Origin of the sequence: Streptomyces sp. NPDC021225, from assembly GCF_044332865.1 — a bacterium.
In the GTDB taxonomy this organism is placed as follows: Bacteria; Actinomycetota; Actinomycetes; order Streptomycetales; family Streptomycetaceae; genus Streptomyces.
In genome coordinates, this window is the sequence record NZ_JBIRPV010000010.1 from 56,300 (window position 1) to 112,645 (window position 56,346).

Annotated in this window: 54 protein-coding genes and 1 riboswitch (2 of these 55 only partly in view); of the genes, 43 read left to right on the forward strand and 11 right to left on the reverse strand. The window is 72.9% G+C overall.

The features are described 5' to 3' along the window. The 9 genes from ACH4S9_RS34230 to nusB all read left to right on the forward strand — a co-directional run. Positions 1-316, forward strand: the 3' portion of a protein-coding gene (locus tag ACH4S9_RS34230) for a shikimate dehydrogenase (RefSeq protein WP_398375457.1). It extends 533 nt beyond the left edge of the window; only the last 316 of its 849 coding nucleotides appear in the window; the start codon falls outside the window, past its left edge; it ends in the stop codon at positions 314-316. Between the two features lie 128 nt (positions 317-444). Next, entirely contained in the window at positions 445-1,629 is a 1,185-nt protein-coding gene (aroC, locus tag ACH4S9_RS34235) for a chorismate synthase (protein WP_311725812.1), read from the forward strand. A 44-nt stretch (positions 1,630-1,673) separates the two neighbouring features. Beyond that, on the forward strand, positions 1,674-2,156 hold the full coding sequence (locus tag ACH4S9_RS34240) for a shikimate kinase (RefSeq protein WP_358846311.1): 483 nt from the start codon (positions 1,674-1,676) through the stop codon (positions 2,154-2,156). Then, positions 2,153-3,247 carry a 3-dehydroquinate synthase gene (gene aroB / locus ACH4S9_RS34245; RefSeq protein ID WP_398375459.1) on the forward strand — a complete coding sequence of 365 codons (1,095 nt, stop codon included), beginning with the start codon at positions 2,153-2,155 and terminating at the stop codon, positions 3,245-3,247. Before ACH4S9_RS34240 ends, aroB begins: the two co-directional genes overlap by 4 nt. Further along, complete coding sequence (aroQ, locus tag ACH4S9_RS34250; protein ID WP_311725815.1) at positions 3,244-3,684, forward strand: type II 3-dehydroquinate dehydratase; 441 nt, start codon at positions 3,244-3,246, stop codon at positions 3,682-3,684. The genes aroB and aroQ overlap by 4 nt, the downstream gene beginning before the upstream one ends. A 150-nt stretch (positions 3,685-3,834) precedes the next feature. Next, positions 3,835-4,767: a Pro-rich N-terminal domain-containing protein gene (locus ACH4S9_RS34255; protein ID WP_398375461.1), complete on the forward strand. Its 933-nt coding sequence runs from the start codon at positions 3,835-3,837 to the stop codon at positions 4,765-4,767. Between the two features lie 91 nt (positions 4,768-4,858). Further along, positions 4,859-5,974 (forward strand): aminopeptidase P family protein, encoded by a 1,116-nt coding sequence (locus ACH4S9_RS34260; protein ID WP_311725817.1) that lies wholly within the window; start codon positions 4,859-4,861, stop codon positions 5,972-5,974. 59 nt (positions 5,975-6,033) lie between these two features. Further along, the gene (efp, locus tag ACH4S9_RS34265; protein ID WP_311725818.1) at positions 6,034-6,600 is read left to right on the forward strand and encodes an elongation factor P; all 567 of its coding nucleotides are present in this window, start codon (positions 6,034-6,036) and stop codon (positions 6,598-6,600) included. Positions 6,601-6,602: 2 nt separating this feature from the next. Beyond that, entirely contained in the window at positions 6,603-7,055 is a 453-nt protein-coding gene (gene nusB / locus ACH4S9_RS34270) for a transcription antitermination factor NusB (RefSeq protein WP_311725819.1), read from the forward strand. A 138-nt stretch (positions 7,056-7,193) separates the two neighbouring features. Here nusB and bldD read toward each other — a convergent pair whose 3' ends face one another. After that, complete coding sequence (bldD, locus tag ACH4S9_RS34275; protein WP_014056259.1) at positions 7,194-7,694, reverse strand: transcriptional regulator BldD; 501 nt, start codon at positions 7,692-7,694, stop codon at positions 7,194-7,196. Positions 7,695-7,890: 196 nt separating this feature from the next. On the opposite strand from bldD, the gene pyrR reads away from it, so the two are divergent. The 14 genes from pyrR to ACH4S9_RS34345 all read left to right on the forward strand — a co-directional run bounded on the left by pyrR (position 7,891) and on the right by ACH4S9_RS34345 (position 24,639). Continuing rightward, positions 7,891-8,484 (forward strand): bifunctional pyr operon transcriptional regulator/uracil phosphoribosyltransferase PyrR, encoded by a 594-nt coding sequence (gene pyrR, locus ACH4S9_RS34280; protein WP_352129130.1) that lies wholly within the window; start codon positions 7,891-7,893, stop codon positions 8,482-8,484. Between the two features lie 167 nt (positions 8,485-8,651). Next, on the forward strand, positions 8,652-9,629 hold the full coding sequence (locus ACH4S9_RS34285; RefSeq protein ID WP_311725822.1) for an aspartate carbamoyltransferase catalytic subunit: 978 nt from the start codon (positions 8,652-8,654) through the stop codon (positions 9,627-9,629). 2 nt (positions 9,630-9,631) lie between these two features. Beyond that, positions 9,632-10,927: a dihydroorotase gene (locus ACH4S9_RS34290; protein WP_385346584.1), complete on the forward strand. Its 1,296-nt coding sequence runs from the start codon at positions 9,632-9,634 to the stop codon at positions 10,925-10,927. After that, positions 10,924-11,553 (forward strand): hypothetical protein, encoded by a 630-nt coding sequence (locus tag ACH4S9_RS34295; protein ID WP_398375463.1) that lies wholly within the window; start codon positions 10,924-10,926, stop codon positions 11,551-11,553. The genes ACH4S9_RS34290 and ACH4S9_RS34295 overlap by 4 nt, the downstream gene beginning before the upstream one ends. After that, positions 11,550-12,689, forward strand: coding sequence for a glutamine-hydrolyzing carbamoyl-phosphate synthase small subunit (carA, locus tag ACH4S9_RS34300; protein WP_398375465.1), 1,140 nt, complete (start codon positions 11,550-11,552; stop codon positions 12,687-12,689). The genes ACH4S9_RS34295 and carA overlap by 4 nt, the downstream gene beginning before the upstream one ends. After that, entirely contained in the window at positions 12,682-15,993 is a 3,312-nt protein-coding gene (gene carB, locus ACH4S9_RS34305; protein WP_385346578.1) for a carbamoyl-phosphate synthase large subunit, read from the forward strand. Before carA ends, carB begins: the two co-directional genes overlap by 8 nt. A gap of 83 nt (positions 15,994-16,076) precedes the next feature. Beyond that, positions 16,077-17,222, forward strand: a complete 1,146-nt coding sequence (locus tag ACH4S9_RS34310; RefSeq protein ID WP_398375467.1) for a quinone-dependent dihydroorotate dehydrogenase — start codon at positions 16,077-16,079, stop codon at positions 17,220-17,222. Continuing rightward, complete coding sequence (gene pyrF / locus ACH4S9_RS34315; RefSeq protein WP_311725829.1) at positions 17,219-18,067, forward strand: orotidine-5'-phosphate decarboxylase; 849 nt, start codon at positions 17,219-17,221, stop codon at positions 18,065-18,067. The genes ACH4S9_RS34310 and pyrF overlap by 4 nt, the downstream gene beginning before the upstream one ends. Before the next feature lie 204 nt (positions 18,068-18,271). Further along, positions 18,272-18,595, forward strand: coding sequence for an integration host factor (locus ACH4S9_RS34320; protein ID WP_065966208.1), 324 nt, complete (start codon positions 18,272-18,274; stop codon positions 18,593-18,595). Positions 18,596-18,633: 38 nt separating this feature from the next. Next, a complete protein-coding gene (gene gmk / locus ACH4S9_RS34325; RefSeq protein WP_385346573.1) occupies positions 18,634-19,227 on the forward strand; it encodes a guanylate kinase in 594 nt (197 codons plus the stop codon). An 87-nt stretch (positions 19,228-19,314) separates the two neighbouring features. Further along, positions 19,315-19,587: a DNA-directed RNA polymerase subunit omega gene (rpoZ, locus tag ACH4S9_RS34330; protein ID WP_005319902.1), complete on the forward strand. Its 273-nt coding sequence runs from the start codon at positions 19,315-19,317 to the stop codon at positions 19,585-19,587. Positions 19,588-19,699: 112 nt separating this feature from the next. Continuing rightward, positions 19,700-20,908 (forward strand): bifunctional phosphopantothenoylcysteine decarboxylase/phosphopantothenate--cysteine ligase CoaBC, encoded by a 1,209-nt coding sequence (coaBC, locus tag ACH4S9_RS34335; RefSeq protein WP_385346571.1) that lies wholly within the window; start codon positions 19,700-19,702, stop codon positions 20,906-20,908. Positions 20,909-21,159: 251 nt separating this feature from the next. Next, positions 21,160-22,383 (forward strand): methionine adenosyltransferase, encoded by a 1,224-nt coding sequence (gene metK / locus ACH4S9_RS34340; protein WP_358846298.1) that lies wholly within the window; start codon positions 21,160-21,162, stop codon positions 22,381-22,383. An 87-nt stretch (positions 22,384-22,470) separates the two neighbouring features. Continuing rightward, entirely contained in the window at positions 22,471-24,639 is a 2,169-nt protein-coding gene (locus ACH4S9_RS34345) for a primosomal protein N' (protein WP_311725833.1), read from the forward strand. A gap of 18 nt (positions 24,640-24,657) precedes the next feature. Here the strand turns inward: ACH4S9_RS34345 and ACH4S9_RS34350 are convergent, their stop codons facing one another. Further along, positions 24,658-25,191, reverse strand: coding sequence for a hypothetical protein (locus tag ACH4S9_RS34350; protein ID WP_398375471.1), 534 nt, complete (start codon positions 25,189-25,191; stop codon positions 24,658-24,660). A gap of 240 nt (positions 25,192-25,431) precedes the next feature. Here ACH4S9_RS34350 and fmt point away from each other — a divergent pair, with 240 nt between their 5' ends. The 3 genes from fmt to ACH4S9_RS34365 all read left to right on the forward strand — a co-directional run bounded on the left by fmt (position 25,432) and on the right by ACH4S9_RS34365 (position 30,113). Then, positions 25,432-26,364 (forward strand): methionyl-tRNA formyltransferase, encoded by a 933-nt coding sequence (fmt, locus tag ACH4S9_RS34355; protein WP_398375473.1) that lies wholly within the window; start codon positions 25,432-25,434, stop codon positions 26,362-26,364. A gap of 294 nt (positions 26,365-26,658) precedes the next feature. Next, the gene (locus ACH4S9_RS34360; protein WP_398375474.1) at positions 26,659-28,587 is read left to right on the forward strand and encodes an ABC transporter ATP-binding protein; all 1,929 of its coding nucleotides are present in this window, start codon (positions 26,659-26,661) and stop codon (positions 28,585-28,587) included. Positions 28,588-28,655: 68 nt separating this feature from the next. Next, positions 28,656-30,113, forward strand: a complete 1,458-nt coding sequence (locus tag ACH4S9_RS34365; protein WP_398375476.1) for an RsmB/NOP family class I SAM-dependent RNA methyltransferase — start codon at positions 28,656-28,658, stop codon at positions 30,111-30,113. Between the two features lie 17 nt (positions 30,114-30,130). On the opposite strand, the gene ACH4S9_RS34370 is transcribed toward ACH4S9_RS34365, so the two are convergent. Further along, complete coding sequence (locus ACH4S9_RS34370) at positions 30,131-31,021, reverse strand: serine hydrolase (protein ID WP_398375478.1); 891 nt, start codon at positions 31,019-31,021, stop codon at positions 30,131-30,133. 124 nt (positions 31,022-31,145) lie between these two features. On the opposite strand from ACH4S9_RS34370, the gene rpe reads away from it, so the two are divergent. From rpe to ACH4S9_RS34385, 3 genes are all read left to right on the forward strand, one after another. Continuing rightward, positions 31,146-31,847 carry a ribulose-phosphate 3-epimerase gene (gene rpe / locus ACH4S9_RS34375; protein ID WP_358846292.1) on the forward strand — a complete coding sequence of 234 codons (702 nt, stop codon included), beginning with the start codon at positions 31,146-31,148 and terminating at the stop codon, positions 31,845-31,847. Between the two features lie 114 nt (positions 31,848-31,961). After that, positions 31,962-32,951 (forward strand): sugar-binding domain-containing protein, encoded by a 990-nt coding sequence (locus tag ACH4S9_RS34380; protein WP_311725840.1) that lies wholly within the window; start codon positions 31,962-31,964, stop codon positions 32,949-32,951. A gap of 182 nt (positions 32,952-33,133) precedes the next feature. Next, positions 33,134-34,573 (forward strand): GuaB1 family IMP dehydrogenase-related protein, encoded by a 1,440-nt coding sequence (locus ACH4S9_RS34385; protein ID WP_311725841.1) that lies wholly within the window; start codon positions 33,134-33,136, stop codon positions 34,571-34,573. Positions 34,574-34,652: 79 nt separating this feature from the next. On the opposite strand, the gene ACH4S9_RS34390 is transcribed toward ACH4S9_RS34385, so the two are convergent. Together ACH4S9_RS34390 and ACH4S9_RS34395 are read right to left on the reverse strand one after the other, a co-directional pair. Continuing rightward, the gene (locus tag ACH4S9_RS34390) at positions 34,653-35,486 is read right to left on the reverse strand and encodes a DUF2637 domain-containing protein (protein ID WP_398375481.1); all 834 of its coding nucleotides are present in this window, start codon (positions 35,484-35,486) and stop codon (positions 34,653-34,655) included. After that, positions 35,483-35,689, reverse strand: coding sequence for a hypothetical protein (locus ACH4S9_RS34395; protein ID WP_311725843.1), 207 nt, complete (start codon positions 35,687-35,689; stop codon positions 35,483-35,485). Before ACH4S9_RS34395 ends, ACH4S9_RS34390 begins: the two co-directional genes overlap by 4 nt. A gap of 262 nt (positions 35,690-35,951) precedes the next feature. Between ACH4S9_RS34395 and ACH4S9_RS34400 the strand changes: the two genes are divergently transcribed. Both ACH4S9_RS34400 and ACH4S9_RS34405 read left to right on the forward strand, forming a co-directional pair. Then, complete coding sequence (locus ACH4S9_RS34400) at positions 35,952-37,439, forward strand: amino acid permease (protein ID WP_398375483.1); 1,488 nt, start codon at positions 35,952-35,954, stop codon at positions 37,437-37,439. Positions 37,440-37,449: 10 nt separating this feature from the next. Beyond that, complete coding sequence (locus ACH4S9_RS34405) at positions 37,450-37,905, forward strand: Lrp/AsnC family transcriptional regulator (protein WP_311725845.1); 456 nt, start codon at positions 37,450-37,452, stop codon at positions 37,903-37,905. On the opposite strand, the gene ACH4S9_RS34410 is transcribed toward ACH4S9_RS34405, so the two are convergent. Then, positions 37,902-38,411 carry a hypothetical protein gene (locus ACH4S9_RS34410; RefSeq protein WP_311725846.1) on the reverse strand — a complete coding sequence of 170 codons (510 nt, stop codon included), beginning with the start codon at positions 38,409-38,411 and terminating at the stop codon, positions 37,902-37,904. The genes ACH4S9_RS34405 and ACH4S9_RS34410 overlap by 4 nt on opposite strands. Positions 38,412-38,664: 253 nt before the next feature. On the opposite strand from ACH4S9_RS34410, the gene ACH4S9_RS34415 reads away from it, so the two are divergent. Together ACH4S9_RS34415 and ACH4S9_RS34420 are read left to right on the forward strand one after the other, a co-directional pair. Then, the gene (locus ACH4S9_RS34415; protein ID WP_398375485.1) at positions 38,665-39,474 is read left to right on the forward strand and encodes a carbon-nitrogen hydrolase family protein; all 810 of its coding nucleotides are present in this window, start codon (positions 38,665-38,667) and stop codon (positions 39,472-39,474) included. 76 nt (positions 39,475-39,550) lie between these two features. Beyond that, positions 39,551-41,254, forward strand: coding sequence for a flavin monoamine oxidase family protein (locus tag ACH4S9_RS34420; protein WP_385346552.1), 1,704 nt, complete (start codon positions 39,551-39,553; stop codon positions 41,252-41,254). Here the strand turns inward: ACH4S9_RS34420 and ACH4S9_RS34425 are convergent. Together ACH4S9_RS34425 and ACH4S9_RS34430 are read right to left on the reverse strand one after the other, a co-directional pair. Next, positions 41,215-41,964: a DUF5995 family protein gene (locus tag ACH4S9_RS34425; protein WP_398375488.1), complete on the reverse strand. Its 750-nt coding sequence runs from the start codon at positions 41,962-41,964 to the stop codon at positions 41,215-41,217. The two genes, ACH4S9_RS34420 and ACH4S9_RS34425, sit on opposite strands and share 40 nt — an antisense overlap. An 80-nt stretch (positions 41,965-42,044) precedes the next feature. After that, a complete protein-coding gene (locus ACH4S9_RS34430) occupies positions 42,045-42,908 on the reverse strand; it encodes an NAD(P)-dependent oxidoreductase (RefSeq protein WP_311725851.1) in 864 nt (287 codons plus the stop codon). A gap of 130 nt (positions 42,909-43,038) precedes the next feature. On the opposite strand from ACH4S9_RS34430, the gene ACH4S9_RS34435 reads away from it, so the two are divergent. Further along, entirely contained in the window at positions 43,039-43,884 is an 846-nt protein-coding gene (locus ACH4S9_RS34435; protein WP_358847455.1) for a helix-turn-helix transcriptional regulator, read from the forward strand. 1 nt (position 43,885) lies between these two features. Here the strand turns inward: ACH4S9_RS34435 and ACH4S9_RS34440 are convergent, their stop codons facing one another. The 3 genes from ACH4S9_RS34440 to ACH4S9_RS34450 form a co-directional block, all read right to left on the reverse strand. Next, positions 43,886-45,289, reverse strand: coding sequence for a solute carrier family 23 protein (locus tag ACH4S9_RS34440; RefSeq protein ID WP_311725853.1), 1,404 nt, complete (start codon positions 45,287-45,289; stop codon positions 43,886-43,888). Positions 45,290-45,516: 227 nt separating this feature from the next. Next, positions 45,517-46,221, reverse strand: coding sequence for an ArsR/SmtB family transcription factor (locus tag ACH4S9_RS34445; RefSeq protein ID WP_385346549.1), 705 nt, complete (start codon positions 46,219-46,221; stop codon positions 45,517-45,519). A gap of 231 nt (positions 46,222-46,452) precedes the next feature. Next, positions 46,453-47,682, reverse strand: coding sequence for an MFS transporter (locus ACH4S9_RS34450; protein ID WP_398375491.1), 1,230 nt, complete (start codon positions 47,680-47,682; stop codon positions 46,453-46,455). Between the two features lie 108 nt (positions 47,683-47,790). Here ACH4S9_RS34450 and ACH4S9_RS34455 point away from each other — a divergent pair, with 108 nt between their 5' ends. The 9 genes from ACH4S9_RS34455 to ACH4S9_RS34495 all read left to right on the forward strand — a co-directional run. Continuing rightward, positions 47,791-48,996 (forward strand): ROK family transcriptional regulator, encoded by a 1,206-nt coding sequence (locus tag ACH4S9_RS34455; protein WP_398375493.1) that lies wholly within the window; start codon positions 47,791-47,793, stop codon positions 48,994-48,996. Positions 48,997-49,194: 198 nt separating this feature from the next. Next, the gene (locus ACH4S9_RS34460) at positions 49,195-50,514 is read left to right on the forward strand and encodes an alginate lyase family protein (protein WP_311725858.1); all 1,320 of its coding nucleotides are present in this window, start codon (positions 49,195-49,197) and stop codon (positions 50,512-50,514) included. A gap of 81 nt (positions 50,515-50,595) precedes the next feature. Continuing rightward, positions 50,596-50,726: riboswitch (FMN riboswitch) on the forward strand. Positions 50,727-50,872: 146 nt separating this feature from the next. Beyond that, positions 50,873-51,982, forward strand: coding sequence for a bifunctional diaminohydroxyphosphoribosylaminopyrimidine deaminase/5-amino-6-(5-phosphoribosylamino)uracil reductase RibD (gene ribD / locus ACH4S9_RS34465; protein ID WP_398375495.1), 1,110 nt, complete (start codon positions 50,873-50,875; stop codon positions 51,980-51,982). Then, positions 51,983-52,612, forward strand: a complete 630-nt coding sequence (locus ACH4S9_RS34470) for a riboflavin synthase (protein ID WP_358847467.1) — start codon at positions 51,983-51,985, stop codon at positions 52,610-52,612. A gap of 62 nt (positions 52,613-52,674) precedes the next feature. Further along, positions 52,675-53,994 (forward strand): bifunctional 3,4-dihydroxy-2-butanone-4-phosphate synthase/GTP cyclohydrolase II, encoded by a 1,320-nt coding sequence (locus tag ACH4S9_RS34475; RefSeq protein ID WP_311725913.1) that lies wholly within the window; start codon positions 52,675-52,677, stop codon positions 53,992-53,994. Between the two features lie 72 nt (positions 53,995-54,066). Continuing rightward, the gene (ribH, locus tag ACH4S9_RS34480) at positions 54,067-54,540 is read left to right on the forward strand and encodes a 6,7-dimethyl-8-ribityllumazine synthase (protein WP_352129088.1); all 474 of its coding nucleotides are present in this window, start codon (positions 54,067-54,069) and stop codon (positions 54,538-54,540) included. Between the two features lie 240 nt (positions 54,541-54,780). Next, positions 54,781-55,053 (forward strand): phosphoribosyl-ATP diphosphatase, encoded by a 273-nt coding sequence (locus ACH4S9_RS34485; RefSeq protein ID WP_311725862.1) that lies wholly within the window; start codon positions 54,781-54,783, stop codon positions 55,051-55,053. A 59-nt stretch (positions 55,054-55,112) separates the two neighbouring features. Beyond that, on the forward strand, positions 55,113-55,961 hold the full coding sequence (hisG, locus tag ACH4S9_RS34490) for an ATP phosphoribosyltransferase (RefSeq protein ID WP_311725863.1): 849 nt from the start codon (positions 55,113-55,115) through the stop codon (positions 55,959-55,961). Positions 55,962-56,035: 74 nt separating this feature from the next. Next, positions 56,036-56,346, forward strand: partial view of a PH domain-containing protein gene (locus ACH4S9_RS34495; protein ID WP_385351649.1) — the 5' portion only. The gene runs 190 nt beyond the window's last position; 311 of the gene's 501 nt are visible here — the first part of the coding sequence; the start codon lies at positions 56,036-56,038; the stop codon falls past the right edge of the window.

Consider the following 56,346-nt stretch of genomic DNA (forward strand, 5'->3'; position numbering starts at 1 on the left):
CACGGCGGACTGGGCCGACGCGGCCGAGGCGTTCCGCGCGCCCCTGGTGATCGCCACCACCCCCGCGGGCACCACGGACGAGCTGGCCGCAGCCGTGCCCGACCGCCCCGGTGCCCTCTTCGACGTGCTGTACGACCCGTGGCCGACGCGGCTCGCCGCCGCCTGGGCGGCGCGCGGCGGCGCGGTGGTCAGCGGTCTGGACCTGCTGGTGCACCAGGCGGTGCTCCAGGTCGAGCTGATGACGGGCCTGGCCCCGGCCCCCCTGACCGCGATGCGCGAAGCGGGCGAGGCGGCCCTCGCCGGGCGGGCGAGCTGAGTCCCGCCTGTTGGACCGGCGCTCGTAGGGCTTCTCGGACGTGGGAGGATCGGAGGTGGCGGGCCCGGGGCCGCGCGCTCCCCGAGGCCATGCCGCCGTACGTCGAGGCGCGAGCATGAGGAGCACCGTTGAGCAGGTTGCGCTGGCTGACCGCGGGGGAGTCGCACGGCCCCGCACTCGTGGCGACGCTGGAGGGGCTGCCCGCCGGTGTGCCGATCACCACCGACATGGTCGCGGACGCCCTCGCCCGCCGGCGGCTCGGCTACGGCCGCGGCGCCCGGATGAAGTTCGAGCGTGACGAGGTCACCTTCCTCGGCGGGGTCCGCCATGGGCTGACCCTCGGCTCCCCCGTCGCGATCATGGTCGGGAACACCGAGTGGCCGAAGTGGGAGCAGGTCATGGCGGCCGACCCGGTGGATCCGGAGGTGCTCGCCGGGCTCGCCCGGAACGCGCCGCTGACCCGGCCCCGCCCCGGCCACGCGGACCTGGCCGGCATGCAGAAGTACGGCTTCGACGAGGCCCGGCCGATCCTGGAGCGGGCCAGCGCCCGCGAGACCGCCGCGCGCGTCGCGCTCGGCACGGTCGCCCGCTCGTACCTGAAGGAGACGACGGGCATCGAGATCGTCTCGCATGTCGTGGAGCTGGCCGCGGCCAAGGCCCCGTACGGCGTGTACCCGACCCCCGCGGACGTGGAGCGGCTGGACGCCGACCCGGTGCGCTGCCTGGACGCGGACACGAGCGACGCGATGGTCGCCGAGATCGACCAGGCCCACAAGGACGGCGACACCCTCGGCGGCGTCGTCGAGGTGCTGGCGTACGGCGTGCCGGTGGGCCTCGGCTCGCATGTCCACTGGGACCGGCGGCTCGACGCCCGCCTGGCCGCCGCGCTGATGGGCATCCAGGCCATCAAGGGCGTGGAGGTCGGCGACGGCTTCGAGCTGGCCCGGGTGCCCGGCTCCGAGGCGCACGACGAGATCGTGCCGGGCGAGGACGGCGTCCGGCGGGCCACCGGCCGCTCCGGTGGCACCGAGGGCGGTCTGACCACGGGCGAGCTGCTGCGGGTGCGCGCCGCGATGAAGCCGATCGCGACCGTGCCGCGGGCCCTGGCCACCATCGACGTCGCGACCGGCGAGCCGACCAAGGCCCACCACCAGCGGTCCGATGTGTGCGCGGTGCCGGCCGCCGGCATCGTCGCGGAGGCGATGGTGGCGCTGGTCCTCGCGGACGCGGTCGCGGAGAAGTTCGGCGGCGACTCGGTCACCGAGACCCGCCGCAATGTGCGGGGCTTCCTCGACAACCTGGCCGTCAAGTGACCGGCCGGGGGGCGAACGGTCCGGCGATCGTGCTGGTCGGGCCCATGGGTGTGGGGAAGACCACAGTTGGGCGGGTGCTCGCCGAGCGGCTCGGCACCGGCTTCCGGGACACCGACACCGACATCGTCGAGGCGGCGGGCAAGCCCATCTCCGAGATCTTCATCGACGAGGGCGAGCCGCACTTCCGTGAGCTGGAGCGGCAGGCGGTGCGCGCCGCGGTCGCCGAGCACCGCGGCGTACTGGCCCTCGGCGGCGGCGCGATCCTGGACGACGGAACCCGCGCCCTGCTGGCCGACCTGCCGGTCGCCTTCCTGGAGATGGGCGTCGCCGAGGCGGTCAAGCGCACCGGCCTCGACGCGCCGCGCCCGCTGCTCGCCGTCAATCCGCGGCAGCGCTGGCGGGAGCTGATGGAGGAGCGCCGTCCGCTGTACACCGAGGTGGCCCGCGCGGTCGTGTCGACCGAGGGCCGCACCCCCGAGGACGTCGCCGACGCGGTCCTCGACGCACTGGAGCTGAAGGACGCATGAGCACCGACACCCCCACCCGTATCCAGGTCGGCGGCACCGCGGGCAGCGAGCCGTACGAGGTCCTGGTCGGCCACCGGCTGCTCGGCGAGCTGCCCGGCCTCATCGGCACGGCAGCCAAGCGCGTCGCCGTGCTGCACCCGGAGTCGCTGGCCGAAACCGGCGAGGCCATCCGCCAGGACCTCCTGGGCGAGGGCTATGAGCCCATCGCGATCCAGCTGCCCAACGCGGAGGAGGCCAAGACCGCCGAGGTCGCCGCGTACTGCTGGAAGGCGCTCGGCCAGACCGGGTTCACCCGCAGCGACGTGATCATCGGCGTCGGCGGGGGCGCCTCCACCGACCTCGCGGGCTTCGTCGCCGCGACCTGGCTGCGCGGGGTGCGCTGGATCGCCGTCCCGACGACCGTGCTCGGCATGGTGGACGCGGCGGTCGGCGGCAAGACCGGCATCAACACCGCCGAGGGAAAGAACCTGGTGGGCGCCTTCCACCCGCCGACCGGGGTGCTGTGCGACCTGGCCGCGCTCGACTCGCTGCCGGTCAACGACTACGTCAGCGGCCTCGCCGAGATCATCAAGGCGGGCTTCATCGCCGACCCGGCGATCCTGGAGCTGATCGAGGCGGACCCGGAGGCCGCCCGCACCCCCGCGGGGCCGCACACCGCCGAGCTCATCGAGCGCTCCATCCGGGTCAAGGCCGAGGTCGTCTCCTCCGACCTCAGGGAGGCCGGGCTGCGGGAGATCCTCAACTACGGCCACACCCTCGCCCACGCCATCGAGAAGAACGAGCGCTACAAGTGGCGGCACGGCGCGGCGGTCTCCGTCGGCATGGTCTTCGCCGCCGAACTGGGCCGTCTCGCGGGGCGGCTGGACGATGCCACGGCCGACCGGCACCGCGCGGTCCTGGGCTCCGTCGGCCTGCCGCTGACCTACCGCGGCGACCAGTGGCCCCGGCTGCTGGAGACCATGAAGGTCGACAAGAAGTCCCGCGGCGACCTGCTGCGCTTCATCGTCCTCGACGGTCTGGCCAAGCCCGCGGTGCTGGAGGGCCCGGACCCGGCCGTGCTGCTCGCGGCCTACGGAGAGGTGTCCGCGTGACCCGGAAGGTGCTCGTCCTCAACGGCCCGAACCTGGGGCGGCTCGGCAGCCGTGAGCCGGATGTCTACGGCGCCACCTCCTACGCCGGTCTGGTGGAGGAGTGCGCGAAGCTCGGCGCCGAACTCGGCTTCGACGTGGACGTACGGGAGACCAACGACGAGGGGGAGCTGATCCGCTGGCTGCACGAGGCGGCCGACGGTTCGATCCCGGTCGTCATCAACCCCGGTGCCTTCACGCACTACTCGTACGGCATGCGGGACGCGGCGGCGCAGCGCACCGCGCCGCTGGTCGAGGTGCACATCTCCAACCCGCACGCGCGGGAGGAGTTCCGTCACAACTCTGTCATCGCGGCCGTCGCCAGCGGCACCGTCGCGGGGTTCGGAATCGGTTCGTATCGCCTCGCTTTGCGTGCATTGGCGGACGAACTGGCCGGTTGACGGCGCTGGGCTGGGCACACACGGTATTCCCCGGCCGTTCACACAGCGGCGGCCGGGGCGGGTACCGTTCGGTTGGACCGGCCTCACCGCCGCCTCACCACGCGACAGTTGCCAGTACCAGACCGCCTGCACGAGACGGAGTGCCACCGGATGCAGCACTCAGTGGGAGCTCCGCTGCCGCCCCCCCATCAGCCCGGGCACGGGCCGGGCGCGGGCGGCGCCGGCTGGCCCCAGGGCACGAGCCCCCACCCGGGCCCCCCGCCGGCCCAGCACCCTGGCCCCCACCCGGCCCAGCACCCTGTCCAGCCCCCTGGCTCCCACCCCCCTGGCTCCCACCCTGCCCAGCCCCCTGGCTCCCACCCTGCCCACCCTGTTCCGCCCATTCCGCCGGCCCCGCTCCACCCGACCCCGGCCCCGCCGCCCATGGACCCGTCCGGGGCCACCGGCCACATCCAGCTCCCGCCCGGCGGCCCGGTGCCGCTGCCGCACCCGCCGACGGGCGGCGCGGCGGTGGCCGACGCCTCGCAGGCGGCGGTGGCGGTGCTGCTGATCGGCCCGGCCGGAGCGGGCAAGACGACCGTCGCGCGCCACTGGGCCGACCGCCGGCGGGTGCCGACCGCGCACATCAGCCTGGACGACGTCCGCGAGTGGGTCAGGTCCGGATTCGCCAACCCGCAGTCGGGGTGGAACGAGAACTCCGAGGCGCAGTATCGTCTCGCCCGCCGCACGTGCGGCTTCGCCGCCCGTAACTTTCTGGCCAACGGCATCTCCTGCATCCTGGACGACGCCGTCTTCCCGGACCGCCCGGTCGTGGGCCTCGGCGGCTGGAAGCGCCATGTCGGCCCCGGCCTGCTGCCCGTCGTGGTGCTGCCGGGCCTTGAGGTCGTCCTGGAGCGGAACGCGGCGCGCAGCGGCAACCGCCGGCTGAGCGACGAGGAAGTGGCCAGGATCCACGGCCGGATGGCCGGCTGGTACGGCTCGGGCCTGCCGATCATCGACAACTCCACCTACGACGTGGAGACCACGGCCCGGATGCTCGACGAGGTCGTCGCCCGCAGCATCGCCTCCCCGCCCAGCTGGTAGGCGCGCCCGGCCGGCAGGGCCGGGAAGGGCCGCTCACCCGCGGGGACCCGTCCGAACGGCCGCCCGGGGCGGCACCGCCTACGCTCGGAGCATGTCCCAGGCGTACGCGGCCCGACGTGCCCGACTGCGCGATCAGTGCGCGGCGGCGGGCAGTGAGGCCGCGCTGGTCTCCCGGCCCGCCAATGTGCGCTATCTGTGCGGCGCCGCCGTGCCGCCCGGCGCCGTGCTGCTGCTGGGGCCGGTCCAGGATGTGCTGGTGGCGCCGCTGACGCCGTCCTGGGAGCCGCTCCCCGGCGGCTCACCCCACCCCGAGGACCTGCGGATTCTGGTGCTGCCCGGCGAGAGCGGGGACCCGGCCGTGGCCGCCGCCGACCTGGCCGCCGCGGACGGCGCCGAGTCGCTGGCCGTCGAGGAGCACCATCTGACCGTGGCCCGCCACCGGGCGCTCGCCGCGGCCGTCCCGCCACTGCGCCTGGCGGATCTGGGCCGGGCCGTGGAGCAGCTGAGGCTGGTCAAGGACGAGGAGGAGATCTCCTGTCTGCGGATCGCCGCCGAGCTCGCCGACCAGGCGCTGGGCGAGCTGCTGGAGTCGATCCTGGTCGGCCGGACCGAGCGGCATCTGGCGCTGGAGCTGGAGCGCAGGCTGGTGGACCACGGCGCGGACGGCCCTGCCTTCCCCACGGTCGTGGCCACCGGTCCGAACTCGGGCCGGGCCGGGCACACGCCCACCGACCGGCGGGTCGAGGAGGGCGACTTTCTCACCATCGGCCTGGGCGCCGACTACCGCGGCTACCGCTGTGAGGTGGGGCGCACCTTCGTGATCGGCCCGTCGCCCGCCACCTGGCAGGTGGAGCTGTACGACGCGGTGTTCGCGGCGCAGCGGGCCGGACGGGAGGCGCTGGTGCCGGGCGCGGCCTGCCGGGATGTGGACCGGGCGACCCGGCAGGTGCTGGAGTTCGCGGGGTTCGGCGAGGGGCTGGCACGGCGGATGGGACACGGCGTGGGCCTGGAAATCGACGAGGACCCTCGGCTGGCACCCGCGGCCATGGGTAAACTGGACGCTTGTGTGCCGGTCACTGTCGAACCGGGGGTCCACCTCCCGGGCCGGGGCGGTGTCCGGATCGATGACACGCTCGTCGTCCGCTCCGAGGCGGACGGCGGACCCGAGCTACTCACCATTACGACCAAGGAGCTGCTCGCGCTCTGACTGTGGAGCGTCGCATCTTTCTGGTTTCCACCAGCTGTAGTCCAGGAGATCCCGCAACCGTGGCATCCACGAACGACCTCAAGAATGGCCTGGTGCTCAAGCTCGACGGGGGCCAGCTCTGGTCCGTCGTCGAGTTCCAGCACGTCAAGCCCGGCAAGGGCCCTGCTTTCGTCCGCACCAAGCTCAAGAACGTGCTGTCCGGCAAGGTGGTCGACAAGACCTTCAACGCCGGCGTGAAGGTCGAGACGGCAGTTGTCGACAAGCGCGGCATGCAGTTCTCGTACAAGGACGGCGAGAGCTTTGTGTTCATGGACATGGACACCTTCGATCAGATCTACATCAGCCCCGAGGTGGTCGGCGACAACGCCCGCTATCTGCTCGAGGGCTTCGAGGCCGTCGTGGCGATGTACGAGGGCAACCCGCTGTACATCGAGCTGCCGGCCGCGGTCGAGCTGGTGATCGAGTACACCGAGCCGGGCGTCCAGGGCGACCGCTCCACCGGCGGCACCAAGCCCGCCAAGCTGGAGACCGGCTATGAGATCGGTGTCCCGCTGTTCATCACCACCGGTGAGAAGATCAAGGTCGACACCCGTTCCGGTGAGTACCTCGGTCGGGTGAACAACTAACCGTGGCCGCCCGCAACAAGGCCCGCAAGCGTGCCTTCCAGATCCTTTTCGAGGCCGATCAGCGTGGCACCTCCGTGCAGACGGTCCTCGCGGACTGGATCCGGCACGCCCGGACCGACGACCGGCAGCCGCCGGTCAGCGAATACACGATGCAGCTCGTCGAGGGGTACGCCCAGTACACGGCCCGGATCGACGAGCTGATCTCCACCTACGCGGTGGGCTGGACGCTGGACCGGATGCCGGTCGTCGACCGGAACATCCTGCGGCTCGGCGCCTACGAACTGGTGTGGGAGGACGAGACCCCGGACGCGGTGGTGATCGACGAGGCGGTGCAGCTCGCCAAGGAGTTCTCCACCGATGACTCGCCGGCCTTCGTCAACGGGCTCCTGGGCCGCTTCAAGGAGCTGAAGCCGAGCCTGCGCAGGGGCGAGCAGGAGTCCTCCTCGGAGGCCTGAGCGCACACGCACAGAGCGCACCAAGCCGCCGGGGGCGGTGGAACCGGATGGTCCCACCGCCCCCGGCGGCACGTTTCTGCTGGTCGTTGACGTTATCTGATGGCTCTGCCGACAACTCCCAAGAGGCCGCGCGCGGCGTCAGACGTCCTCGTGCTGGACGGCCCGGCGCGCATCCGCGCCCAGCACACCCCAGCTGATCAGCTGCTCGGTGAGCACCGAAGGCGACTGGTCGTAGATCACGGCGAGGGTGCGCAGGTCGTCCTGGCGGATCGACAGCACCTTGCCGTTGTAATCACCGCGCTGGCTCTGGATCGTGGCGGCATATCGCTGGAGCGGGCCCGCCTTCTCGACCGGCACATGGGCCAGCCGCTCGAGGTCCAGCACCAGCTTGGGCGGAGGCTCTGCGGCCCCGGCCGGGCTGGTGCCCGGGAGAAGTTCCTGGACCGGGACGCCGTAGAAGTCGGCCAACTCGGCGAGGCGCTGCACGGTCACGGCACGGTCCCCGCGCTCGTACGAGCCGACCACGACGGCCTTCCAGCGGCCCTGGGACTTCTCCTCGACACCGTGAAGGGAGAGGCCCTGCTGGGTGCGGATGGCACGGAGCTTGGCTCCGAGCTGTTTGGCGTATTCGCTGGACATAAAGCTCCCCGGACGAAGACTGGTAACTCACTGTGAGGTTACGCAGCGTAATCTCCATTCGTCAAGCCGAACGGTGCGCAGGGGCCACCGCCAGGGGTGATGCCGGGCCGCCGGCCCACCCCTGCTAATGTGAATGGCGCAAATCCGACGTCCTTTAAGGTCCGTCCCGTGAGGCGGAGAAGGAGGTCCGTTTCGTATGGACGCACGTACCACCAACGCGGCCGACGCGGCGCGCTCCGTGCTCGAGGCACCGGACATCGCCCGCGTTCTGACCCGCATCGCCCACGAGATCGTCGAGCGCGCCAAGGGCGCCGACGACGTGGTGCTGCTCGGCATCCCGACCCGGGGTGTGCACCTCGCCCGGCGGCTGGCCACCCGGCTCGAGGAGATCACCGGCAGGGCCCCCGGCCAGGTTCCCGTCGGCTCGCTCGACATCACCATGTACCGCGACGACCTGAGGCTGCGCCCGGCCCGAGCGCTCGCCCGCACCGACATCCCCGGCGACGGCATCGACGGCCGCCTGGTGGTCCTGGTCGACGATGTGCTCTTCTCGGGCCGCACCATCCGCGCCGCGCTCGACGCCCTGGGCGACATCGGCCGGCCCCGCGCCGTCCAGCTCGCGGTCCTGGTCGACCGCGGCCACCGCGAGCTGCCGATCCGCGCCGACTACGTCGGCAAGAACCTCCCCACGTCGCTGCGGGAGACGGTCAAGGTCCAGCTCACCGAGGAGGACGGCCGCGACAGCGTGCTCCTCGGCGTGCGCGGGACCGCCCCCGCGGACGGGCAGTAGCCCCGCCCGGAGCCGCCGCGGCACGGAGTCGGCCCCACGGCCGCCGATGGACCCGCCGGACCCACCGGAGCCCCGGTGGACCGTCCGGGGCCCGGTACGCCGGCCACGACGCCGTCCCGCGCGCCCGCCGCACGCCTGAACATCTCCCTCACCCACGGAGCAACCGGATGAAGCGCCACCTCATCTCGGCCGCCGATCTCACGCGCGACGACGCCGTCCTGATCCTCGACACCGCCGAGGAACTGGCCCGAATCGCCGACCGGCCGATCAAGAAACTGCCGACCCTGCGCGGCCGTACCGTCGTCAACCTCTTCTTCGAGGACTCCACCCGCACCCGCATCTCGTTCGAGGCGGCCGCCAAGCGGCTGTCCGCCGACGTCATCAACTTCTCCGCCAAGGGCTCCTCGGTCTCCAAGGGCGAGTCCCTGAAGGACACCGCGCTCACGCTGGAGGCCATGGGCGCCGACGCCGTGGTCATCCGCCACCACGACTCCGGCGCCCCGCACCGGCTGGCCACCTCCGGCTGGATCGGCGGCTCGGTCGTCAACGCCGGGGACGGCACCCATGAGCACCCCACCCAGGCGCTGCTCGACGCCTTCACCATGCGCCGCCATCTGACCTCGGGCAGCGGCCAGGACCTGGCGGGCCGCCGGATCACCATCGTCGGCGACATCCTGCACAGCCGGGTCGCCCGCTCCAACGTCCATCTGCTGTCCACCCTGGGCGCCGAGGTGACCCTGGTCGCCCCGCCGACCCTGGTGCCCTTCGCCGTCGAGAGCTGGCCGTGCGAGGTCTCGTACGACCTCGACGCGGTGGTCGGCAAGTCCGACGCCGTGATGATGCTGCGCGTCCAGCGCGAGCGCATGAACGACGCCTTCTTCCCCACCGAGCGCGAGTACGCGCGCCGGTACGGGCTTGACGGCGACCGGATGGCCCGCATGCCCGAGCACGCCATCGTCATGCACCCCGGCCCCATGAACCGCGGCATGGAGATCACCGCCGAGGTCGCGGACTCCGACCGCTGCACCGCCGTCGAGCAGGTCGCCAACGGCGTCTCGATCCGCATGGCCGTCCTGTATCTGCTGCTCGGCGGGAACGAGCCCGCCGTCGCCACGTCCCGCACCGCCACCGAGGAGAGCAAGTAACCATGAGCGACACCGACAAGACCCTCCTCCGCGGCGCGAAGGTCCTCGGCGGCGAGGCGCGTGACGTGCTCATCGAGGGCGAACGGATCGCCGCCGTCGGCACCGGCATCGACGCGGGCGACGCCACCGTGATCGACGCCACAGGGCAGATCCTGCTGCCCGGCCTGGTCGACCTCCACACCCATCTGCGCGAGCCCGGCCGCGAGGACTCCGAGACCGTCCTCACCGGCACCCGCGCGGCCGCCTCGGGCGGCTTCACCGCCGTCCACGCCATGGCCAACACCTTCCCGGTCGCCGACACCGCGGGCGTCGTGGAGCAGGTGTGGCGGCTCGGCAAGGAGTCCGGCTACTGCGACGTACAGCCCGTCGGCGCCGTCACCGTCGGCCTGGAGGGCAAGAAACTCGCCGAGCTGGGCGCCATGCACGACTCCGCCGCGGGCGTGCGGGTCTTCTCCGACGACGGCAAGTGCGTGGACGACGCCGTGATCATGCGCCGCGCCCTGGAGTATGTGAAGGCCTTCGACGGGGTCATCGCCCAGCACGCGCAGGAGCCGCGGCTGACCGAGGGCGCCCAGATGAACGAGGGCGTGGTCTCCGCCGAGCTCGGCCTCGGCGGCTGGCCGGCCGTCGCCGAGGAGTCGATCATCGCCCGCGATGTGCTGCTCGCCGCCCACGTCGGCTCCCGGGTGCACATCTGCCATCTGTCCACCGCGGGCTCGGTCGAGATCGTCCGCTGGGCCAAGTCCAAGGGCTGGAACGTCACCGCCGAGGTCACCCCGCACCACCTGCTGCTCACCGACGAGCTCGTACGCTCCTACGACCCCGTCTACAAGGTGAACCCGCCGCTGCGCACTGAGACCGACGTCATGGCGCTGCGCGAGGCGCTCGCCGACGGCACCATCGACTGCGTCGCCACCGACCACGCCCCGCACCCGCACGAGGACAAGGACTGCGAGTGGGGCGCGGCGGCCATGGGCATGGTCGGCCTGGAGACCGCGCTCTCCGTCGTCCAGCACACCATGGTCGACACCGGCCTGCTGGACTGGGCGGGCGTGGCCGACCGGATGTCGCACCGCCCCTCGGCCATCGGCCGGCTGGCGGGCCACGGGCGCCCCATCGCCCCCGGGGAGCCCGCCAACCTCACGCTGCTCGACTCCGCATACCGTGGTGTGGTGAACCCCGCGGGCTTCGCCTCGCGCAGCCGCAACACTCCCTACGAGGGCCGTGAACTGCCGGGCCGTGTGACGTACACCTTCCTGCGGGGCCGGGCGACGGTCGTGGACGGGAAACTGGCGTGAAACCTCTGATCAATCCGGTCGATCCGGCGGCGGGCCACCTGGTGCGCCTGGCGGCCGAGCAGAAGTCGCAGGACGTGACGGACTGGGCCGCGCGCATCGGCTGGGTCGTGGGTCTGCTGCTCTTCATCGCGCTCGTCTACTGGCTGATGCGCGAGGGGTGGAAGTGGCGGGGCACGCTCCAGGGCGATCTGCCCGAGCTGCCGCAGCCCCCGGCCCCCGCCGAGCTCGGGCCCGCCCGGCTGTCCCTGGCCGGCCGCTACCACGGCTCGACCACCGCCGGGCAGTGGCTCGACCGGATCGTCGCCCAGGGCCTGGGCACCCGCAGCCGCGTCGAGCTCACCCTGACCGAGGAGGGCCTGGCCGTCGTACGCCCCGGGGCGCGCGACTTCTACATCCCGGCCGGCAGCCTCCGCGGTGCCCGGCTCGACAAGGGCATCGCCGGCAAGGTCCTCGCCGAGGGCGGCCTGCTGGTGATCACCTGGCAGCTGGGCGACCGCCTGATCGACTCCGGCTTCCGCTCCGACCGCGCGGCCGAACACACCGCGTGGGTGGACGCCCTCACCGAACTTTCCGGCGGCCCCAGCGACGCGGCCGCCACCTCGCACGACATGGAAGGCGCACGATGACCACCTCCACCAGGGGTGCCAAAACCCCAGCAGTCCTCGTCCTGGAGGACGGCCGCACCTTCCGCGGCCGGGCCTACGGGGCCGTGGGGGAGACCTTCGGCGAGGCGGTGTTCTCCACCGGCATGACCGGCTACCAGGAGACCCTGACCGACCCCTCGTACCACCGGCAGGTCGTGGTCATGACCGCCCCGCACGTCGGCAACACCGGCGTCAACGACGAGGACCCGGAGTCGAAGCGGATCTGGGTCGCGGGCTATGTGGTCCGCGACCCCGCCCGGGTGCCCTCCAACTGGCGCTCGCGCCGCTCCCTGGACGAGGAGCTGGCGACCCAGGGCGTGGTCGGCATCAGCGGCATCGACACCCGCGCGCTCACCCGCCATCTGCGCGAGCGCGGCGCCATGCGGGTCGGCATCTTCTCCGGCGAGGCGGTGGCCGACGAGGCGGCGCTGCTGGCCAAGGTGCGGGCCGTGCCGGAGATGAAGGGCGCGGACCTCAGCGGTGAGGTCGCCACCACGGAGCGTTATGTCGTCCCCGCGATCGGCACCAAGCGCTTCACCGTCGCCGCGGTCGACCTGGGCATCAAGGGCATGACCCCGCACCGGATGGCCGAGCGCGGTATCGAGGTGCATGTGCTGCCCGCGACCGCCACGGTCGAGGACGTCTACGCCGTCAGCCCGGACGGGGTGTTCTTCTCCAACGGGCCGGGCGACCCGGCCACCGCCGACCACCCGGTCTCCGTGATGCGGGCGGTCCTGGAGCGCGGCACGCCGCTGTTCGGCATCTGCTTCGGCAACCAGATCCTCGGCCGCGCGCTGGGCTTCGGCACCTACAAGCTGAAGTACGGCCACCGTGGGATCAACCAGCCCGTACAGGACCGCACGACCGGCAAGGTCGAGGTCACCGCGCACAACCACGGCTTCGCCGTCGATGCCCCGCTCGACAGGGTCTCCGACACCCCCTACGGCCGCGCCGAGGTCTCCCACGTCTGTCTGAACGACAACGTGGTCGAGGGCCTCAAACTGCTCGACCGCCCCGCGTTCAGCGTCCAGTACCACCCCGAGGCCGCCGCCGGCCCGCACGACGCTGCCTACCTGTTCGACCGCTTTGTCTCCCTGATGGAGGGCCAGCGTGCCTAAGCGCACCGACATCCAGTCCGTTCTGGTCATCGGCTCCGGCCCGATCGTCATCGGCCAGGCCGCCGAATTCGACTACTCCGGCACCCAGGCCTGCCGCGTCCTCAAGGCGGAGGGGCTGCGGGTCGTACTGGTCAACTCCAACCCGGCGACGATCATGACCGACCCGGAGATCGCCGACGCCACGTATGTCGAGCCGATCACCCCGGAGTTCGTCGAGAAGATCATCGCCAAGGAGCGCCCCGACGCGCTGCTGCCCACCCTCGGCGGGCAGACGGCCCTCAACACCGCGATCTCCCTCCATGAGGCGGGCACCCTCGAGAAGTACGGCGTCGAACTGATCGGCGCCAATGTCGAGGCCATCCACAAGGGCGAGGACCGCGACCTCTTCAAGGAGGTCGTGGAGGCCGTCCGCACCAAGATCGGCCACGGCGAGTCCGCCCGCTCGGTCATCTGCCACTCCATGGACGACATCCTCGCGGGCGTCGAGACGCTCGGCGGCTACCCCGTCGTTGTACGCCCCTCCTTCACCATGGGCGGCGCCGGCTCCGGCTTCGCCCATGACGAGGAGGAGCTGCGCCGCATCGCCGGCCAGGGCCTGGCGCTCTCGCCCACCACCGAGGTGCTCCTCGAGGAGTCCATCCTCGGCTGGAAGGAGTACGAGCTGGAGCTGATGCGCGACAAGCACGACAACGTCGTGGTCGTCTGCTCCATCGAGAACTTCGACCCCATGGGCGTGCACACCGGCGACTCGATCACCGTCGCGCCCGCGATGACGCTGACCGACCGCGAGTACCAGGTGCTCCGCGACATCGGCATCGCCGTCATCCGCGAGGTCGGCGTCGACACCGGCGGCTGCAACATCCAGTTCGCGGTCAACCCCGACGACGGCCGGGTCATCGTCATCGAGATGAACCCGCGGGTCTCCCGGTCCTCGGCGCTCGCCTCCAAGGCGACCGGCTTCCCCATCGCCAAGATCGCGGCCAAGCTCGCCGTCGGCTACACCCTCGACGAGATCCCCAACGACATCACGCGGGAGACCCCGGCCTCCTTCGAGCCCACGCTCGACTATGTCGTCGTCAAGGTGCCGCGCTTCGCCTTCGAGAAGTTCCCGGCCGCCGACGCCCGCCTCACCACCACCATGAAGTCGGTCGGCGAGGCCATGGCCATCGGCCGCAACTTCACCGAGGCGCTCCAGAAGGCGCTGCGCTCGCTGGAGAAGAAGGGCAGCCAGTTCGACTTCACCGGCGACCCGGGCGACAAGGCGGAGCTGCTGGTCCGGGCCGAGGTCCCCACCGACGGCCGGATCAACACCGTGATGCAGGCCATCCGCGCCGGGGCCACCCCTGAGGAGGTCTTCGAGGCCACGAAGATCGACCCGTGGTTCGTCGACCAGCTCTTCCTGATCAAGGAGATCGCCGACGAACTGGCGGCCGTCGAGAAGCTGGAGCCGGAGCTGCTCGCCGAGGCCAAGCGGCACGGCTTCTCCGACGCCCAGATCGCGGCCATCCGCTCGCTGCGCGAGGACGTCGTCCGCGAGGTGCGGCACGCGCTGGGGGTGCGGCCCGTCTACAAGACCGTCGACACCTGCGCCGCCGAGTTCGCCGCCAGGACCCCGTACTTCTACTCCTCCTACGACGAGGAGTCCGAGGTCGCGCCCCGCGACAAGCCCGCCGTGATCATCCTGGGCTCGGGCCCCAACCGGATCGGCCAGGGCATCGAGTTCGACTACTCGTGTGTGCACGCCTCCTTCGCGCTGCACGACGCGGGCTACGAGACCGTCATGGTCAACTGCAACCCGGAGACCGTCTCCACCGACTACGACACCTCCGACCGGCTCTACTTCGAGCCGCTCACCCTGGAGGACGTCCTGGAGATCGTCCACGCCGAGCAGCAGGCGGGCCCCGTCGCGGGCGTCATCGTCCAGCTCGGCGGCCAGACCCCGCTGGGCCTGGCCCAGGCGCTCAAGGACAACGGCGTGCCGGTCGTCGGCACCTCGCCCGAGGCGATCAACCTCGCCGAGGAGCGCGGCGCCTTCGGCCGGGTGCTGACCGAGGCCGGGCTGCCCGCGCCCAAGTACGGCACCGCCTTCTCCTTCGCGGAGGCCAAGGGCATCGCCGCCGAGATCGGCTACCCGGTCATGGTCCGCCCCTCGTACGTGCTCGGCGGGCGCGGCATGGAGATCGTCTACGACGAGCCCTCCCTGGCCGCCTACCTGGAGCGGCACGCCGGGCTGATCTCCGAGCACCCGGTCCTCATCGACCGCTTCCTCGACGACGCCATCGAGATCGACGTGGACGCGCTCTACGACGGCCACGAGCTCTACCTCGGCGGCGTCATGGAGCACATCGAGGAGGCCGGTATCCACTCCGGTGACTCGGCCTGCGCGCTGCCCCCGATCACCCTCGGCGGCTTCGACATCAAGCGGCTGCGGGCCTCCACCGAGGCCATCGCGCGCGGCGTCGGGGTGCGCGGTCTGATCAACATCCAGTTCGCGATGGCCGGGGACATCCTGTACGTCCTGGAGGCGAACCCGCGCGCCTCCCGTACGGTCCCCTTCACCTCCAAGGCCACCGCCGTGCCGCTCGCCAAGGCTGCCGCCCGCATCTCGCTGGGCGCGACCATCGCCGAGCTGCGCGCCGAGGGCCTGCTGCCGAGCAGCGGCGACGGCGGCACGCTCCCGCTGGACGCGCCGATCTCCGTCAAGGAGGCCGTGATGCCGTGGAGCCGGTTCCGCGACGCGTCCGGGCGCGGCGTGGACACCGTCCTCGGCCCGGAGATGCGCTCCACCGGCGAGGTCATGGGCATCGACTCGGTCTTCGGCGCGGCGTACGCCAAGTCGCAGGCCGGGGCGTACGGGGCGCTGCCCAACAAGGGCCGCGCGTTCGTGTCCGTCGCCAACCGCGACAAGCGCTCGATGATCTTCCCGGCGCGCGAGCTGGTCGCCCTCGGCTTCGAGCTGCTGGCCACCTCCGGCACCGCCGAGGTGCTCAAGCGCAACGGCATCAACGCGACCGTGGTGCGCAAGCAGAGCGAGGGCGAGGGGCCGAACGGCGAGAAGACCATCGTCCAGCTCATCCACGACGGCGAGGTCGACCTGATCGTCAACACCCCCTACGGCACCGGCGGCCGGCTGGACGGCTACGACATCCGCACGGCGGCCGTCGCCCGCGCCATCCCCTGCCTGACCACGGTCCAGGCCCTCGCGGCCGCCGTCCAGGGCATCGAGGCGCTCGGCCGGGGCACGGTCGGCGTCCGGTCCCTTCAGGAGCACGCGGAGCATCTGACCGCGGCCCGCGCGCGGTAGCGGCGCAGGGCGCCGGGGCACCCGCCCCGGCGCCCGTCCGCCCCGTATCCGCCCCTGGCCCTCACCGTCGCAGAAAGCCCGCCATGTACCAGCTCTTCTTCCGTCTCGTCTTCCGCCATATGGACCCGGAGCGGGCGCACCACCTGGCCTTCGGCTGGATCCGGCTCGCCGCCCGCGTCCCGGTCCTGCGGACCTTCGTCGCGGCCCTCCTCGCACCGCGCCACCGGGCGCTGCGCACCGAGGCGCTCGGCCTGCGCATGCACGGGCCGTTCGGGCTCGCGGCCGGCTTCGACAAGAACGCCGTCGGCATCGACGGCATGGCCATGCTCGGCTTCGACCATGTCGAGATCGGCACCGTCACCGCCCAGCCGCAGCCCGGCAACCCCAAGAAGCGGCTGTTCCGCCTGGTCGCGGACCGTGCGCTGATCAACCGCATGGGCTTCAACAACGAGGGCTCGGCGGCCGTGGCCGCCCGGCTCGCGGCCCGCCGGGCCGGCCGCCCCGCCTTCCGGACCACGGTCGGCGTCAACATCGGCAAGACCAAGGTCGTCCCGGAGGCGGAGGCCGTCGCCGACTATGTGACCTCCACCGAGCGGCTCGCCACCCACGCCGACTACCTCGTCGTCAACGTGTCCTCGCCCAACACCCCCGGGCTGCGCGACCTCCAGGCCGTCGACCATCTGCGGCCCCTGCTGAGCGCCGTACGCGAGGCCGCGGACCGCACGGTCGCCGGCCGCTGGGTGCCGCTCCTCGTCAAGATCGCCCCCGACCTCGCCGACGAGGACGTGGACGCGGTCGCCGACCTCGCGGTCGAGCTGGGCCTGGACGGCATCATCGCCACCAACACCACCATCGCCCGCGACAGCCTCGGCCTCGCCTCCGGTCCGGCGCTCACCGCCGAGACCGGCGGCCTGTCGGGCGCGCCCCTGAGGGCCTGCTCCCTGGAGGTGCTGCGCCGCCTGTACGCCCGGGTCGGCGACCGGATCACGCTGGTGGGGGTGGGCGGCATCGAGACCGCCGACGACGCCTGGGAGCGGATCCTGGCCGGGGCCACGCTGATCCAGGGCTACAGCGCCTTCATCTACGAGGGCCCGTTCTGGAGCCGCCGCATCCACCGCGGCCTGGCCGCCCGCCTCGCGGCCAGCCCGTACGCCACCCTCGCCGACGCGGTCGGCGCCGAGGCCCGCGAGGCCGATGAACCTCACAAGGCCGACAAGGAGAACGCATGACCCCCTTCGGTGCGCGCCTGCGCCGCGCCATGGACGCGCGCGGCCCGCTGTGCGTCGGCATCGACCCGCACGCCTCGCTGCTCGCCGACTGGGGGCTCGGGGACGACATCGCGGGCCTGGAGCGGTTCACCCGCACGGTCGTGGACGCCCTCGCCGAGCGGGTCGCGGTCCTCAAGCCGCAGTCCGCGTTCTTCGAGCGCTTCGGCTCGCGCGGCATCGCGGTGCTCGAGCGGGCCGTCGCGGACGCCCGGGCCGCCGGGGCGCTGGTGCTGATGGACGCCAAGCGCGGCGACATCGGCTCCACGATGGCCGCGTACGCCTCGGCGTACCTGGACCCCGGCAGCCCGCTGTTCTCGGACGCGGTCACCGTCAGCCCGTATCTGGGGTTCGGCTCGCTGCGCCCCGCGCTGGACGCGGCGCGGGCGAGCGGGGCCGGGGTGTTCGTGCTGGCGCTGACCTCCAACCCGGAGGGCGCCGAGGTGCAGCACGCGGTGCGGCCCGGCGGGGCGACGGTCGCCGCCACGGTGCTGGACCACCTCAGGGAGGAGAACGCCGAGGAGGCGCGCGCGGGCCGCCTCGGCTCGTACGGCGCGGTCGTCGGCGCGACGCTCAAGGACACCGCGGCGAAGGCGGGCGCGGATCTGGCGATCGGCGGGCCGCTGCTCGCTCCGGGCATCGGGGCCCAGGGCGCGACCCCCGAGGACCTGCCGGGGGTCTTCGGCGCGGCGGTGCGGAATGTGGTTCCCAGCGTCAGCCGAGGGGTGCTCCGGCACGGTCCGGACCCGGCTTCGCTCGCGTCGGCCGCGCTCCGAATGGCTGATCAAGTGCGTGCTGTGGCCGAATAAGCGGGTTATTTTGCCCCCAAATGTCCAAGTCGAGCGAGTCTGACCAGGACTTTTCGTCTGTTCTCGCTGACTGGAGCGGGATCGGCCGCTAGTCTCCGACCAGAGCCAGCGCGCAGCTGCGTTGCGCGTTGCTCCCCAGGTGAGGGGCGACTAGGTTCCTCACCGGTCCGTATCCGACAGTTCGACATCCGAGGTGACGTAGGCGTGGCTCTTCCGCCCCTTACCCCTGAACAGCGCGCAGCCGCGCTCGAAAAGGCCGCCGCGGCTCGCCGGGAGCGCGCCGAGGTCAAGAATCGACTCAAGCACTCCGGCGCTTCCCTGCACGAGGTCATCAAGCAGGGCCAGGAGAACGATGTCATCGGCAAGATGAAGGTGTCCGCTCTCCTGGAGTCCCTGCCTGGCGTCGGCAAGGTCCGCGCCAAGCAGATCATGGAACGGCTCGGCATTTCCGAGAGCCGTCGTGTCCGCGGTCTGGGCTCCAACCAGATCGCATCGCTTGAGCGTGAGTTCGGCGGCGCCGCCAACTGACGTTTCCAGGCACTCCCGGGAACCTGGATAATCGCTGCATGGCAGCACACTCCAGGGGGGCGACCCCCGTACCCCCGGACGCACGTCCGCGGCTGACCGTGCTCTCCGGCCCTTCCGGGGTCGGTAAGAGCACGGTCGTCGCTCATATGCGCAAAGCACACCCCGAGGTGTGGCTCTCGGTCTCGGCCACCACACGCAAGCCGCGCCCCGGCGAGCGCCACGGCGTCCAGTACTTCTTCGTGGACGACGGGGAGTTCGACAAGCTCATCGCCAACGGCGAGTTGCTGGAGTGGGCCGAGTTCGCGGGCAACCGCTACGGCACTCCGCGCGAGGCGGTCCAGGACCGCCTCGCCGCGGGTGAGCCGGTGCTGCTGGAGATCGACCTGCAGGGCGCCCGTCAGGTCCGCGAGTCCATGACGGACGCGCAGCTGGTCTTTCTGGCCCCGCCGAGCTGGGAGGAGCTGGTCCGCCGGCTCACCGGCCGGGGCACCGAGCCGCCCGAGGTGATCGAACGACGGCTCGAGGCCGCGAAGACCGAGCTGGCCGCCGAGCCCGAGTTCGATGTGACCTTGGTCAATACCTCCGTCGAGGACGTGGCGCAAGAGCTGCTAACCTTGATGCGAGTCGTTTGATCTTTCCTGGTCAGGGTGCCAAGCACAGAGCACCGACCGCCACGATCGAATATCTCATTTCTTCACCACCCACTCGGAAGGCAGAGAGTGTCCTCTTCCATCACCGCGCCCGAGGGCATCATCAACCCGCCGATTGATGAGCTGCTCGAGGCCACCGACTCCAAGTACAGCCTGGTGATCTACGCGGCCAAGCGCGCCCGCCAGATCAACGCGTACTACTCGCAGCTCGGCGAGGGCCTGCTCGAGTACGTCGGCCCGCTGGTGGACACCCACGTCCACGAGAAGCCGCTGTCGATCGCGCTCCGCGAGATCAACGCCGGTCTGCTGACCTCCGAGGCCATCGAGGGCCCGGCTCAGTAGTCGGAACTCCCACCACGGGCCCGGCGGCATCCCCGCCGGGCCCGTGGTGTGTCATGGGTACGTACGCGACGGGCAGCGCGCGACGGAGACGGAGCGCGCGGAGAGGCGAGCGATGGACAAGCCCAAGGTCGTCCTGGGGGTCAGCGGCGGGATCGCCGCCTACAAGGCGTGCGAGCTGCTGCGCCGCCTCACCGAGTCCGGGCATGAGGTGCGGGTCGTGCCGACCGACTCGGCCCTGCACTTCGTCGGGGCCGCGACCTGGTCCGCCCTGTCCGGCAACCCCGTGGCCACCGAGGTCTGGGACTCCGTCCACGAGGTCCCGCATGTGCGCATCGGCCAGTCCGCGGACCTGGTCGTGGTCGCCCCCGCCACCGCCGACCTGCTCGCCAAGGCCGCCCACGGCCTGGCCGACGACCTGCTCACCAACACCCTGCTCACCGCCCGATGTCCTGTGGTCTTCGCGCCCGCCATGCACACCGAGATGTGGGAGCACCCGGCCACCCAGGAGAACGTGGCCACGCTGCGCCGCCGCGGGGCCGTCGTCATCGAGCCCGCCGTCGGGCGGCTGACCGGCGTGGACACCGGCAAGGGCCGGCTGCCCGAGCCCGGCGAGATCTTCGAGGTCTGCCGCCGGGTGCTCGCCCGCGGCGCCGAGGAGAGGCGCCAGGACCTGGCCGGTCGCCATGTCGTGGTGAGCGCCGGGGGCACCCGCGAGCCCCTGGACCCGGTGCGCTTCCTGGGCAACCGCTCCTCCGGCAAGCAGGGCTACGCCCTGGCCAGGGCCGCCGTCGCCCGCGGCGCCCGGGTGACTTTGGTCTCGGCCAACAGCGAGCTGCCCGACCCGGCCGGGGCCGATGTGGTGCGGGTGGGCACCGCGGTGCAGCTGCGCGAGGCAGTGGTCAAGGCCGCCGCGGACGCCGACGCCGTGGTGATGGCCGCGGCCGTCGCCGATTTCCGGCCCGCGAAGTACGCCGAAGGCAAGATCAAGAAGCGGGACGGGCAGGAGCCTGAGCCGATCGTCCTGGTCCGCAACCCGGACGTGCTCGCGGAGATCTCCGCCGACCGCGCCCGGCCCGGACAGATCATCGTGGGCTTCGCCGCCGAGACCGACGACGTGCTCGCCAACGGGCGCGCCAAGCTCGCCCGCAAGGGGTGCGACCTGCTGGTCGTCAACGAGGTGGGGGAGCACAAGACCTTCGGCTCGGAGGCGAACGAGGCCGTGGTCCTGGCGGCCGACGGCACCGAGACCCCGGTGCCGTACGGGCCCAAGGAGATCCTGGCCGACACCGTCTGGGACCTGGTCGCCGGGCGTCTCGGCTGAGTGATCCGGTTCGGGTCGTCTTCGGTCATTTTCGGGCCATCAGTGGGAATGACACTTTCCTGCCTCACCGGCAAGGCTGATTTTCCGGTCGGGGAGAGGTATGTTCCAGGTCACGGCCTGCCCGTCCTGTGGACGGGGATGCTCGACCGGCCAGGGCGCCGGATAAACTGGCCGAGGAACCGCATCGGGCGCAGCTCCCGGGCGGTCCCAACCATGATCAGCCAGCAGCCGCTGCAACCCCAGGGAGCGATGTGTCCCGCCGCCTGTTCACCTCGGAGTCAGTGACCGAGGGTCACCCCGACAAGATCGCTGACCAGATCAGCGACACCATTCTCGACGCGCTCCTGAAGGAGGACCCGACCTCCCGGGTCGCCGTCGAGACACTGATCACCACCGGCCTGGTGCATGTGGCCGGCGAGGTGACGACCAAGGCGTACGCACCGATCGCCACGCTCGTGCGCAACAAGATCCTCGAGATCGGCTACGACTCGTCGAAGAAGGGCTTCGACGGAGCCTCGTGCGGCGTCTCGGTGTCGATCGGCTCCCAGTCCCCGGACATCGCGCAGGGTGTGGACTCGGCTTACGAGGCCCGGGTCGAAGGTGCCGCCGCAGGTGACGACATCGATGAGCTGGACAAGCAGGGCGCGGGCGACCAGGGCCTGATGTTCGGCTACGCCTGCGACGAGACGCCCGAGCTGATGCCGCTCCCGATCTCCCTGGCCCACCGGCTCTCCCGCCGCCTGTCCGATGTCCGCAAGAACGGGACCATCCCCTACCTGCGCCCGGACGGCAAGACGCAGGTCACCATCGAGTACGACGGCAACAAGGCGGTCCGCCTGGACACCGTGGTCGTCTCCTCGCAGCACGCCTCCGACATCGACCTGGACTCGCTGCTGGCACCGGACATCCGGGAGTTCGTGGTCGAGCACGTTCTCAACGCGCTCGTCGAGGACGGCATCAAGCTGGACACCGAGGGTTACCGCCTGCTGGTCAACCCGACCGGGCGGTTCGAGATCGGCGGTCCGATGGGTGACGCCGGCCTGACGGGCCGCAAGATCATCATCGACACCTACGGCGGCATGGCCCGCCACGGCGGCGGCGCCTTCTCCGGCAAGGACCCGTCCAAGGTCGACCGCTCCGCCGCGTACGCGATGCGCTGGGTCGCGAAGAACGTCGTGGCGGCCGGCCTGGCCTCGCGCTGCGAGGTGCAGGTGGCCTACGCGATCGGCAAGGCCGAGCCGGTCGGCCTGTTCGTCGAGACCTTCGGCACGGCCACGGTCGACGCCGAGAAGATCGAGCAGGCCATCTCCGAGGTCTTCGACCTCCGCCCGGCCGCGATCATCCGCGACCTGGACCTGCTGCGCCCGATCTACGCCCAGACAGCGGCGTACGGCCACTTCGGCCGCGAGCTGGAGGACTTCACCTGGGAGCGCACCGACCGCGTGGACGCGCTGCGCGCGGCCACGGGGCTGTAAGCACCCGCGCACCGAATTCGGACACCGGCCCTGGCGCCCCACGGGACGCCAGGGCCGGTGTCCGTGCTGTCTGCTAAGACTGAAGCTGTGAGCAGCGACAACGGGCGGCCGGAGCGGGATCCGGCGGGGCGGGCCCCCGGGGCGGATCCGCAGGGCGGCGAGCAGCTCGCGCTCATTCGCGAGACCGTGCGTAAGGCCAAGGTGCCGAAGGCCAAGCCGCGGACGTGGCGGGGGGCGGCGCTGGCGCGGGAGCTGCCGGTCGCCAAGGTGCTGGTGGACAAGGGGCCGGTCCATCTCGACCAGCTGTGGGACTACGCGGTGCCCGCCGAGATGGACGCCGAGGCGCGGCCCGGGGTGCGGGTGCGGGTGCGGTTCGGCGCCGGTACGGGGAAGGTGCGCGAGGGGCGCCGGGAGGGCGGGGGGCTGCTCGACGGGTACATCATCGAGCGGGTCGCCGAGTCCGACTACCGGGGGCCGCTGGCGGCCATCGCGCAGGTGGTGTCGCCGGAGCCGGTGCTGGAGCCCGGGCTGCTCGCGCTGTGCCGGGCCGTCGCCGACCGGTACGCGGGATCGCTCGCCGACATACTGCAACTGGCCGTGCCCAAGCGGAACGTACGGGCCGAGGGCGAGCCGTCCCCGCCGCCGCTGCCGCCGCCCGTCCCGCCCGCGGCGGGGAGCTGGGAGCGCTATCCGGCCGGGCCCGGGTTTCTGGAGGCGCTCGCGGGCGGCGGGGCGCCGCGGGCGGTGTGGACCGCGCTGCCGGGCCCGCACTGGCCGCGCGAGTGGGCCGTCGCGGTGGCCGCCACCCTCGCCTCGGGGCGCGGCGCGCTGGTCGTCGTCCCCGACGGGCGGACGGCCGCGCGGGTCGACGAGGCGCTCACCGAGGTGCTCGGCGGGCCGGGGCGGCATGTGCTGCTGACCGCGGATCTCGGGCCCGAGGAGCGCTACCGGCGCTGGCTGGCCGTCAGCCGGGGCTCGGTGCGGGCCGTGGTGGGCACCCGGGCGGCCATGTTCGCGCCCGTCAAGGGCCTGGGGCTGGTGGGGATCTGGGACGACGGCGACCACAGCCACAGCGATACCCAGGCGCCGCAGCCGCACGCCCGCGACGTACTGCTGCTGCGCGCCGTCCAGGAGCGGACGGGCTTTCTGCTGGGCGACCTCGGCCGCACCGTGGAGGCCGCCCAGCTGGTGGAGAACGGCTGGGCGCGCCCCCTGGAGGCCGACCGCGAGCAGGTCAGGGCCGCGGCCCCGCTGATCCGTACGGTCGACGAGGGCGAGACGGCGCGGGACGCGCAGGCGCGCGCCGCCCGGCTGCCGACCCTCGCTTGGCGGACCGTGCGCGAGGGGCTGACCCGGGGCCCGGTGCTGGTGCAGGTGCCGCGCCGGGGGTACGTACCCCGGCTGGCCTGCGAGCGCTGCCGGGAGCCCGCGCGCTGCGCGCACTGCTCGGGCCCGCTGGAGGCCCGGGACGCGGACACGCTCAACTGCGCGTGGTGCGGGCGGCCCGAGGGCGGGTGGCGCTGCCCCGAGTGCGGGGGCGTGCGGCTGCGGGCCAGCATCGTCGGGGCCCGGCGCACGGCCGAGGAGCTGGGCCGAGCCTTTCCGGAGGTCGCGGTGCGCACCTCGGGCCGGGATCATGTCCTCGACGCGGTCCCGGGCCGCCCGGCGCTCGTGGTCGCGACGCCCGGCGCCGAGCCGGTCGCCGAGGGGGGTTACGCCGCGGCCCTGCTGCTCGACGGCTGGGCCCTGCTCGGCCGCCCCGACCTGCGGGCCGGGGAAGAGGCGCTGCGCCGCTGGCTGGACGCGGCGGCCCTGGTGCGCGGCCATGAGGACGGCGGGCTGGTCGTGGTGATCGCCGAGCCCACACAGCGGCCCGTCCAGGCGCTGGTGCGTTGGGACCCGGCCGGTTACGCGGCGCGGGAGCTGGCCGAGCGGGCCCAGCTGGGCTTTCCGCCAGTGTCCCGGATGGCCTCGGTCGCCGGCCCCGCCGAGGCGGTGGACGAGCTGATCGCCGCGGCTCGGCTGCCGGAGGGCACCGAGACTCTCGGCCCCGTAGCGCTGCCCCCGACGGAGCCCGGCCGCCCGCGCCGTCCCGGTCAGCCGCCGCCGGGGGAGGAGTGGCAGCGGGCGCTGCTGCGCGTGCGCCCCGGTCAGGGCAGTGCGCTCGCGGCGGCGGTCAAGGCGGCGAAGGCGCAGCGGCTGGCCCGGGGCGAGAAGCACCCGGTGGTACGGATCGACCCGCTCGACATCGGCTGACGGGCGAAGGCGGGCGCCTCAGCCGTTGCGCGGGTTGGGCAGGGCGCTCGGGCGGGGCTCCTCGCGCAGCGCCGGGGCGGGCTGCGGGGGCATCGAGCGCGCGGCGGGCACCGACGGCACCGACGGGACCGCGGACACGGCGCCCGGCTCCGCGGTGCGCACGGACGCCTCGGCGCCCTCGGGGGCGGCGCTCTGCGCGGCGGCGGCCCGGCGCGCGCCGTAACGCCGGTGCACCGCCTGCTTGGTGACGCCGAGCGCCGAGCCCACCGCGTCCCACGAGAAGCCGAGCGAACGGTCGAAGTCCACGGCGGCCGTGACCAGGGTCTCGACGCTGTCCCGCAGCTCCTGGGCCAGGCGCACGGTGGGCGCCGGGGCGCGTCCGTAGACGACGAAGCCCGCGGACGGGCCGGTGCGCCGCGGACGGTAGACGTTGCCGAGCTGGGCGGTGAGGGTCCGCAGCGCGTCCACCTGTCGGCGGACCCGCTCGATGTCCCGGACCAGGAGGTGCAGGCTGGCCCGTGCCTGGGCGTCGTGGGTTGCGTGGTCGGCCATGAACAAGCCTCTCGAATCCGGCGTAGGTACTCGAAGACAGCAGACGGGAAGGGGGAAGCGCGCCGGGCCGCCGCAGCGGCCCGACGCGGTCAATCTGTCTTGACTGCCTTGACCAACGCGATACCCGCCCGTCGGTCACGGTCCGGGGGCGTGCGCCCTCGCTCACGTACGCCCCCTGTCGGCGGGTCGCCCTAGACTGGTGCGCTGTTCCCGCTGCGCGTGAGAGGTAGTTCGCCACCCATGAGGCTCGTCTTCGCCGGTACTCCCGAGGTCGCCCTGCCCGCCCTGGAAGCGCTGATCGCGTCCGACCGGCACGAGGTGGTGGCCGTCGTCACCCGGCCGGACGCGCCCGCCGGACGCGGCCGCCGGCTGGTGGCGAGCCCGGTCGCCGAGCGCGCGGCGGAGGCGGGGATCGAGGTGCTCAAGCCGGCCAAGCCGCGCGACCCGGAGTTCCTGGACCGGCTTCGCGAGATCGCGCCGGACTGCTGCCCGGTGGTCGCCTACGGCGCGCTGCTGCCCAAGGCGGCGCTGGAGATCCCCGCGCACGGCTGGGTCAATCTGCACTTCTCCCTGCTGCCCGCCTGGCGCGGCGCGGCGCCCGTGCAGCACGCGGTGCTGGCGGGCGACGAGGTGACCGGCGCGTCGACCTTCCTGATCGAGGAGGGCCTGGACTCCGGCCCGGTCTACGGGCTGGTGACCGAGGACGTACGGCCCACGGACACCAGCGGCGACCTGCTGACCAGGCTCTCGCTGGCCGGGTCGGGGCTGCTGGCCGCCACCATGGACGGCATCGAGGACGGCACCCTGCGCGCCGAGCCGCAGCCCACCGAGGGCGTCTCGCTCGCCCCGAAGATCAACGTCGAGGACGCCGAGATCGACTGGACCGCGCCCGCGCTGCGCGTCGACCGGCTGGCGCGGGCCTGCGCCCCCGCGCCGGGGGCGTGGACCACCTTCCGCGGGGAGCGGCTGAAGGTGAACGCGGTGGCGCTGGTGACGGACCGCACGGACCTGGCGCCCGGCGAGCTCGAGGTGACCAAGAAGGCCGTGTACGCCGGCACGGGCAGCCACGCGGTGCAGCTGTCCTGGGTGCGCCCGCAGGGCAAGCGGCCGATGCCCGGGGCGGACTGGGCCCGCGGCGTACGCATCGCCGAGGGCGAGCGCCTCGGCGCGTAGCGGGTGTCCGAGGGCCACGCGGCGGAGCCGCACATCGGTGCTGGTTCCCCACCCCGCGCGGCGGAGCCGCACATCGGCAGGCGCCGGGAAGGGGCGGGGTGGGGCGAGCCCGCCGCAGGCGTCGAGATCAGCCGGACACGGCCCAGCGCGCGTCCCCGCGTCCCGGGCCGCCGCGCGCGGGGTGGGGGGCGAGTTGACCTCAACAATGGTTGAGGTTCTACGGTCCTGGGTGTGCCGCCGGCCCGGAACAGCCGCGATCCCGCGACGGCACCCCGAGACCCACGGAGGTGCGCGATGGACATGGAAGCCACCGCCATGCACTCCCTCTACCGGACCGCGAGCGCCAACGACGACCGGCGCCCCTTCTCCCGCGACACCCTGCGGCGCATCGCCGGCTTCGCCGGCCCCCACCGCCGCCGGATCGTCTTCTTTTTGGTGAGCAGCGTCGTCACGGCGGTGCTCGCGGTCGCCACCCCACTGCTCGCCGGCCGGGTCGTCGACGCGATCGTGCACCGCTCCGGCCAGGGCCTCGTCCTCGGACTCGCCGGCCTCATCGCCGTCATCGCCGTGGCGGAGGCCGGGCTCGGGCTGGTCACCCGCTGGCTGTCCGCGAACATCGGCGAGGGGCTCATCCTCGACCTGCGCACCGCCGTGTACGACCACGTCCAGCGGCTGCCCGTCGCCTTCTTCACCCGCACCCGCACCGGCGCCCTGGTCAGCCGGCTGAACAACGACGTCATCGGCGCCCAGCGGGCGTTCAGCGACACCCTCTCCGGAGTCGTCGGCAATCTCGTCACCCTGCTGCTCACGCTCGCCGTGATGCTCGGCATCTCCTGGCAGATCACCCTGCTGGCCCTGCTGCTCCTGCCGATGTTCCTGCTGCCCGCCCGGCGCGTCGGCGGCAAGCTGGCGCGGCTGCGGCGCGAGGCCGCGGACCACAACGCCACCATGGGCACCCAGATGACCGAGCGGTTCTCCGCGCCCGGCGCCACGCTCGTGAAACTCTTCGGCCGGCCCGACGAGGAGTCCGCCGAGTTCGCGGCGCGCGCCCGGCGGGTGCGCGACATCGGGGTGCGCACCGCGATGGTCCAGACCTCCTTCGTCACCGCCCTCACCCTCGTCTCCGCCCTGGCCCTGGCCCTCGTCTACGGCCTCGGCGGCTACTACGCGCTGCGCCGCGAGCTCGACCCCGGCGCGGTCGTCGCCCTCGCCCTGCTGCTCACCCGCCTGTACGCGCCGCTGACCGCGCTGGCCGGCGCCCGGGTGGAGGTGATGAGCGCCCTGGTCAGCTTCGAGCGGGTCTTCGAGGTGCTGGACCTCGAGCCGCTGATCGCCGAGAAGCCGGACGCCCGGCCGGTGCCCGAGGGGCCGGTGTCGGTCGAGTTCGACCGCGTGAACTTCGGCTATCCCTCGGCGGACAAGGTCTCCCTGGCCTCCCTGGAAGAGGTCGCGACCCTGGACACCCGCGGTGGCGAACAGGTGCTGCACGAGGTGTCCTTCCGCGCCGAACCCGGGCAGATGGTCGCGCTGGTGGGCTCCTCGGGCGCCGGGAAGTCGACCATCGCGCAGCTGCTGCCCCGGCTCTACGACGCCGACGGCGGCGCCGTGCGGCTGTCCGGCGTGGACGTCCGCGACCTGACGGCCGAGTCGGTCCGCAGGACGCTCGGCATGGTCACCCAGGACGGGCACCTCTTCCACGACTCGATCCGCGCCAACCTGCTGCTGGCCCGGCCCGAGGCCACGGAGGAGGAGCTGTGGGACGTGCTGCGCCGGGCCCGCCTCGACGGGCTGATCGCGGCCCTGCCCGACGGCCTGGACACCGTGGTCGGCGAGCGCGGCTACCGGCTCTCCGGCGGTGAGCGCCAGCGGCTGACCATCGCCCGGCTGCTGCTGGCCCGCCCCCGCGTGGTGATCCTCGACGAGGCCACCGCCCACCTGGACTCCACCTCCGAGGCGGCCGTCCAGGAGGCGCTCGCCGAGGCGCTGGACGGGCGGACCGCCGTGGTCATCGCCCACCGGCTGTCCACCGTCCGGGCCGCGGACCTCATCCTGGTCGTCGAGAACGGGCGGATCGTGGAGCGCGGCACGCACACCGCGCTGCTCGCGTCCGGCGGGCGCTACGAGGAGCTGTACCGCACCCAGTTCGAGCAGCCGTCACCCGTGGGCGAGGCGGACCTGGGCGAGGCGGACCTGGCCCAGGCGGCCGACGGGGCACTGAACTGAGCGTGGCCCTGCGCGCCCCGTAGGCTGGGACTCCGCAGAGCCCCATCCTTCCCCGGAGCACATTTCCCGTGAGTCCCCAGCCCGGCCGTTCCCACCGCAGCAACTCCGGCAAGCCCTACCGGCGCCCGAAGAAGGACCCCGTGCGGGTTCTCGCCTTCGAGGCGCTGCGGGCCGTCGACGAGCGCGACGCGTACGCGAACCTCGTCCTGCCGCCCCTGCTGCGCAGGGCCCGTCAGGAGAGCACGGAGGCCAAGCCCTTCGACGCGCGGGACGCCGCGCTGGCGACCGAGCTGGTCTACGGCACGCTGCGCCGCCAGGGCACCTACGACGCGATCATCGCGGAGTGCGTGGACCGGCCGCTGCGCGAGGTGGACCCGCCCGTGCTGGACGTGCTCAGCCTCGGCGCGCACCAGCTGCTGGGCACCCGCATCCCCACCCACGCGGCGGTCTCGGCGACCGTCGAGCTGGCGCGGGTGGTGCTCGGCGACGGGCGGGCGAAGTTCGTCAACGCCGTACTGCGCAAGATCGCGGCCGATGACCTCGACGGCTGGCTGGAGAAGGTCGCCCCGCCGTACGACGAGGACCCCGAGGAGCATCTTGCGGTCGTCCACTCGCATCCGCGGTGGATCGTCTCCGCCCTGTGGGACGCGCTGGGCGGCGGCAGCGCCGGGGTCGAGGACCTGCTGGAGGCCGACAACGAACGGCCCGAGGTCACCCTCGTCGCCCGGCCGGGCCGCAGCACGGCGGAGGAGCTGATGGCGGCCGTCGGGGAGGGCTCCGCGCTGCCGGGCCGCTGGTCCCCGTACGCCGTGCGGCTCACCGAGGGTGGCGAGCCGGGGGCGCTGGACGCGGTCCGCGAGGGGCGCGCCGGGGTGCAGGACGAGGGCAGCCAGCTGGTGGCCCTCGCGCTGGCGGGCGCGCCGCTGGAGGGGCCGGACGAGCGGTGGCTGGACGGCTGCGCGGGCCCCGGCGGCAAGGCGGCGCTGCTCGGCGCGCTGGCCGCGGAGCGGGGCGCGGCGCTGCTCGCCTCGGAGAAGCAGCCGCACCGGGCGGGCCTGGTGGAGCGGGCGCTGGCGGGCAACCCCGGCCCGTACCAGGTGATCGCGGCGGACGGCACCAGACCGCCGTGGCGTCCCGGCACCTTCGACCGGGCCCTGGTCGACGTGCCCTGCACCGGGCTCGGCGCGCTGCGCCGCCGCCCGGAGGCGCGCTGGCGCCGCAGCCCCGAGGACCTGGCCGGCTTCGCGCCGCTCCAGCGGGAGCTGCTGCGCCAGGCGCTGGCCGCGGTGCGCGTGGGCGGCGTGGTCGGCTACGCCACCTGCTCCCCGCATCTCGCCGAGACACGGACCGTGGTGGACGACGTCCTCAAGGGCCGCGGCGGCCCCGCGCCCGCCGCCGAGTGGATCGACGCCCGGCCGCTGATGCCGGGGGTGCCCGAGCTCGGCGACGGCCCGGACGTCCAGCTGTGGCCGCACCGCCACGGCACGGACGCGATGTATCTGGCCCTGCTGCGGCGCACCGCCTGACGAGGCCTCGGAAACCTTCAGCCCGCCGGGTCGAGGTCCCGGTGCACCACGCGGGAGATGGCCTCGATGGTGGCGACTCCGGCGCTCATGGTGCGGTTGTCCTGGGTCAGTACCGTGATGGTGTAGGCGTGGCCGTCGCGGGTGAAGGCGCCGAGGCTGTGCACCCGCCAGCCGTGGGTGGCGCGGGACAGCCAGCCGTTCTTCACATGGACCCGCACGGTGTCCGGGGCGCCGGCCGGGGTGCCCCAGCGCTGGGACGGGACGACCTCGCCCATGAGCTCCAGGATGTAGGCGCGGGCGTGGTCGCTCAGCACCGCGTTGGGCGTGGTCACCAGGTCCAGGAGCCGCATCTCGTCGCGCGCGGTGATCTGGGTCAGGCCCCAGTGGTTCTCGGCGCCGGGGACGGTCCGGGGCATCCCCGCTGCCCGCAGAAACGCGCTGATCCCGTCGGCGCCCAGCTGCCGCCACAGCGTGCTGGTGGCGGCGTTGTCCGACTTGGTGATCATGGCGGTGGCCAGGTCGGTCTCGCACCGGGTGAGCTGCCGGCCGTGTTTCTCCGCGTCCCACAGCAGGGCGGCCAGGACGGTCACCTTGACCGCGCTCGCGGAGTCGAAGGCCTGGTCCGCGCGCAGTGTGCAGATGGTGTCCGTGGCGGGGTCGCGCAGGGCGATCGCAACCGTGCCGGGTCTGCCGCGCAGGGCCGTGGCGATGTCCGTGGAGAGCTTGGTGGCGAGCCCCGCCCGGGCGGAGGCGCAGACCGGCGGCGGTGGCGCGGCCGTGGCCGCCCCCGCCCCGGTGGCCGGGGCCACCAGCAGCCCTACGGCCAGGGCCACGGACAGCGCGCCCCGGAGGGGCCACGGCCGGCCCGATGCCGCGGATACGGGGTGTCGCTTCAGATGTCGGGTCATGCGAGTCTTCTCAATCCGCTGCCGATCGCTCCGCTGCCGGACCGGGGCGACCGGAGGGCTGTCGGTGCGGCTTCGTGATCAACCCGGGTCCATGGACCGGTGGCGGCCGTGGCAGGCTGGTGCCATGGCCCTCCAGATCAGCCCCAGCATCCTGTCCGCCGACTTCGCCCGCCTGGCGGAGGAAGCGAAGGCCGTCGAGGGAGCCGACTGGCTCCACGTCGATGTGATGGACAACCACTTCGTCCCCAACCTGACTCTCGGCGTGCCGGTGGTCGAGGCGCTCGGCAAGGCGACGGACACGCCGCTGGACTGCCATCTGATGATCGAGGACCCCGACCGCTGGGCCCCGCAGTACGTCGAGGCCGGCGCGGGCTCGGTGACCTTCCACGCCGAGGCGGCCGCCGCCCCCGTACGGCTGGCCCGGGAGATCCGGGCCAAGGGCGCCCGGGCGTCGATGGCGCTCAAGCCCGCCACCCCCATCGACCCCTTCGAGGACCTGCTGCCCGAGCTGGACATGGTCCTGGTGATGACGGTTGAGCCGGGCTTCGGCGGGCAGGCGTTCCTGGACATCATGTTGCCGAAGATCCGCCGCACCCGCGAGCTGATCTCCAAGCACGGCCTGGAGATGTGGCTTCAGGTGGACGGCGGGGTGTCCGCCTCGACGATCGAGCGGTGTGCCGAGGCAGGCGCCGATGTGTTTGTGGCGGGATCCGCGGTCTACGGGGCCGATGACCCCGCCAAGGCGGTGCGTGAGCTGCGGGATCTGGCCCAGGGGGCCACCTCGGCGGCGCGGCGCGCGGAAGACGGGCCCACGACCGCCCGGTGAACTCATGGGTAAAGGGCAGATCAAGTCCGCCGTTTCTGACAGGATGAACGGTGAGTCCAGAACATAGGAAGCAGTGAGGAGACCGCGGTGTCGACGGGCCGTTCAGGCACGCGGATGGGACCCGCCGAACTGGTGCAGGCGGCCGCCATGGCGCGCCGCTTCTACCTCGAGGGCAAGTCCAAGATCCAGATTGCCGAGGAGTTCGGCGTCAGCCGCTTCAAGGTGGCGCGGGTGCTCGAGACCGCGCTCGAGCGCGATCTGGTGCGCATCGAGATCCGGGTGCCCGCAGAGCTGGACGCGGAGCGCTCCGACGCGCTGCGCGCCCGGTACGGGCTGCGCCACGCGGTCGTCGTCGAGTCCCCGGCCGACGCCGAGGCCGACACCCCGGACCCGGAGAACCTCGGCGAGGTCGCCGCTGACCTGCTCGGCGAGCTGGTGACCGAGGGCGATGTGCTGGGCCTGGCCTGGGGCCGCTCCACGATCCACATGGCCGCGGCGCTGCACCGGCTGCCCCCGTGCACCGTCGTCCAGCTCACCGGCGTCTATGACGCGGGCACCGCCGAGCGCGGCTCGGTCGAGGCGGTCCGGCGCGCCGCCGCCGTCTCCGGCGGCGAGGCGCACCCCATCTACGCGCCCATGCTGCTGCCCGACACCGCCACCGCCGACGCGCTGCGCGGCCAGCCCGGCATCGCCCGCGCCTTCGAGTACTTCGACAAGGTCACCGTCGCCGCCGTCTCCATCGGCTCCTGGGAGGCCGGGATCTCGACGGTGTACGACATGCTGACCGAGCAGGAGCGGGCGCACTACGCGGGCCTCGGCGCCGCCGCCGAGATGTCGGCGCACCTCTTCGACGCCGAGGGCCGGCGCATCGGCCGCGACCTGGGCGAGCGGTGCATCACGGTGGAGGCCGACCGGCTGCGGCGGATCCCGGAGGTCGTGGCCATCGCGGGCGGCCGCCGCAAGGCCCCGGCGATCGGCGCGGTGCTCCGCTCCGGCCTGGTCACCAGCCTGGTCACGGACACCGCCGCCGCCGACCACCTGCTGCTGGAGACCGGCCCAGGCCCGCGCCCCGCGCTGGACCGGGCAGACCCCGACGGGCCGTAGCGCGGGCCCGTAAGTACGCGCGCGGCGTGGGCGGCGTTGGACGATCGGACCAGCGGCTTCCCGGCCGTTCTGGATGATCGTCCCGCCCCCGTACCGGGACCGGCATGGGAGAATGAGGTACGTGCGTTTTCCTCGGCTTCCTTCGTCGAGGGCCAATTCCGAATGACTGGGAAGTTCCGAGCGTGCGTTTCCTCAATGACCAGCAGCCGCCCTACGACCTGACGTACGACGACGTCTTCATGGTGCCCAGCCGCTCCGCGGTCGGCTCGCGCCAGGACGTGGACCTGTCCACGCCCGACGGCAGCGGCACCACCATCCCGATCGTGGTGGCCAACATGACCGCGATCGCCGGGCGCCGGATGGCCGAGACCATCGCCCGCCGCGGTGGCATGGTCGTCATCCCGCAGGACATCCCGCTGGACGTGGTCGCCGACGTCGTCGGCTGGGTCAAGCGGCGCCACCACGTCCTGGACACCCCGATCGTGCTCAGCCCGGCGGGGACGGTCGCCGACGCGCTGTCGCTGCTGCCCAAGCGGGCCCACGGCGCCGGTGTGGTCGTGGAGAACGGCCGCCCGGTGGGAGTGGTCACCGAGTCCGATCTGGCCGGTGTGGACCGCTTCACCCAGCTGAGCGAGGTGATGTCCCGCGAGCTGCTGGTGCTCGACGCGGACATCGACCCGCGCGAGGCCTTCAACCGCCTCGACGGCGCACACCGCAAGCTCGCCCCCGCGGTGGACGCGGACGGGCAGCTGGTCGGCATCATGACCCGCAAGGGCGCGCTGCGCGCCACGCTCTACCGGCCCGCGGTGGACGCGGACGGCAGGCTGCGGATCGCCGCCGCCGTCGGGGTCAACGGCGATGTGCAGGGGCGCGCCAAGGCGCTGCTCGCGGCGGGTGTGGACACGCTGGTGGTGGACACGGCCCATGGCCACCAGGAGTCGATGATCAGCGCGCTGAAGGCGGTCCGGGCGCTGGACCCGGGCGTGCCGGTGGTCGCGGGCAACGTGGTCGCGGCCGAGGGCGTGCGCGACCTGATCGAGGCGGGTGCCGACATCGTGAAGGTGGGCGTCGGCCCGGGCGCGATGTGCACCACCCGCATGATGACGGGCGTGGGGCGGCCGCAGTTCTCCGCGGTGCTCGAATGCGCCGCGGAGGCGCGGAAGTTCGGCAAGCACGTGTGGGCCGACGGCGGTGTCCGGCACCCGCGGGATGTCGCGATGGCGCTGGCCGCCGGCGCGTCCAATGTGATGATCGGCTCGTGGTTCGCCGGGACGTACGAGTCGCCGGGCGACCTTCAGCAGACCGCCGACGGCCGGCCGTACAAGGAGAGCTTCGGCATGGCCTCCGCCCGCGCCGTGCGCAACCGCACCAGCGAGGAGTCGGCGTACGACCGGGCCCGCAAGGGCCTGTTCGAGGAGGGCATCTCCACCTCCCGGATGTTCCTGGACCCGGCCCGGCCCGGCGTCGAGGACCTGATCGACTCGATCGTCGCGGGCGTGCGCAGCTCCTGCACCTACGCGGGCGCGGGCACGGTGGAGGAGTTCCACGAGCGGGCCGTGATCGGCGTGCAGAGCGCCGCCGGCTACGCGGAGGGAAAGCCGCTCCACGCCAGCTGGGACTGACGGGTCCGGTGATGTCGCGTGGCCCTCGCTCGGCCGAGCGAGGGCCACGGCCATGCCCGGCCACGGCGCGTGGCCGCGTTCATACGCGGGGCTTGTCGCGCTGATCGGCGCCGCGGGTGCGGGGAAGGGCGTGACGCGGCGGGCTGGTCAGGGTGATCTGCCGCACCAGCTGGTGGAAGGAGACCAGCGCGGCCACGGGCGGCAGCCCGGCGACGGCCATGCTGGGCGGGTCCTTGGGCGCGTGCGCGACGCAGAGGAAGACCGCGATGGTGGAGAAGAGCACCACCACCGCCCAGGAGTGCGCCGCGCCCCGGCGGTGCAGCGCGGCGCGCAGCACCGACAGCGAGGCGACCAGCCAGGGCCCGTAGACCAGCAGCGGCCACCAGGCCGCCATGGACTCCGAGGTGCTGGGGGCGGCCAGATAGCGCAGCGGGCCGTAGGAGATCATCCCGCCCAGCACGCTGAGCATGGCCACGATCACCGTGGTGAGCGCCGCGAAGATCAGGCTGATCAGCTGGAGCCAGGGCATGGTCGGCAGCCGGAAGCGGACCCGGCGCCGCCGCCCGCGGCCGCGGACGTGCGCGGGGGAGCGGGCGGCGGGGAAGCTGCCGGTGGTCCTCTCGGGCGGCTCGTCGAGACCTGAGCCGAGACCTGGGCCGAGACCTGGGCCGAGACCGGAGCCGAGAGAGGAGTCGAAAGGCGAGTCGAACGGGGAGGAGGCGGGGGCCGAGGTCTGGAGCAGCCGGGCCAGGTCTCCCTCCAGGTCCCACCGGCTCTCGATCGTCTCCGGGTCCGGCAGCGGGAAGCTCAGCGGGTCGTCGGGGGCCATGTCGAACCGCTCGCCGGGAGCGGGCCGGTGGCCGGCGTGGGGAGGGGGGCCGTAGCCGCCCGGCCTCGGCTCGGTGTACGTCATGCCTGTACGCCCGGGTCCGTGGTGCCGCAGCGGTGGACGAAGTCGGTCTCGATGCGGTTCAGCGTCCGCAGGAAGTCCTCCCACACCCGGGCGCAGTACTCGAGCGGAGGCCGCTCGTCCGCGTCCCCGTGGCCTCCCGGACGGCACGCGCCGTCCGGGTCTTGGGGGTCATGATCGGCGCTCTGAAGGCTGTCTGGGGTCACGTTCCCACCAACGAGGGCCAAATTGGTGCCGTATCGTGGCATTCGGGTGAAACGCGCGTCAGCGCGGCCCGGCCTCCCGCAACGATTCGCCGTACAGCCACCCCGGGCGCAACGTTCGTACGTGTATGCGCAACAATGGGGCATTACGGCCGGGTCTGTGTGCCCATGGGCCCTGCGTGACACACCCGTGTGTGCGCCGTGTGCGCGCCGCCGGTCACCGCCATCCGACCGACCCGACCGGCAGCGACAAGGAGCCCCTCAATTGCTGGACCACGGCGCAGCCCCGCCCACCGCCGAGCGATCCGGGCCGGGGCTCCGTGCCCCGGGTCGGGGTTCCGGAGGGCTCGGCTCCGGGCTGCTGCGGCGCAAGCCCGTCGAACTGCTGGTCGCCGAGGGGGGCCAGGGCGAGGGCGGGAAGCTGCGGCGCTCGCTCGGCATGTGGCAGCTGACCATGATCAGCATCGGTGCGACGCTGGGCACCGGCATCTTCGTGGTGCTCGGCGAGGCCGTGCCGGACGCCGGGCCCGCGGTGGTGGTCTCCTTCGCGATCGCGGGGCTGACCGCGCTGTTCTCCGCCCTGTCGTACGCCGAGCTGGCGGGCACGATCCCGGTCTCCGGGTCCTCGTACTCGTACGCCTACGCCACCCTCGGCGAGCTGGTCGCCTGGGTCTGCGGCTGGTGTCTGATCCTGGAGTACGGGGTCTCGGTGGCCGCCGTCGCGGTCGGCTGGGGCCAGTATCTGAACGAGCTCCTCGACGGCACCCTCGGCGTCACCATCCCCGGCGCGCTGGCCGCCCCGCCCGGCGACGGCGGTCTCTTCAACCTGCCCGCGCTGCTGGTTGTCCTGCTGGCCATGGCGTTTCTGCTGGGCGGGGCCAAGGAGAGCGCCCGGGCCAACGCGATCATGGTCGCGGTGAAGATCGCCGCCCTGGTGCTGTTCTGCGCCGTCGCCTTCACCGGTGTCCGGGCCGGGAACTACACGCCGTTCATGCCGCTGGGCATGGCGGGCGTCAGCGCGGCCGGGGCCACCCTCTTCTTCTCGTACATCGGCTTCGACGCCGCCTCCACGGCCGGCGAGGAGGCCAGGAACCCGCAGCGCGACCTGCCGCGCGCGATCATGCTCTCGCTCGTCATCGTCACCGCCCTGTACTGCCTGGTCGCGGCGGTGGCGGTGGGCGCGCTGCCCTGGAAGCGGTTCGCGGGCTCGGAGGCCGCGCTCGCCGGGATCATGAGGGATGTGACCGGGCAGAGCTTCTGGGCCGTGCTGCTGGCGGGGGGCGCGGTCGTGGCCATCGCCTCCGTGGTGCTGACGGTGCTCTACGGCCAGACCCGCATCCTCTTCGCGATGTCCCGGGACGGGCTGGTGCCGAAGGTGTTCTCCCGGATCCACCCGGCCAGCGGGGTGCCGCGCGCCAACACCGTGATCGTCTCCCTCTTCTGCGGGGTCCTGGCCGCCGCGATCCCGCTCGGCCAGCTCGCCGACGCCACCAGCATCGGCACCCTCTTCGCGTTCGCCCTGGTCAACGTGGCCGTGATCGTGCTGCGCCGGACCCGGCCCGCGATGCCGCGCACCTTCCGGGTGCCGCTGTCGCCGCTGTTCCCGCTGATCGGCTTCGGGCTGTGCCTGTGGATGATGAGCAGCCTGGACCGGGTGACCTGGACGGTCTTCGGCGTCTGGATGGCCGTCGGCCTTGTGCTGTACTTCGCATACGGCATGCGCCGCTCCCGACTGGCCACGGCAGAAAAGTGACATCCCCGCAGTGCGACTGAACGATCTGGACGAACGTATCGTCCACGCCCTCGCCGAGGACGCCCGCCGCAGCTACGCCGACATCGGGGAGGAGGTCGGCCTCTCCGCCCCCGCCGTCAAGCGGCGGGTGGACCGGCTGCGGGCCGAGGGGGCCATCACCGGCTTCACCGTACGGGTCGACCCGGCCGCCCTCGGCTGGGAGACCGAGGGCTTCATCGAGCTCTACTGCCGCCGCAACACCTCGCCCGAGGACATCCACCGCGGCCTGAACCGCTACCCCGAGGTGGTCGCCGCGTCGACCGTCACCGGCGACGCGGACGCCATCGTCCAGGTCTTCGCCTCCGACATGCGCCACTTCGAACGCGTCCTGGAGCGGATCGCGGGCGAGCCCTTCGTGGAACGCACCAAGTCCGTCCTGGTCCTCTCGCCCCTCCTCCGCCGCTTCGGCTCAGGAGCTCCGGCCTAGCTGTTGTCGTCGTTGAGAGGGGGGCTGTGGCGTTCGGTGAGTGGGCCGAAGCCGAGATCTTCACGCATGAGCTTGCGCATCTTGGCGGCTGCTTTGCCGCGCGCCTCCCAGCGGGCGCGATCCTCTGGACTGCTGACAGCACTGCCGTCGATGTAGCCGTCGCAGATGCGTCGCAGGCAGTGGAACACGCTGTTGGAGGCCTTGACGACGGGTTGGGGCGCGATGAGCCACATCTGTTCGGATGCGATGGCTATGTCTGAATCCCGAAAGGCTTGGCGCAGCGCAAGCGCCCGCTCGTCGTCGGAAGGGTGCTCCCGCTCGGCCAAGGCCCGCAGGGTCTCACCGAGGACCTTCACGGTGGTGGTGTACTGCGTGTAGATGTCGAGCCGCAGCCGACGAGCCTCTTTGACATCCTCGTGCTTCCACCGATTCCGATCGGCGATGAGAGTAGCGACGATGCCGATCGCGGCCCCGGCCAGGGTGGAGAGCAGTGGCAACCAATCCATGGGGGCCAGCTTGGGCCATCCCGTGACGGCGGCACCAGGTGGGCTTCGAGGATGAACCTGCCCGATCCGAGCGGCGCAACGAATCGCCGCGACCGGGCCGGAAGACGTAACGAATCGACGCTGGATGCGCAACGGTCGTGCCTTGTCCGCCGATCTCGGGCCGACGTACCGTCTTTGTGCCGATACGTCGCTCCTCCCCTTCCGGTTTCTCTCCCGGCCGCGTCTCTCCCTCTCTCCCACCCGAGGTCTGCCCATGCCCCCGCTGCGCACCGCCCTGCTCCAGAGCTCAGGCCACCCCGGCGAGACCGCCCACAACCTCAAGGTCCTCGCCGCGGCGGCCGGGCGCGCCGCGGCGGCCGGGGCCGGGCTGCTGATCGCCCCGGAGCTGTTCCTCACCGGGTACGCGATCGGGGACGGCGTGCGGCGGCTGGCCGAGCCGGCCGACGGGCCCGGCGGCCGGGCGGTGGCCCGGATCGCCGCCACCCACGGCCTGGCCGTCCTCTACGGCTACCCGGAGCGGGCGGGGGAGGCGGCTGATGGGGGCGGCGCGGTCTTCAACTCCGCGCGGCTGGTCGGCCCCGACGGCGCGCAACTCGCCAACTACCGCAAGACCCACCTCTTCGGCGACTTCGAGCGCGCCTGGTTCACCCCCGGCGACACCCCCGTCGTCCAGGCCGAACTCGGCGGCGTACGCCTGGGGATCATGATCTGCTACGACGTGGAGTTCCCCGAGAACGTCCGGGCCCACGCCCTGGCCGGGACCGATCTGCTGCTGGTGCCCACCGCGCAGATGCACCCGTTCCAGTTCGTGGCCGAATCCCTGGTCCCGGTGCGCGCCTTCGAGAGCCAGCTCTACATCGCGTACGTCAACCGCACCGGGCCCGAGGGCGACTTCGACTTCATCGGGCTGAGCTGTCTGGCCGGGCCCGACGGCACGGTCAAGGCCCGCGCCGGGCACGGCGAGGAGCTGGCCTTCGGCGAGGTGGACCCGGAGCTGCTCGCCGCCTCGCGCACCGCGAACCCGTATCTGGGCGACCGCAGGCCCGAGCTGTACACCCCCTGACCCGACCCGACCTGACCCCGCCCGCTTCGCACCGCGCGCCCCCTCGCCCGCCCGCCCCGCAAGGAGTCCGTACCCGATGACGTCCATGGTGCCCACCGCCGTCCACGTCCAGCAGGACGAGCGGCAGCCCGACCCGCCGCTGACCATGTTCGGCCCGGACTTCCCCTACGCCTACGACGACTACCTCGCCCACCCCGCGGGCCTCGGCCAGATCCCCGCGACCGAGCACGGCGCCGAGGTCGCGGTCGTCGGCGGCGGGCTGTCCGGCATCGTCGCCGCGTACGAGCTGATGAAGATGGGCCTCAAGCCGGTCGTCTACGAGGCCGACCGGATCGGCGGGCGGCTGCGCACCGTCGGCTTCGAGGGCTGCGACCCGGCGCTGACCGCCGAGATGGGCGCGATGCGCTTCCCGCCCAGCTCGACCGCCCTCCAGCACTACATCGACCTGGCGGGCCTCACCACCCGGCCCTTCCCCAACCCCCTCGCGCCCGACACTCCCTCGACCGTCGTCGACCTGAAGGGCGAGTCCCACTACGCCCGCACCCTGGACGACCTGCCCGAGGTCTACCACCAGGTGATGGACGCCTGGAACGCCTGCCTGGAGGAGGGCGCCGACTTCTCCGCCATGCAGCGCGCCCTGCGCGAGCGCGACGTCCCGCGGATCCGGGAGATCTGGTCCCGCCTCGTCGCGGCGCTCGACAACCAGACCTTCTACGGCTTCCTCTGCGACTCCCCGGCCTTCGCCTCCTTCCGGCACCGCGAGATCTTCGGCCAGGTCGGCTTCGGCACCGGCGGCTGGGACACCGACTTCCCCAACTCCATCCTGGAGATCCTGCGCGTCGTCTACACCGGCGCGGACGACGACCACCGCGGCATCGTCGGAGGCAGCCAGCAACTCCCGGTGCGGCTGTGGGAGCGCGAGCCGCGCAAGCTCGTGCACTGGACGCCGGGCACCTCGCTGGCCTCCCTGCACGGCGGCCGGCCGCGCCCGGCCGTCACCCGGCTGCACCGCGCGGCGGGCGACCGTATCGTCGTCACCGACGCGGCCGGCGACATCCGCTCGTACCGGGCGGTGGTCTTCACCGCGCAGTCCTGGATGCTGCTCTCCAAGATCGAGTGCGATGACTCGCTCTTCCCCATCGACCACTGGACGGCGATGGAGCGCACCCACTACATGGAGTCCAGCAAGCTGTTCGTGCCGGTGGACCGCCCCTTCTGGCTGGACAAGGACGAGGTCACCGGCCGGGACGTGATGAGCATGACGCTCACCGACCGGATGACCCGCGGCACCTACCTGCTGGACGACGGACCGGACCGGCCCGCCGTCATCTGCCTCTCGTACACCTGGTGCGACGACAGCCTCAAGTGGCTGCCGCTGTCCGCCAACGAGCGCATGGAGGTCATGCTCAAGTCGCTGTCGGAGATCTATCCGAAGGTCGACATCCGCAAGCACATCATCGGCAGCCCGGTCACCGTCTCCTGGGAGAACGAGCCCTACTTCATGGGCGCGTTCAAGGCCAATCTGCCCGGCCACTACCGCTACCAGCGCCGCCTGTTCACCCACTTCATGCAGGACCGCCTCCCGGCCGACCGGCGCGGCGTCTTCCTCGCGGGCGACGACATCTCCTGGACCGCGGGGTGGGCCGAGGGCGCCGTGCAGACCGCGCTCAACGCGGTGTGGGGCGTGATGACCCACTTCGGCGGGCGGACGGACCCGAAGAACCCGGGCCCGGGCGATGTCTACGACGAGATCGCGCCCGTCGAGCTCCCCGAGGACTGAGCCGGTTCGTCCGTGGTGGCGCCGGGCAGCGGGGTGAGCAGAAACCGCCCCACCAGCCCGACGCTCTCGTCGACGCGCTCCACGAACTCCTCGGTCAGCTCCGGCAGTGCGCGCAGCCCCCACAGGGCGCGGTACGCCGCCCACGCGGCGCCCCGCGCCTTGTCCAGGCTCCACGACCCCACCAGATGGGTCAGCGGATCGGCCACGTCCAGCAGATCGGGGCCGGGCATCAGATCCTCGCGGATCCGCTCCTCGAGCCCGGTGAGCAGGGTGCCGACCCGGTCGAAGTCGCCCTCCAGGTCCTCCGGTTCCACCCCTCGGGCCCGGCAGGTGTCCACCAGCGCCAGGGCCAGATCATGGCCGATGTGCGCGTTCATCCCGGCCAGCGCGAACTGGAGCGGGCGGATTCCCGGATGGCGCCGCAGCTGGAACAGCGGCCGCCAGCAGGCGGGCGGCCGCCGCCCCGCCGCCACCGCGTCGACCGCCGCCAGATAGCGGGCGGCGAAGCGCACATCCAGGTCCTCGGTGGCGGCCGGGTCCTGGAAGTACCCGTCCGCGAGCCGGCGGCCGACCTCCTCGGTGACCGCCAGATACACCCGGTTGAAGACCGCCACCCCGTCCCGGGGCGGCAGCGCGGCGCCGAGCGCGCGCATCCGCGCCACGACACCCTCCACGGTCCGCGGCGCGCGCCGCTTGGCCGACGTCGTCATGGGCGCAAGCGTCGCAGCCGAGCCGCGGCCCGACCGGCCGTACGCCGTTCGCTTCCCCGGAACGGACTAACGGGTTCCCGTCAGAGCGCCCCCGCGTCGACGGCCGTCCACAGCGTCGGGTACAGGGGGCGCCAGCCCAGCTCGGCGCGGAGCCGGGCGTTGGAGCACACCCCGAACCAGGGGTCGGGGTCGGTGCGGTCCGCCATGCCCTCCGGCACTGGCACGCCGTTGACGTGGTGCAGATCCACCGCCGTGACGGGCGCGTCGTCGACGATGTTGTACTTCCGCCCGGCCACCCCCGGCGCGGTCAGCAGCCGCAACAGCCCCCGCGCCACATCCGCGTGATGCGCCATCTGAAGCCGCTGATGGCCCGCCCACTGCCCCGCCCACCGCAGCGACTCCGCCAGATGCGGATCGTCCTCGCCGTAGACGAAGGGCAGGCTGCCGATCCGGACGTCGAGCCCGCGCTCGCGGTGCAGCTCCAGCAGCCCCTGCTCGGCCTCGGCCTTGGACGCGGGGTACGCGCCCCACATCTCCCCGCCCGGCACCGACTCGTCGTCCTCCACCAGCGGCCGGCCGCGCCCGAGGCCGTAGACCAGATTGGTGCTGACCTGGACGAAGCGTGAGGCACCCGCCTCCAGGGCGGCGCGGGCGAGGCCGAGGGCCGCGTCGCGGTTGACCGCCCACGCCTCGTCGTCCGTCGCCCCCCGGAAGGCCGCCGCCACATTGACCACCGCGTCCACCCCGGCCAGGGCCTTGCGCACGTCCTGCTCCTCGCGCACATCGCCGACCGACACCTGCGCGCCCAGCGCGGCGAAGGGCGCGCCCTTCGCCGCGTCGCGCACCAGCACCCGCACCTCGTCCCCGGGCGCGCCCCACCGCAGCAGCCGCGGCACGAACCGCTGTCCCACCCGGCCGGTCGCTCCGGTCACCAACGTCAGCATGTCCTGACTCCTTTGATCGGTGTTCGTCGGCTACGACCCTGAGGGAGTCCGGAGCGGGCCGGGAGAGCACCGCCGATCCAGGGATCGGCAGACCCTGGATGGGAAGCCCGTGACCGGCGACCCTTGAGAGGTGGACCGCACCCAGCTCGCCGACTTCCTCCGCCGCTGCCGCACCCGGCTCGCACCCGCCGACGTCGGGCTCGGGCCCGGGGCGCGCCGCCGCACCCCCGGGCTGCGCCGGGAGGAGGTGGCCCAGCTCACCGGCATGTCCACCGACTACTACACCCGCCTGGAGCAGGCCCGCGGCCCGCGCCCGTCCCGGCAGATGCTGACCGCGCTGGCCCGCGCGCTGCGGCTCACCGACGACGAGCGCGACCATCTCTTCCACCTGGTGGGGGAGGAGCCGCCGCGCGACCGGTCCGCCTCCGGGCATGTGCGGCCCGGTCTGCTGCGGATCCTGGACCGGCTGTACGACACCCCGGCGCTGGTGATCAACGACTGGGGCGAGGTGCTGGCGCAGAACGCGATGGCCGCCGCCCTGTCCGGCGACATCAGCGCCCGGCCGCCGGGGCAGCGCAATATGATCCGCCGGTACTTCACCGACCCGGACGCCCGCGGGCTCTGCCCGCCCGAGGATCAGGCGGAGCACGCGCGGAACCATGTCGCGAATCTGCGGGCCGTGCTGGCCGCCCGACCCGACGATCCCGCACCGGCGGCGCTCGTCGCCGAGCTGCGGGCGGCCAGCCCGGAATTCGCCGCGCTGTGGGAGGCGCACGAGGTCGCGGTGCGGCGCTCGGCGGTCAAGCGCTTTCTGCACCCGGTGGTGGGGCTGCTGGAGCTGGAGTGCGAGGTGCTGCTGAGCTCCGAGCACGCCCAGCGGCTCATCGTCCACTCGGCCCGCCCGGGCACCGAGTCGTACGAGCGGCTGGAGCTGCTGCGGGTGGTGGGGCTTCAGGACCTCGCGCCGCCCGGGTAGCTCAGGGCTTCGCGGGCTTCCCGGCCTCCGTGGCGTCGTCGTCGTACGCGCTGGTGCCCGCGTCCAGCAGCGGCTCCTCCTGCTTCATATGAGCCGGGGCCAGCGCGCGCAGCAGGTGGTAGCCGCTGAGCACGACCACCGTGCCCAGCGCGATCCCGCTGAGCTCGAAGTTGTCGCTGATCTTGAGACCGACCCCGCCGACGCCGATGACCACACCGGCCGCGACCGGCACCAGGTTGAGCGGATTGCGCAGGTCCACCTTGTTGTGCACCCAGATCTGGGCGCCGAGCAGCCCGATCATGCCGTACAGGATGACCGTGATCCCGCCCAGCACACCGCCGGGGATCGCCGCGACGATCGCCCCGAACTTGGGGCACAGCCCGAAGAGCAGCGCGAAGCCGGCCGCGGCCCAGTAGGCGGCGGTGGAATAGACGCGGGAGGCCGCCATGACGCCGATGTTCTCGGAGTACGTGGTGTTGGCCGGGCCGCCGACCGCGGTGGAGAGCATGGTGGCCGCGCCGTCCGCGGCGATGGCGGTGCCGAGGGTGTCGTCGAGCGGGTCGCCGGTCATCTCGCCGACGGCCTTCACATGCCCGGCGTTCTCGGCGATCAGCGCGATGACGACCGGCAGGGCGACCAGCACGGCCGACCACTGGAAGCTGGGCGCGTGCACCGAGGGCACGCCGATCCAGTCCGCCTTGCCCACCGCGGACAGGTCGAGCCGCCAGTGGTCGGTGATCCGCCCGCTGCCGTCCAGCGAGTGGATCCTGCCGAAGACGCGGTCGAACAGCCAGGAGATCACATACCCGAAGACCAGGCCCAGGAAGATCGCGACCCGCGACCAGAAGCCGCGCAGACAGACCACGGCGAGGCCGGTGAAGAGCATGGTCAGCAGCGCCACCCACTGATCGGCCGGCCAGTACGTCTTCGCGGTCACCGGCGCCAGGTTGAAGCCGATCAGCATGACCACCGCGCCCGTGACCACCGGCGGCATCGCCGCGTGGATGATGCGCGCGCCGAACTTCCGCACCGCCAGGCCGCTCAGGAACAGCACCCCGCCGACCACCAGGATCGCGCCGGTGATGGCGGCGCTGCCGCCGCCCTGCGCCCTGATCACGGCGGCCACCCCGACGAAGGAGAGGCTGCACCCCAGATAGCTGGGCACCCGGCCACGGGTCGCCAGCAGGAACAGGATGGTCGCGACCCCGGACATCATGATCGCGAGATTGGGGTCAAGGCCCATCAGCACCGGAGCCACGAAGCTCGCGCCGAACATCGCCACGACATGCTGGGCGCCCAGCCCGACCGTCCTGGGCCAGGACAGCCGCTCATCCGGCTTGACGACGGCTCCGGGGGCGGGGGTGCGCCCGTCGCCGTGCAGGGTCCAGCGCACGCCGAGGCCCATGGTTGCTCCAGTTCATCGCTCAGGGGGGATCGCAGCAATGTTAGTGGGTCGAAAGTGTGTTTCATTCCACTATGGGCTGCTGTGGGTGGCCTGCCCCGGGCGGCCCGGGCTCGGCCGGGAAATGGTAGATCAGGCCCCGGACCAGCGTGTCCTCGCCCCCAGGCGATCCACCCGGCCCGCGAGGCGCGCGCTCCGTCCGGTCAGGCCGGTCAGGCTGGTCAGGCCGGTCATTCGGGGAGCCGCACGCCCAGCAGGTCGCGCAGCGCCCGCCGCCCCTCCTCGCTCACCCGCAGCGCCCGCTGGCTGCCGATCCGCGCACACCACCCCGCGTCCAGCGCATGCCGGCACAGCGCGGCGCCCGCCACGCCCGCCAGATGCGGTCTGCGCTCGGTCCAGTCCAGACAGCTGCGCGCCATCGGCCGGCGCCCGCGCGAGGCCGCCGACAGGTCCACGCCGAGCCGCCGGAACCAGACCAGGCCGACGTCGGTCAGCGCGAACCCCTCCGCCCCCCGCAGCAGCCCGTGCTCCACCATCGCGTCGGTGATCGCCGTGCCCAGCCGCCCGGCGAGATGGTCGTAGCAGGTGCGGGCCCGCGCCATGGCCTCACCGGCGCTGGCCGCGCGCAGCGTACGGGGCGCGGGCGGCGGCGCGGCATGGCCGGACAGGTCCTCGATCAGCTGGGCGACCTGCGGCCCCGCCAGCCGTACATAGCGATGCCTGCCCTGCCGCTCCTCCGCCAGCAGGCCGCCCTCGACGAGCCTGCTCAGATGCTCGCTCGCGGTCGACGCGGCCACCCCGGCGAGCCGCGCCAGCTCCCCGGCGGTCCAGGCGCGCCCGTCGAGCAGCGCCAGACAGAACGACGCGCGGGTCTCGTCGGCGAGCAGCGAGGCGAGGCGGGCGAGCTGGGGTCCGCGGGGGTGGGGCTGCGACATACGCCCATCATCCGCCCCCGACACTTCGGCCCCGCCCGAACGATCGCGCGCCTGCGGCGGGCCCTGTCCCCTACCCGCCCCTTCCCGCAATCGGGGCTCCGCTCCGGACCCCGGTCCTCAGTCGCCGGACAGTCAGCCCGTCCGGCGATTGAGGACACGCCCGAAGGGCGTCCGGGGTCTGGGGGCTTGCCCCCAGTTGCGGGAAGGGGCGGGTAGGGGAAAACCGCCGCGTCAGCGACGCGTCGCGCTGGACGCCGCCGCGTCCGCGTGGCCGCCCGCCGCCCCCTCGCGCGCCGGCCCGCGCAGCACCCCCGCCCCCATCACCAGCCCCAGCGCCAGCACCGTCACCACACCGAACGACGCCGTCAGCGAGGTCGCGTCCGCGATCGACCCCATCGCGGCCGGAGCGATCAGCCCCGATGTGTACGTGATGGTCGCGACGCCCGCGATGGCCTGGCTGGGAGCCGGCCCGCTGCGCGCCGCCGCCGCGAAGGCGAGCGGGACGACCACCGCGACGCCCAGGCCGAGCAGGCCGAATCCGGTGATGGCCAGGGCGGGCCCGGTGGCCGTCACCACCAGCACGCCGCCGGCCGTGGACAGGACACCGCCCGCGCGTACGGTCCGCACCGCGCCGAAGCGGCCCACCACCGCGTCGCCGACGAGCCGGGCCGCGGCCATCGTGCAGGAGAAGGCCGTGGTGCAGACGGCGGCGAGGCCGGGGGAGGAGTCCAGGACGTCCCGCAGATAGACCGCCGACCAGTCCAGGCTCGCGCCCTCCGCGAACACCGCGCAGAAGCCGACTGCGCCGATGATCAGCGCGGAGCGGGGCGGCAGGGCGAAGCGGGGCGGCGGGTGCTCTTCGGGGGCGCTGCGCAGATCGAGCACCCAGCGGCAGACGACCGCGCCGATCAGGGTGAGCACGGCAGCCGCGAGGCCGAGGTGCAGCCGTGCGTCCGTGCCGGCGTGGGCGGCGAGCGTGCCGGCCGCCGAGCCGAGGAGCGCTCCGACGCTCCACATGCCGTGCAGCCCGGACATGATGGAGCGGCCGAGGCGGTTCTCGACCTCCACACCGAGGGCGTTCATGGCGACGTCGGCCATCCCGGCGGTGGCGCCGTAGACGAACAGCGCGCCGCACAGCCAGACCAGGCCGGGCGCCATCGGCGGCAGCACCAGCGACAGGCACCACAGCGCGATCAGGGCGCGCAGCGCGGCGCGGGCGCCGAAGCGGTGGCTGATCCGCCCGGCCAGGGGCATCGCGACGGAGGCCCCGAGCGCGGGGAAGACCAGCGCGAGGCCGAGCAGGCCCGCGCCGAGGTCCAGATGCTCCTGGATCCAGGGCACGCGGGTGGCGAAGTTGCCGGTGACCGCGCCGTGGACGGCGAACACGGCCGCCACGGCCACCCGCGCCCGCCGGACCTCGCGCTGTTGCGGAGTCTGCGCCTCCGTACCGTCGTCGTCCATGCCCCTGCTGCCCACCCTCCCGGAGACGCGTTTCGCCCACGGAAACTATCAGGAAGGGTCCCTGATAGATAGGGTCCAGATGAGCGGTGCCTCTGAAAGGATCCCGCCATGACGTCGACGCGCGTGTCCCTGGCGGGCCGTACCGCCTCCCCGAGTACGGCGCGGGCCATCAACGACCGCCTCGCCCTGCACCTCCTCAAGGATGAGGGGCCGCTGACCGCCGGTCAGCTCAAGTCCATGACCGGGCTGTCCCGGCCCACCATCGCGGACCTGGTCGAGCGGTTGCGGAGCGCCGGGCTGATCGCGGTGGTGGGGGAGGCGGGCGCCGAGCGGCGGGGGCCCAACGCCCGGGTGTACGGCATCGTCGCGGACAGCGCGTATGTGGCGGGCGTGGACGTCCGCGCGCGGAGCGTCGCGGTGTGCGTGGCCGACCTGCTGGGCCACACCGTCTCCGAGGCCACACTGCCGGTCGCCGCCGACGTGGAGCCCGCGCGGGCCGCCGAGGCGACGGTGGATCTGGTGCGGCGCACGGCCCGGGAGGCGGGGGCCGAGCGGCTGCACCACATCGGCATCGGCGCCCCGGGGCTCGTCGACCCGGCGACCGGCGAGCTGGCCGTCACCGACTCCCTGCCCGGCTGGCACCGTGAGCTGAGCGCGGCCCTGCACGCCGGCCTCGGGGCGCCGGTGCTGCTGGAGAACGAGGTCAACCTGGCCGCGGTCGCCGAGCAGCGGCTCGGTGTGGTCCGCGACCGGGACACCTTTGTGCTGCTGTGGCTCGGCCATGGCGTCGGCGCGGCCGTCGTGCTCGACCGGGTGCTGCGGCGCGGGGCCTCGGGCGGCACGGGGGAGATCGGCTTCATGCCGGTGCCAGGAACGTCGGGGCTGCCCTCGGCGACCGCCTGCGACGGCGGCTTCCACTCGCTCGCGAGCAGCCCGGCGGTCTGTGAACTCGCCCGTGAGCTGGGCCTGTCGGCCGACGCGGCGGACGACGCGCCGGCGGCGGAGGCGGCCGTACGGGCCGCGGTGGACGCGGGGGAGCGGGGCGAGCCGTTCCTGGAAGCGCTCGCGGGCCGGATCGCGGTTGGGGCGGCCGCGGTGTGCGCGGTGCTCGACCCGGGCTGTGTGGTGCTCGGCGGAGAGGTGGGCCGGGCCGGGGGCCCTGCCCTGGCGCGGCGTGTGGAGGACCGGCTCCGGCGGATGTCGCCGCTGCGCACCCAGGTGCGGGCCGGGGTGGTGGGCGGCGGCGGAGTGCTGCGCGGCGCGGTCCTGACCGCCATGGACGCCACCCAGAACCAGCTGTTCGGCGCCCCGTAGCCGCACCGGGAGCGAGTTGTTCGGCGCCCCGTAGCCGTACCGGGAGCCGGCTGTTCGGCGCCCGTGGCCGTACCCGGAGCGGGCGGTTCTCCACCGGGCGGAGTTGTGCGCGGTCTCTTGTCGTGAGCATGGCCCCGACATAGCCTGACCCACGATCGCGATCCTGAATCCTGTTCAGATAGCTGATTGGGGTCCTCGATGGGAGCAACTCCTCCAGGGCGTGGGCCGATCGCCCGCGCCGCTGTCGCCCTCTCCGTCGCCCTTGCCGCGGTATTCGCGGTGTTGGCCATCCCCGCCGCCCCCTCCGCGCATGGCGCCGAGCCCGCCCGCCACCCGGCCCCGGTACCCGAAACCGTGGTGCTCGACGGCCCACGCCTGGCCCTGACCAAGGCGAAGCTCCAGGCCGGGGACGCCCGGCTGAAGCGGACCGTACGCGATCTGACCGCCCAGGCCGACCAGTGGATGACCCAGGGCCCCTGGACGGTCACCGACAAGGACCAGGTGCCGCCCAGCGGCGACAAGCACGACTACTTCAGCCAGGCCCCGTACTGGTGGCCCACCCAGCCGAAGACCGAGGACAATCCGTACGGCTGCCCCTACGTTCAGAAGGATGGCCAGCGGAACCCCGATGTGGACAAGATGACGGACCGTCCCGAGGTGGGCAAGGTCTTCGAGTCCGCCTACGAGCTCTCCCTGGCCTGGTACTACACCGGCAAGCGCGGCTACGCCGAGCACGCCGCCGAGATCCTGCGCACCTGGTTCGTCACCCCGGCGACCCGGATGAACCCCAGCCTGAACCACGCCCAGTTCATCCCCTGCAAGTACGACGGCCGCGCCATCGGCATCATCGACTTCTCCCAGGGCTTCACCAGCCTCCTGGACGCCGCCGCCATCCTCGACACCGGCGCCCCCGGCTGGTCCCGCCAGGACCACACGGGCTTCCGCACCTGGAACAAGCAGTTCCTGGACTGGCTGGTGAACAGCGACTTCGGCAAGGAGGAGGGCGCCGCCGAGAACAACCACGGCACCTTCTTCGACATGCAGGTCGCCGCCATCGCCGCGGCGGTCGGCGACCGCGACCTCGCCCGCCAGGTCGTCCGCGAGGCCCGGACCAAGCGCGTGGACGCCCAGATCGCGGCGGACGGCACCCAGCCCGGCGAGCTGTCCCGCACCCGCAGCTTCCACTACTCCACCTTCAACCTCGTCGCCTTCACGCGGCTCGCGGCCGTCGGCAAGCACGTCGGCGTGGACCTGTGGCACTACACGGGACCGGGCGGGGCGAATCTCTTCAAGGCCGTGGACGTGCTGCTCCCGGCGGCCACCGGGGCGCGGCCCTGGCCGTACCCGGAGCTGGACTTCCGCGCCTACGCGGCCAGCGACATCGTGCACGCGGCGGCCGACGCGGGCGACCGCAGGGCCAAGGCGGCGCTCCCCGCGCTCCAGGCGCCGCCCGGCGGCGACCTGTGGGCGCTGCGGCCCGCCGTCGAGCAGCTCGACAGCATCGCCACTACCGGCTGACCGGCGGGTGAGGCAAGCCACACTCCTACGGCTCCAGCTGTGCCGACGTCCCGTGGCACACTGGGGCCGTACCAGTGACGTCAGCGCACTCCGGGGTCGGTGAAAATCCGAGCCGGCGGTTACAGTCCGCGACCCGTCCGCCTCCAGCGGCCGGTTGACCAGGTGAAATTCCTGGACCGACGGTGAAAGTCCGGATGGGAGGCAGTGCGCGGCGGGAGCAGAGCACCGGTGCGCCGCCGTCGGCGGCCCGCCCCTTGTGGCGGACCGTTTCCCGGCCCAGGCGTTCCCCGGTGCCGTCTTTCCGCTTCTGTCATCTCGACAGCCCCGGAGTCCGTGCCCGAAGAGGCAGGAGGACCCGGTGGCCACCGCAGCCGAAGCCGAAGCGATGCGCCGTGCCGTGGCGCTCGCCGCCCGGGGCCTCGGCCACACCAGCCCCAACCCCGTCGTCGGCTGCGTGATCCTCGACGCCGACGGCCGTACCGCCGGCGAGGGCTGGCACCAGGGGGCCGGCGGCCCGCACGCGGAGATCCACGCCCTGCGCGCCGCCGGTGAGCGGGCCCGCGGCGGCACCGCCGTCGTCACCCTCGAACCCTGCAACCACACCGGTCGCACCGGCCCCTGCGCCCAGGCGCTGCTGGACGCCGGAATCGCCCGCGTCGTGTACGCGGTCGCCGACCCCAACGACCAGGCCGCCGGCGGGGCCGCCACCCTCGCCGCCGCCGGGGCCGACGTGGAGAGCGGCCTGCTCGCCGACCAGGCCGCCGCGGGCAACGAGGCCTGGCTGGCCTCGACGCGGCTCGGCCGCCCCTTCGTGCTGTGGAAGTACGCCGCGACCCTGGACGGGCGCAGCGCCGCCGCCGACGGCACCAGCCGCTGGATCACCTCGGCCGAGTCCCGCGCCGATGTGCACCGGCTGCGCGCCGAGGCCGACGCGGTGGTGGTCGGCTCCGGCACCCTGCGCGCCGACGACCCGCACCTCGCGGTGCGCGGCCGGGACGGCGCCCGGCAGCCGCTGCGCGTCGTACTCGACAGCAAGGGCACCATCGCCCCGGGCGCCCGGGTCCTCGACGGCGCCGCGCCCACCCTGGTCGCCGTCGCCGAGGACGCCCCCGCCGTGCCGCCGGGCGCCGAGGCCGTCCGGCTGCCGCGCGCCGCGGCCGGGCCGGGCCTGGACATCCCCGCGCTGCTCGAGGAGTTGTACGCGCGCGGTGTCCGCTCGGTCCTGTTGGAGGGCGGCCCGACGCTTGCCGGGGCGTTCCTCGCCGCCCGCGCCGTCGACAAGGTCGTCGGCTATCTCGCCCCCGTACTGCTCGGCGCGGGCACCCACGCCCTCGCCGACGCGGGAATTACCACCATCACGCAGGCGCTTCGCCTGGAGCTGACCGACGTCACCAGGCTCGGGCCCGACCTGCGCGTCACCGCCGTACCCGCCGTACCCACCGTCCCCGTCGCCCCCGAGGAGAGCTGAGTGTTCACCGGAATCGTCGAAGAACTGGGCGAGATCGTCGCCGTCGAGAACCTCGGCGACGCGTCCCGCTTCCTGGTCAGCGGCCCCGTCGTCACCGAAGGCGCCAAGCACGGCGACTCCATCGCCGTCAACGGCGTCTGCCTCACCGTCGTCGACACCGAGGACGGCCGGTTCTCCGCCGACGTCATGGCCGAGACCCTGAACCGCTCCAGCCTCGGCGCCCTCGCCGTCGGCTCCCGCGTCAACCTGGAGCGCCCCATGGCGCTCGGCGGGCGCCTGGGCGGCCATCTGGTGCAGGGCCACGTCGACGGCACCGGCACCATCGTCGAGCGCAAGCCCTCCGAGCACTGGGAGATCGTCAAGGTCTCGCTCCCCGCCGAGCTGAGCCGCTATGTGGTCGAGAAGGGCTCCATCACGGTCGACGGCATCAGCCTGACCGTCGTCGACGCGGGGCCCGACTACTTCACCGTCAGCCTCATCCCGACGACCCTCGACCTCACCACCCTGGGCGTCAAGCAGGCCGGCGACCCGGTCAACCTCGAAGTGGACGTGCTCGCCAAGTACGTCGAGCGGCTGCTGGGCAAGGACGGCCGCCCGCTGGACGCCACGGACGAGGAGACCCTCGCATGACCGCCCCCGCCGTCGGCGACGCACAGGAGCCCACGGACAGCAGGAACACCAGGAAGCGACACATGACCCCCGTACAGACCCTGCCGAGCGTGCGCACCGAGCCCAACGCCGCCGAGTGGCCCGACGAGGTCTCACTCGACTCCGTCGAGCGGGCCATCGCCGAGATCGCCGCCGGACGCCCCGTCGTGGTCGTGGACGACGAGGACCGGGAGAACGAGGGCGACCTCATCGTCGCCGCCGAGAAGGCCACCCCCGAGATCGTCGCCTTCATGATGCGCGAGTGCCGCGGGCTGATCTGCGCCACCCTCGAGGGCACCGACCTCGACCGGCTCGAGCTGCCGCAGATGGTGGAGCAGAACTCCGAGTCCATGCGCACCGCCTTCACCGTCTCGGTCGACGCCACCGCCGAACACGGCGTCGGCACCGGCATCTCCGCCGCCGACCGGTCCACCACCCTGCGCCTGCTGGCCGACCCGCACAGCGCCCCCGGCGACTTCGCCCGCCCCGGGCACATCTTCCCGCTGCGCGCCCGCGCCGGAGGCGTGCTGACCCGCGACGGCCACACCGAGGCCGGTGTCGACCTCGCCCGGCTGGCGGGGCTCCGCCCGGCCGCCGCGATCTGCGAGATCGCGGGCGCGGACGGCACCATGCTGCGCCTGCCCGAGCTGGTCTCCTTCGCCCGCGAACACGGGCTGGCGATCATCTCCATCGAGGAGCTGATCGCCTACCGCCGGGCCACCGAGCCCACCGTGCGGCGCGAGGCCGAGACCCGGCTGCCCACCGCCTTCGGCGACTTCCAGGCGTACGGCTACCGCTCGACCGTCGACGGCGTCGAGCACATCGCCCTCGTCCAGGGCGACATCGGCGACGGCGAGGACGTCCTGGTCCGCGTCCACTCCGAGTGCCTGACCGGCGATGTCTTCGGCTCGCAGCGCTGCGACTGCGGCCCCCAGCTGCACGCCTCCCTCCAGCGGGTCACCGCCGAGGGCCGCGGCGTGGTGGTCTATCTGCGCGGCCACGAGGGCCGCGGCATCGGACTGCTGTCCAAGCTGCGCGCGTACGAGCTCCAGGAGCTGGGCCGCGACACCCTCGACGCCAACCTCGAACTCGGCCTGCCCGCCGACGCCCGCGACTACGCCGCCGGCGCCCGCATCCTCACCGACCTCGGCGTCCGCTCCCTGCGCCTGATGACCAACAACCCGGAGAAGACCGCGGCGCTGGTCCAGCACGGGCTGCGGGTCGTCGGCCGCGAGCCGATGCCCGTCCAGGCGGGCGAGCACAACCTGCGCTATCTGCGCACCAAGCGCGACCGGATGGGCCACGACCTGCCGTGGCTGGAGAACGGCCACCCCCAGCCGATGTCCGCCTGCGGCAACCAGTAGCCATCCCCTGGGATCGCACCACCAGATCACCCCGCACCAAAAGCAACACCAGCACCAAGGAGAGATGTAGACGTGAGCGGTAAGGGAGCCCCCGAGCTGTCCGTGGAGAACAGCGGAGACCTGCGCGTGGCCGTGGTGGCCGCCCAGTGGCACGCCCAGGTGATGGACGGGCTGGTCGACGGGGCGCTGCGCGCCCTGCGCGAGCTGGGCATCGCCGAGCCGGCCCTGCTGCGCGTGCCGGGCAGCTGGGAGCTGCCGGTGGCCGCCAAGGTGCTCGCCGACCGCGGCTACGACGCGGTCGTGGCCCTCGGCGTCGTGATCCGCGGCGGCACCCCCCACTTCGACTATGTGTGCCAGGGCGTCACACAGGGCCTCACCCAGGTCAGCGTGGACACCGGGGTGCCCATCGGCTTCGGCGTGCTCACCTGCGACACCGAGGAGCAGGCGCTGGACCGGGCCGGGCTCCCGGGGTCGAACGAGGACAAGGGCCACGAGGCGGTCACCGCGGCCGTCGCCACCGCAGTCACCCTGCGGTCGGTTGCCTAGGGCCTGTCGTCAAAGGGGGCGCCCTGCTCCCGACGCCTGGCACGGCACCTCGCCGCGTTGTCGCATCGCCCAAGTACGCCCAGTACGAGGGCGACGCTCCGCCTTGCGAGGCTCCCCCAGCTACCGCTGGGCGGTGCCCCCTGCACCAGACGCCGCTCGCGGCCGGACGCCCCCTTTGACGACAGACCCTAGCCCTCGCGCAGAGCCGCGCCCGGCGCCCCCAGTAGGATGACGGGCATCATGCCCAAGAAGACGTTCGAGGAGCTCTTCGCCGAGCTTCAGCAGAAGGCCCTCACGGCCGATCCCGCCACCTCCCGCACCGCCGAGCTGCTTCAGTCGGGCGTGCACGCCATCGGCAAGAAGGTCGTGGAGGAGGCCGCCGAGGTGTGGATGGCCGCCGAGTACGAGAGCGACGCGGCGGCCGCCGAGGAGATCTCACAGCTCCTCTACCACCTCCAGGTGATGATGATCGCCCGGGGCCTGACCCTCGACGACGTCTACGCCCACCTCTGAGCCGTCCCGCCCCGTCCCGCCCCTCGCCCACGTCTCGCCCACGTAAGGAAGAAGTTCTCATGCTGCGCATCGCCGTCCCCAACAAGGGTTCACTGTCCGAGCCTGCGTCGGCGATGCTCCATGAGGCCGGCTACCGGCAGCGCAAGGACCGCAGGGAGCTGGTGCTCGTCGACTCCGAGAACGAGGTCGAGTTCTTCTTCCTGCGCCCCCGCGACATCGCCGTGTACGTGGGCTCCGGCCGCCTCGACATCGGCATCACCGGCCGTGACCTGCTGCTCGACTCCGGCTCCCAGGCCGAGGAGATCATGCAGCTCGGCTTCGCCGGGTCCACCTTCCGCTACGCCACCCGGCCCGGCACGGCGAAGGACGTCAGCGAGTTCGGCGGGATGACCGTCGCCACCTCCTTCTCGGGCCTGGTCACCAAGCACCTCGCGGACAACGGCGTCGACGCCGCCGTCGTGCACCTCGACGGCGCCGTCGAGACCGCCATCCAGCTCGGCGTGGCCGAGGTCATCGCGGATGTCGTGGAGACCGGCACCACCCTGCGCAACGCCGGTCTGGAGATCATCGGCGAGCCGATCCTGAAGTCCGAGGCGATCGTCATCCGCCGCACCGGCGCCCCCGTCGACGACCCCAAGGTCCAGCAGTTCCTCCGCCGGATGCAGGGCGTGCTGGTGGCCCGGCGCTACGTGATGATGGACTACGACATCCGGGTCGAGCAGGTGGAGCGGGCCGTGGCGCTCACCCCCGGCCTCGAGTCGCCCACCGTCTCCCCGCTGCACCACGAGGGCTGGGTCGCGGTCCGCTCGATGGTCCCGACCAAGGACGCCCAGCGGATCATGGACGAGCTGTACGACCTGGGGGCGCGGGCCATTCTGACCACCGGCATCCACGCCTGCCGCCTCTGACGTCCGGCGCGCCCTTCAGCGGCCCGCCCTCCCACCAGACCCACCGTTCCTCTCACGGAGAGACCCCACACCACGTGTCCGCCTCCGATTCGGCGCCCGCGCAGCCCCCTGCCGGGCTCCCCGCCCTCCCCGTCACCTTCCGGCCGACCCGCACCCGGGCCGTCCTGCTGACCACCGGAGCCGTCCTGGTCGTCCTCCTCACGGCGATCGGACTGGTCCTGGAGGGGCTGAACCCGGGGGAGAGGCTCAGCTTCATCTTCACCGGCCTGCTGTTCTTCGGTGTGCTGGCGCTGCTCAGCCGGCCCAAGGTGGTCGCCGACTCCGGCGGGGTGACCGTCGTCAATCTCACCACCAAGCGCCGGCTGGCGTGGGCGGAGGTGCTGCG

Coding starts and splice junctions, on each gene's coding strand:
- ACH4S9_RS34240 (WP_358846311.1), top strand. CDS start 1,674: ATGGGTGTGGGGAAGACCACAGTTGGGCGGGTGCTCGCCGAGCGGCTC.
- aroB (WP_398375459.1), top strand. CDS start 2,153: ATGAGCACCGACACCCCCACCCGTATCCAGGTCGGCGGCACCGCGGGC.
- ACH4S9_RS34255 (WP_398375461.1), top strand. CDS start 3,835: ATGCAGCACTCAGTGGGAGCTCCGCTGCCGCCCCCCCATCAGCCCGGG.
- ACH4S9_RS34260 (WP_311725817.1), top strand. CDS start 4,859: ATGTCCCAGGCGTACGCGGCCCGACGTGCCCGACTGCGCGATCAGTGC.
- bldD (WP_014056259.1), bottom strand. CDS start 7,694: ATGTCCAGCGAATACGCCAAACAGCTCGGAGCCAAGCTCCGTGCCATC.
- pyrR (WP_352129130.1), top strand. CDS start 7,891: ATGGACGCACGTACCACCAACGCGGCCGACGCGGCGCGCTCCGTGCTC.
- ACH4S9_RS34285 (WP_311725822.1), top strand. CDS start 8,652: ATGAAGCGCCACCTCATCTCGGCCGCCGATCTCACGCGCGACGACGCC.
- ACH4S9_RS34290 (WP_385346584.1), top strand. CDS start 9,632: ATGAGCGACACCGACAAGACCCTCCTCCGCGGCGCGAAGGTCCTCGGC.
- carA (WP_398375465.1), top strand. CDS start 11,550: ATGACCACCTCCACCAGGGGTGCCAAAACCCCAGCAGTCCTCGTCCTG.
- ACH4S9_RS34310 (WP_398375467.1), top strand. CDS start 16,077: ATGTACCAGCTCTTCTTCCGTCTCGTCTTCCGCCATATGGACCCGGAG.
- pyrF (WP_311725829.1), top strand. CDS start 17,219: ATGACCCCCTTCGGTGCGCGCCTGCGCCGCGCCATGGACGCGCGCGGC.
- gmk (WP_385346573.1), top strand. CDS start 18,634: ATGGCAGCACACTCCAGGGGGGCGACCCCCGTACCCCCGGACGCACGT.
- coaBC (WP_385346571.1), top strand. CDS start 19,700: ATGGACAAGCCCAAGGTCGTCCTGGGGGTCAGCGGCGGGATCGCCGCC.
- ACH4S9_RS34350 (WP_398375471.1), bottom strand. CDS start 25,191: ATGGCCGACCACGCAACCCACGACGCCCAGGCACGGGCCAGCCTGCAC.
- fmt (WP_398375473.1), top strand. CDS start 25,432: ATGAGGCTCGTCTTCGCCGGTACTCCCGAGGTCGCCCTGCCCGCCCTG.
- ACH4S9_RS34360 (WP_398375474.1), top strand. CDS start 26,659: ATGGACATGGAAGCCACCGCCATGCACTCCCTCTACCGGACCGCGAGC.
- ACH4S9_RS34370 (WP_398375478.1), bottom strand. CDS start 31,021: ATGACCCGACATCTGAAGCGACACCCCGTATCCGCGGCATCGGGCCGG.
- rpe (WP_358846292.1), top strand. CDS start 31,146: ATGGCCCTCCAGATCAGCCCCAGCATCCTGTCCGCCGACTTCGCCCGC.
- ACH4S9_RS34380 (WP_311725840.1), top strand. CDS start 31,962: ATGGGACCCGCCGAACTGGTGCAGGCGGCCGCCATGGCGCGCCGCTTC.
- ACH4S9_RS34390 (WP_398375481.1), bottom strand. CDS start 35,486: ATGACGTACACCGAGCCGAGGCCGGGCGGCTACGGCCCCCCTCCCCAC.
- ACH4S9_RS34410 (WP_311725846.1), bottom strand. CDS start 38,411: ATGGATTGGTTGCCACTGCTCTCCACCCTGGCCGGGGCCGCGATCGGC.
- ACH4S9_RS34415 (WP_398375485.1), top strand. CDS start 38,665: ATGCCCCCGCTGCGCACCGCCCTGCTCCAGAGCTCAGGCCACCCCGGC.
- ACH4S9_RS34420 (WP_385346552.1), top strand. CDS start 39,551: ATGACGTCCATGGTGCCCACCGCCGTCCACGTCCAGCAGGACGAGCGG.
- ACH4S9_RS34425 (WP_398375488.1), bottom strand. CDS start 41,964: ATGACGACGTCGGCCAAGCGGCGCGCGCCGCGGACCGTGGAGGGTGTC.
- ACH4S9_RS34430 (WP_311725851.1), bottom strand. CDS start 42,908: ATGCTGACGTTGGTGACCGGAGCGACCGGCCGGGTGGGACAGCGGTTC.
- ACH4S9_RS34440 (WP_311725853.1), bottom strand. CDS start 45,289: ATGGGCCTCGGCGTGCGCTGGACCCTGCACGGCGACGGGCGCACCCCC.
- ACH4S9_RS34445 (WP_385346549.1), bottom strand. CDS start 46,221: ATGTCGCAGCCCCACCCCCGCGGACCCCAGCTCGCCCGCCTCGCCTCG.
- ACH4S9_RS34450 (WP_398375491.1), bottom strand. CDS start 47,682: ATGGACGACGACGGTACGGAGGCGCAGACTCCGCAACAGCGCGAGGTC.
- ACH4S9_RS34455 (WP_398375493.1), top strand. CDS start 47,791: ATGACGTCGACGCGCGTGTCCCTGGCGGGCCGTACCGCCTCCCCGAGT.
- ACH4S9_RS34460 (WP_311725858.1), top strand. CDS start 49,195: ATGGGAGCAACTCCTCCAGGGCGTGGGCCGATCGCCCGCGCCGCTGTC.
- ACH4S9_RS34475 (WP_311725913.1), top strand. CDS start 52,675: ATGACCCCCGTACAGACCCTGCCGAGCGTGCGCACCGAGCCCAACGCC.
- ACH4S9_RS34485 (WP_311725862.1), top strand. CDS start 54,781: ATGCCCAAGAAGACGTTCGAGGAGCTCTTCGCCGAGCTTCAGCAGAAG.
- hisG (WP_311725863.1), top strand. CDS start 55,113: ATGCTGCGCATCGCCGTCCCCAACAAGGGTTCACTGTCCGAGCCTGCG.